The following is a 42,932-nucleotide window of genomic DNA, read 5'->3' as shown; positions in this document are numbered from 1 at the left end:
AATATTTGATAACCTCACCGATGGTCATGGAGTTCACCCTTATCCCTAATTTACAGATTTTCTAAATTGTACCATGATGGAAAAGAGATTTTATTGAACCTGCAGTAAATTTGTAAAGTGAATTAAGTAAAAACGAAGCTATTTTTCTCAGAAGTAAATCCAACTGCTATAAATTCCTTCATTTCAGTTAACATATGAGGGATTATAGGAAGGGAAGGAGTGATGCATATAACTTCTTTCCTTCTTTCGTTTGTTTAAGTGTACTTTTACGAACGCTCTAATTCAGTAGTATAGATTGTAAAAGGTGAAGAGCTATAGAGATTCTTTTGGAAAGAGACTAAAATGAATATATCGTTTTGTGGTTTCAAAATATTCAAATTGAAGGAGCTAAAAATTATGGTAACAATTAAATATCACCTGGTTGAAGAAGACATTCCTACATTAAAAGAAGTCTATCAATCTGTCGGTTGGCTGAAACATGATGAAGAGACAATCAGAAAAATTTTTAGTGCAAGTACCCATGCCGTTTTTGCAATGGAAGACCATAAAATAGTAGGTTTTTCGAGAGCACTTTCAGATGGAGTATTTAACGCAGCAATTTATGATGTTGTAGTACATAAAGAGTTTCAAGGAAGAGGCATTGCTCGGATTTTAGTTGATGACTTGTTAAATCAATTTAATCAGATCTCTTGCATCCAACTAATTTCCACTTCTGGAAATGAAGGCTTTTATCAAAAACTTGGCTTTAGAAAGTTAAAGACAGGAATGGCTAAATATTTACGGGAAGAGTTAGCTACTGAGTATTTAGAGCAGTAAAAAAGAATATTTGCTTCTTATTTTCTAGTGCAAACAGGAACTGGAAAAAATATCAATGACTATATTTATTACTATTCTATGAAGGTCATTCAATCATTTTTACCTCGGTTGTATTTAGATTTCTAGTTTTCAAAATTACTTTATAGGTTTACATATCAGCACTTATCGGAAGCTCGTACAATAATGAAGTACTACTGTAGGAGCTTTCCAAAGCCCAATATCCGGATGTATTGAGAAAAAAATAAAGTAAAGTATATAATGAGAGTAGATGCAAGAAGAAATTGTAAGCAACAAAAAAACTATGGGAGAAGGAGGGATGATGTGAAGTATCTAATTGATCACGACAAAACCGTAATCCACGAAGTGAAGTTCGTCGAAAGTCGATGTGAAGTATCAAGTGTTGCTGAAGCTAGCGACTCAGCTGACGATATCAAGAATTATGAGATAAAAAATTCCTATATACAATGCCCGTATTGCCGGTCAATCGAATTCCTCATCGATTGACTATGATAAAGCTTATTTTCAACAGTAAGCTTTCTTCGTATTTCCGCGTGAATCCCCGATTCTCCATTTAAAAACGCAAATTCAAAATGTTCGTTTGTCTGCTTTAATTACTGCTTATCTAATAAGCAATGTGTATTTTAAAAAATATAACTAAATTTTTCATCTAATGCTAACGCAAAATACAAAAAGAAAGGATTGGCGAGGTGGAAAAATCTGATTTTCTGGCCGATACGCTTAGCAGAATATTGATGACTCAAGTAAACAAGATGAACGGCAAGTATTCGATGAAAAAAACAAGGGAAATTGCGATTACTGAAAATGACCAAGTCTTTGACTGTGTACTGGAGATGGATATATCCTGTGAACCGTATCTTGACGGCAGATATGCAGTGAATAAGGCGGAAGTCTTATTAACACCTGAAGAACTCCCTGCTTTTTCAGTAGCGCTCCGTGATTACAAGATTGCTCTCCCACTGAATACTAAACAACATGTAGTGACAAACCCGAATATCGTCTGTCTGTTTATGGAATCAGAGAAGCCGGCTGATCAATTTGCGGAACGCCTTGCTGCGGCAATGAAAGTAATCGGCTGTCTGTGAGGTTTCAATGATAGTTTTAAAATGGAAAGGAGAATCTTATGCTGACTTATACCGGAGAAAGAGTCATTCCTGAAATGATGAATCCGATGAACGGCATGTTGCTTGAACATATCGCCCGGTATCATTTTGCGATTGAATATGCAGAGGGAAGGGTTTTGGATCTCGCTTGCGGAGTGGGATACGGAGCACAGCTCCTGGCAAAGGCGAAAAACAAGCAGATAGAAGAAGTAATTGCGGTGGACGCTGACACTGAAGCCATCCGTTACGCCAAACACAGATATTATCATCCCAAAGTAAGTTATCTGCAGGATGATGCATTAAATCCTCAACTCCCTCAAAGACTCGGCACATTCGATGCCATCATCTCTTTTGAAACGATAGAACATTTAAATGACGAAAAAAGATTTCTCGACTCGGTATATGCCTTGCTGAAACCGGGTGGCATGCTGATTCTTTCTACGCCTTTTGGACTTGGCAGAGGAAAACCATGCGGGACGGAATTTCATGTACATCAATTAAGCTGGCACGAATTCCATGAACTGTTCGGAGAGTACGCTGAGAGAAAATTTTACTACCAAAAGGGCGTCCTGATAGAACCCCCAAGAAATGATATCCATTATCCGATTGGCATAGCAGTTTGCCGAAAGTGAAAATAAATAATGAAAAAGGAGGAAGAACGCTTTGGCTCTGCGCATGATTTGTACGAATTGCAATGGCAGCGGCACAATAAAAAAATTTCTTGCACTAAAAATAAACTGTGTCCAATGTCAGGGCACTGGTTCATTTACTGAAAAGAATTTTTACAAAATTGTCGCCAAGAAAAAACTGAATAAGAAAAGGTTATCTTAAGGAATGTAGAGCTCACCTGAGTCTTTCTTTTCTTGTACTTCATGAAGAAAGCTTTAGTGTACTCGCAGTTCGTCTAAGGAGGGTCAGCATGATTGAGCAATTAGCGTCATCAATCAAAAAAAAGCAGACGATTCTTTTTGTAGGGTCGGGTGTTTCGAAAAATCTGGGGTTGCCCGACTACTCGGAATTGATCGACCAAATGGCCGGAAATCTGGGATACGATGCTTCTGCTTTTCACAAATGGGGAGATAATGATTTTTTAATACTGGCTGAGTATTATCTGCTGAAGAAAGGTACGTTGGGTGCCTTGCGCAGCTGGATGGACCGGGCATGGCATAACCCGCGGTTTGATATTGGGAGCTCAGCGATTTACAAATTAATTCTTGAATTGGACTTCCCCATTATCTATACGACAAATTTTGACCGGTGGCTTGAAAATGCCTATGATTATTACGGTAAAAAGTATACCAAAATAACAAACGTAGCTGATTTACCGCAGATTGAAAGAGAGGTTCCGCAAATCATTAAATTTCACGGGGACTTTGATGACGATTCTTCCATTGTCCTTACTGAGTCCAGCTATTTTAATCGCCTGGACTTTGAAACGTCGCTGGACATCAAATTGCGGTCTGATTCACTCGAGAAATCCATTCTTTTTATCGGATACAGCCTGTCCGATATCAACATCCGGTATATGTTGTACAAGCTGCACAACCAGTGGAGAAATTCACGATATGAACATGTCAGGCCAAAATCGTATATCTTCCTTTCCGATCCAAATCCCGTAAAAGAAGCAATATTGAATGAAAGAGGGATTATTCCTGTCATCTATAAAAATGAAGATCCCGGGAAAGCATTAGCTCAGTTTTTGGAAGAATTAAATGAGGCTTTGAAGAATGCGAACGATGATTCAGAATGAATGTACAACGGGTGAGGAATCCGATATTATGGCATATTCATCGGTTAACTGAAACAAACCAAAAAAGCTAAGTATGACGTAAAAGTCAACTTAGCTTTTTTCGTATGGAGCCACTCAGCGTTCAATTTTAGGGAATGAATATTTTACTGTATTAAAGAATGCTGGCGTAGCCAGAATACACGGCTCCGGAATTGGGATCGATGGTGACACTTTTTCCATGCTCAATTTTTGAAGTTGCGTCCTTGACCCCAACGATTACGGGTATTCCCAAGTTCAATCCGATGATTGCAGAGTGACAGGTCAGTCCGCCTTCTTCTGTAATAATGCCGGCACTTCGGGATAAAGCAGGCACCATATCGCGGTCTGTCCCTATTGTAACCACAATTTTTCCGGTGGTATCTATCGTTTTCAGTTCCTCGGCACTTTTTACAACTACGGTTTCACCATATGCGACAGATCTGCCGATGCCCTGGCCTTTTGCGAGGATATCGCCAATGATGTGTACTTTCATCATGTTGGTGGTTCCTTCGTGGCCGACTGGGACACCTGCTGTTATCACCACTAAATCGCCATGCCCGACAAAGTGATGGGCCAAACTTGCTTCAATAGCATTCTCCAGTAACTCATCAGTGGAAGTTACAGCTCTGCTGGCAATGGGCTGTACACCCCAGACAAGAGTCAGCTGCCGCGAAGCGGGTAAGGAGGAAGTAATGGCGATGATGGGGGCGCCCGGACGGTATTTCGAAATCATTTTCGCTGTATGCCCACTCTCGGTCGGTGCGATAATCGCCTTCACACCCAGGTTCAATGCCGTATAGGCCACTGCTTGGCCAATCGCTTCGGTCAAATTGGCTTCTTTTTCTTTTCTTCTGGTGGAGACGATTTGCTTGTAGTTTAATGCTGCTTCCGTAGTCACAGCAATACGGTCCATCGTTTCGACGGATTCAACCGGATATAGGCCCGCAGCCGTTTCACCTGAAAGCATGATGGCATCAGTTCCGTCAAAGATGGCATTTGCCACATCGCTTGCTTCTGCGCGGGTAGGGCGCGGATTCCGTTGCATGGAGTCCAGCATCTGTGTGGCCGTGATGACAGGTTTCCCGGCCGTATTGCATTTCCCAATAAGCGATTTCTGCACAAGCGGCACTTCTTCGGCAGGAATTTCCACACCCAAATCTCCTCTGGCTACCATTACCCCATCCGAAACCTGAAGAATTTCATCGATGTTATCGACGCCTTCCTGATTTTCGATTTTCGGGATGATTTGAATATGTGAACCGTTGTTTTGTTCCAGCAACCGTCTGATTTCCAGCACATCAGAAGCTCTTCTTACAAAAGATGCAGCGATAAAATCGACGTCCTGCTCGATTCCAAACAGAATATCCTGGGCATCTTTTTCGGTGATACCGGGAAGCTGCACGGAAACGCCTGGTACATTGACGCCTTTTTTGGTTTTCAGCGTTCCTTCGTTCTCAACCCTTGTATGGATGATGCCTGCTTTTGTGTCCAGGCTTTCAACACTGAGTTCGATTAATCCATCATCCAAAAGAATCATGGATCCTTCCTGTACATCTTCAATCAGTTGGTCATAAGTCACTGAAAACACATCTTCCGTGCCTACTACCTCCGTCATGGAAACCGCAATTTTTTGTCCGGCTGCCAAGTCGATTTCCCCGTTTTCCATCGTATGGGTGCGGATTTCAGGACCTTTTGTATCGAGCAGGATGCCGACTGTTTTCCCTAGCCTTTCAGAAACTTCACGGATGCGCTGAATGCGAACCGCGTGTTCTTGATGGTCGCCGTGTGAAAAATTCAAACGTGCCACATTCATGCCTGCATCGATTAACGACTCGAGCAGCTTAGGTGTTTCGCTGGCTGGACCAATGGTGCAGACGATTTTTGTTTTTCTCATAAGATTCACTCCAGTCGTAAAATGATGGTGAAAAATGAAAGAAGAAACAAGAGCATCTGCAAAGTTCTTTGACTGAACAGACACTCTTGGATTCCGGTTTCAGGTTCGGATTATTTGTATAAATGTGCTCTTGTCATTTTCAACTCATTGTTGACATTTTTCGTGAATAAAGTCTGATGCAGATCCAAACCACCGTTCCGGAAAAAGGCGGCACTGGATTGCAGATACAAACGCCACATGCGGACAAATTTTTCGCCATACATTTCTTCACTTTTCTCTTTTGAGTCTTCAAAGCGGGCAGCCCATTGGTCAAGTGTTTTTGCATAATGGAGCCGCAGGCTTTCAATGTCGACAACATGGAAGTTGTAATCCGGAAGCAGGGCAACAATTTCTCTCAATGAAGGAATGTAGCCACCAGGGAAGATGTATTTTTGAATCCAGGGATCGCCAGCTTCTTCTTTTTGGTGTGTAATGGTGTGAAGAAGAGCAACGCCTTCGTCTTTCAATAAGGTATTCACCGTTTTCATAAAGATAGGATAGTCTTTCTGGCCCACATGTTCAAACATGCCGACACTGCAAATTTTATCGAACGTCCATCCTTTATCCAGCAGTTCCCTATAATCCATTAAATCAACCGTCACCCAATCTTCCAACCCTAATTGGGCGACCCGGTTTTTGGTTTTTGTGTATTGTTCTTCGCTGAGGGTGACGCCATGTGACTTCACGCCGTAAGAAAGAGTGGCACGGATGATCAGTTCTCCCCAGCCGCTGCCGATGTCGAGAAGCGTTTCGCCTTCTTTCAGCTGCAGTTTTTTCAGTACATGATCAATTTTATTCAACTGGGCTTGGCCAAGGCTGTCTCCTTCTTCCTGAAAATAGGCACAGGAGTAGCTCATAGTTTCATCCAGCCAAAGTGCGTAAAATTCATTGCCGATATCGTAATGGTGTTCGACGTTCTGTTTGGCTTTTCTAATTGACAGATTGGGCAATTTGGGTGCGGAACCGTTCCATAATTCTTGTTTGTTATGCAAGGCAAGAGAAATGACGTCTTCAATTTCTCCATCAATTTCGATTTCACCATTCATATAAGCTTCACCAAAAGCGACACTCGGTTCTTTGATTAGTTTTGTCAGGGAGAATCCCTCATTAAGCTTTAGGCGCAGGCGCGGTTCAGCCGTTCCATATTTTTTTACTGTCCCATCCGAAAATTCGACTGCAAATGGAATGTTTGCATGCAGGCGGTTAAACAGGGTATCGATCATCAATGTTTGCATAGTCAGGTTCCTCCCAATAAGTCTCCAGCCAATCCTCTAATGTCTGAAAAATATTTTGGGCATCGAGATAGCCTTGCTTATGCATCGTTTCTAGTTTGGCTGAATCCCGTTCTGCCCGTTTGATTTTAAAGTCCTGGCTTGGCCGGATGACAAATACTTTTCCTTCGTCTTCCAACTGTTCGATTTTATCCAATGTATCGTTATAGACTTTCCAGCGCATTTCAAGTGCGTGCGTTAAGCCGATATATTCCTTATAAAAATAGCGTGTCGTTTTAGAAAAAAAGGAAGGTTTTTTTCGATATCCTTTTGGTTTGGTTAAGATAATGACATTCTTTTGAACGCCATCCTGCAACGCTTTCTCAATCGGAATCGGATCAGCAATGCCGCCGTCCATTAAAAATCTTCCTTGAAAAGGGACTGCTTTAGCCATAAATGGCAGAGAGCTGGACGCTCGGATCACGGACAAAATATCTACTGCACATTCCTTCTTTTCAAAATAAACGGGCTGGCCACTTTGGCAGTCTGTCGTACCGATTAAAAAATGTTCTTTTGAAGAGTGGAAGGTTTCAAAATCAAATGGAACCAGATTATTTGGGATATGATCAAAAATCAGGTCCATACCGAAAAGTTCCTTTTTCAACAACAGGTTTTTCATTGAGATATAGTCCGGGTGTTTAAGGTAGTCGATCGTTACGGATTTGTTGCGTCCCGGCTGTCTCGATACATACGAAGCCGCATGGCAAGCGCCTGCAGAAACTCCAATGACGTAATTGAAGTACCGGTTTTTTTCCATGAAATACTCAAGGACGCCGGCAGTATAAACGCCCCGCATACCGCCGCCTTCCAATATCAATCCATCTCTGAACAATGCATACTCCTCCTTTCACATTAGTGGCCGGAATTTTTCGAAATGCCGCCGATTCGGTTATGCAGCGTCAAACTTTCTTTGTTCATTCCGTAAAATAAGACGGAAACACCCGCCTGTTCAAACTTGCTTTCAATCTTATCCAAAGCCCCAATTGCCGAGTCGTCCCATAAGTGGGAAGCACTCAAGTCAAACTCCACTTTTTTAATGTCTTCTTTAAAATCGATTTTCTCCAGGAACTCAGAGACCGAAGCGAAAAATAATTGGCCTTGAATCTGATATTTCCGTTTCTCCCCGTTGTCTGAAAGATGGGACTGAACCTTCACTTTGGAGATTTTGACAGCAAAGAAAATCATGCTTAACACCACACCAGCCAATACGCCATACGCTAAGTTATGGGTGTAGACAACGGTGAACACTGTTACCAGCATAATAGCTGCGTCTGTCTTCGGAATCTTATGAAGGGACCGGAGCGAACTCCAATCGAATGTGCCGATGGCGACCATGATCATGACGCCTGCCAGGGCAGCCATCGGGATTTGGACGACAATTCCCCCGGCAAAAATGATAATTGCCATAAGAAATACCCCAGCAACCAGGGAAGACAGTCTTCCAGAGCCTCCGGATTTTACGTTGATGACAGATTGGCCAATCATGGCGCAGCCCGCCATACCGCCGAAGCAGCCGGTTACGATATTCGCAATACCTTGTCCGCGGCTTTCTGTGTTTTTATCACTTTCAGAATCCGTCATGTCATCTACAATCGTAGCGGTCAGCAGGGATTCCAGGATTCCTACAATAGTCAAAGCTAAAGCATACGGGAAAATGATTGCTAAAGTTTCAAAGTTAAGTGGGATATCGGGCAACATAAAGAGGGGAAGGGATTGCTTTAAACTTCCCATATCTCCTACACTTCGCACGCCAAAATTCATAAAGATGGCAAGTGCAGTCACGACAACGATAGCCACTAACGTAGAGGGAACAGCAGTGGTGAAACGGGGTAAAACGTAGATTATTACCAGTGTCACTGCAACCAGGGCATACATGATCCAAGTCTCTCCGATAAAATGCTGCAACTGGGATGTGAAGATTAGAATCGCCAGTGCATTTACGAATCCGATCATGACGGCGCGGGGGATGAATTTCATCACCCTCGCCAACTTCAGGACTCCGAATAGTATTTGCAGAATGCCTGTCAAAATAGTGGCGGCAAGTAAGTATTGCAAGCCGTGTTCAGCGATTAACGTGATCATCAGCAACGCCATCGCTCCTGTCGCACCGGAAATCATGCCCGGCCGGCCACCGACAAATGCAATAACTACTGAAATACAAAATGATGCGTACAGGCCGACCATCGGATCAACGCCTGCAATGATGGAGAACGCAATAGCTTCAGGCAATAAAGCCAAGGCCACAACGATTCCCGCTAATACATCTCCTCTTATGTTTCCAAACCATGTTTCTTTTAAAGCTGATATAGACATTGTTTACCTCTTTCTTCCTTATTTTTTTTCGATTTCTGACTCTCACAGAAATCAATCGCTTATAAGCGCTCGCCTCTTTTAAGCTTTTCAATATACTCATGCAGATCTGCTTTGTCGATTCGCCAATGGCTGCCAATTTTAAAAGCCGGCAAAGTGCCTTGTTGTACCAATTTATAAGTTGTCACTTCACTCAATTGGAGGTATTCCGCCACTTGAGTAACTGTCATAATTTCTTTATCCATAATTTTTTATTCTCCATTCAGTTATAATTTATTATAATCTGTTATAAACTACTATATTAGATTATAATAGAGATAGTTGCATTACAATACTTTGGACTTAAGAAAAACTATTCAGTTAATTGGAAGCGCTTTATCCTTAAGTCCTATGAGGAGGAGATTTATGTACAGACGTATTCTCTTGGCATCCGATGGATCATCCCATGCCGAACGTGCAGGGGGAGAGGCCATAAAATTGGCTTCATTACACAATGGAAGAGTTACCTTGGTCTATGTGAAGCCGATTTCGCAAGGCAGAAGGGGTTTTAATGACGAAGTAACAAGCGTCCAAAAAAAGCTGGAGAAAACGGAACAGCTACTCAAATCAGCGAATGTGATTTACCATGTCGAAGTGTTGGAAGGGGAGCCGGGACCGTCAATTGTGACCTACGCAAATGAAAATGCTTATGACATCCTGGTAATTGGCAGCAGGGGACTAAATGACTTCCAAGGAATGGTTTTAGGCAGCGTCAGCCATAAAGTGGCCAAGCGTACTCACTGTCCAGTGTTGGTTATAAAATAACTTTCACTGTTTCCCTTTAAAGAATCTGTTGAAAAAGAAAAAGCGAGGGAAGTGGCTTCCCCCGCGAATCATCTTGTAGTATTCCATTCTTTTTTTATGGTAATTTACTTCTATGAAGAGGGCCTCCAATTTATGTGGCAGGCGGTTTTTTTCGTGCTTTTGTCAGTTGTTCAAAAGCATAGGCGCACTCAATCAGTGTTGCTTCAGAGAAGGACGGACCGGTAAAGGTGACTCCAAAAGGTTCTTGTCTATCTGTAAAACCAAATGGAACCGTCAGGGACGGAAATCCAGCAGAAGCTGTGAAGTTGCAGCCCATATCTTGCGGGAGAAGGAGAACATCGACATTCAGTTCTTTCAGTGTGGTATTGAGTCCTTGTTCTGCAGCCAAAAAGCGATTCCGTTCAAGCGCTTCGAGGTATTCCCTCTCAATCAACCGTCCAGAAAGTTCATTCGCCTGTTCCAGTATGTTTTGACCGAATTTTAATGACGTGTCAGAATGCTCTACATTATAGGCAATCAGGTCATCGAGCGATCGAATCGGGTTTTGTGGATTGGATTTTGCTAAATAATGGTTCAGGTTGGACTTGAATTCGTGCAATAAAACAGCAAATCCCAAATCTTCCTGCGTCGCACCGAGGTCTACAGGATCGACCACTTCAATGTCATGGCTCCGCAATACCTCAATTGCTTTTTCAAAAAGTTTCAACTGTTCATTGGAAATCAAGTCTTCGAATAGACCTCTGGGTATGCCCAGCCGGACGTTGCGTAAACCGTCATTTTTGCAATGATCCATCCAAGTGTGGTTCTCAAAAGGCTTTGCCATCGATGTGATGGAATCTTCTTCATCGGCACCGATAAGCACAGAGAACAAGAGGACTGCATCTTCTACGGTGCGGGCAAGTGTGCCCACTGTGTCCTGGGTGTGAGAAATAGGCATAATTCCCCTGCGGCTGATTAAACCGACTGTTGGTTTTAATCCTACTAAGTTATTTTGTGAAGCCGGATTGATGATGGAGCCGTAAGTTTCAGTGCCAAGTGCGGCGGCGGCTAAATTTGCTGCAATGCCGGCTGCCGAGCCTGAACTGGATCCTCCGACATCGAACTCCCCATATGGATTTTTTACCTGTCCGCCCCGTGAGCTGTAGCCATTGGGCATGTCGCCTGACATGAAATTATACCATTCCGTTATAGAGGTTTTACCCACTATGACTGCGCCGGCTGTACGCAGCATTTCGACCGCCTTAGCGTCTTGCAGGGCATAATGGTTCTGCATGGCCAGTGAACCTGCACTTGTGTGCATTTTATCGGCGGTATCCAAATTATCTTTGATCAGAACGGGAATCCCGTGAAGCGGGGAACGGATGCCGGATAGCTTTCTTTCGGCGTCGAGTGCCTGGGCTATTTGAAGGGCATCCGGATTAATTTCAAGTATAGCGTTCAGATTTCCGCCTCTAATGGAAATGTTTTCTTGGTACATCAAGACCAGCTCTTCGGAAGTGATTTTTCCTTCGGTGAGTTCTTTCTGAAGTTCTACAATCCCTTTTTCATCCAGTTGGCTTTGACGGTAATGTTCCAATTTTTGATGAAGCAAGTTCATCCCTCCTCGACATAAATGGAAGATTTTTATTTTGAACATTTCATTACGGGAAAAGGTTTTCAGAAAATTTGTTTTTTTAAACTATTTCCGTCTCCTGTAGTTGAGCTTTAGTCAAGGAATTGTAGAAAGAGAATCAGAAGTTACATTAACAGTCTCACGGGTTTTAATTGCGTTCTCAACTCTTACAGAAGACCGCGAGATTTATCAGCATAGCTTATTTATCACTGTATTTATAAATTTCCCCGTGATTGTGCATTAATTAAAGTAAGTCAAAGCTGACTCGTCTTTAAAAATGAAGAGAATAATATTATTTAACCACTAATACCGGGCATTGCGCGTGCTTCATAACATAGTAACTGACACTCCCCATGACCATTTCTTGCATTTTATTCAAACCACGACTTCCGATAACCAAAAATTCGAATGATTGACTATTGGCAAAGTCAGATATGGCTTCGCCCGGATCGCCTGTCAGAGTCTGAATTCGGTAACGAATGGACGAAGCTTTCAGCAATTCTTCAGTTCCTTGCAATTTTTTAATACTTGCTGCACTATCTGTATCTGTTTTTTCGTTGTCTTTCTGAACATAGGCGATGATCACTTCAGAGTCGTTCAGGTTGGCCAGTTTAATCGCTTCTTCTGTCGCTCTAAAAGCATGTGTGGATCCGTCGGAAGCTAAAAGTATTTTAGTGGTCATATTTATTTTCTCTCCTTTTCTAGTGGGGCAGGAATGTGAATGAAGCCTAAAAATAATCCGTTATGCTCACATCCCGCATGCCCGTCGCTTTAAAAGTACCAGTCTTGTTAGAGAAATTACTTATGGCAATAGGTGTATTTCAATTTAACGGTTTTACTCAAGCAGTTTACCGGTTTCCGGATCATAGAAGCGCAACAAGTCGCCATAGATAAGGGCATCGGAATATTCCAGCTCTGTGACAGCCTCGTCAATATAAGGTTCACAAAGACGAATATCCGTGATTTCACCTGTGCCATTCTCGTAGCATGTATTGCCCGCATAAACATAATCTTTGGTAACGAAGCGCCCGTCCCGGAAAATAACAAATTCATTATGCTCGGGAGAAAACAAGTCATTTCCAAACTGCATATCAGATTCTGCATCGATGCCAAGTATATTCAAAAGAGTCGGCCGCATATCGATTTGGCCGCCAATCTCTTTGTTGACGTGGCCTTCTCCAGATCCGGGAATATGGATGAAGAAAGGAACACGTTGGAGTTGAGCCGATTCATATGGGGTGATTTCTTTCCCTAAGTATTGTTCCATCGCGGCATTGTGGTTTTCGGAAATTCCATAATGGTCTCCGTATAAGATGATAACGGAGTCTTCATACAATCCGCTTTCTTTCAATTCATCGAACAACTCCTTCACGGCTTCATCCAAATAACGGGTAGTCTGGAAAAAGCGGTTAAGCGTTCCGGAATTTGAATCAAATTCTTCAATCATTTTGTCTTCTTCATCCAATGTAAACGGATGGTGATTGGTCAAGGTGATCAGACGGCTATAAAAAGGTTCTGGCATTTCTTGCATGTGTGCAACCGACTGCTCAAAGAAAGGAATATCCTTCATTCCCCAGTTGACAGCTTGTCCCTCTTCAATCGAGTAGCTCTGAATGTCCAGGAACTCATCGATATTCATGGAGTTGTACATCATATCCCGGTTCCAGAAGCTTTTGGTGTTGGCATGCTGAACATTAGTTGAATAGCCCGTGTTTCCAAGCTTTTCTGCCATCGAGTTGAATGTATTTTCGGCGTGCGTGAAAAATACTGCACTGCCGCCTAACGGATACAGTGAATTTTCCAGCAGAAATTCCGAGTCGGAAGTCTTCCCTAGGCCAGACTGATGATAAAAGTTTGGAAAATAAATTGTATCTTTGTCTTGTGTTAGCTCATTTAAAAAAGGAGTAACGGTCTCTCCGTTCATCTCTGCATTAATGGTGAAAGTCTGCATCGATTCTAAAGTAACGACGATTAGGTTTTTACCTTGAGCAATACCATTCATTTCTGCTGAGGAATCGACATGGTGAGTCTGCACGTGATTATTTACTTCTACTAACTCCGAACTATCTGCAAACACGCGCTGGGCTTGTGACTTGGACTGAATATAGACGTCATAAAGATGGTAATTGTAAATGCCCAGATTTTTAACAAGCATCTCTCGGTCGAAGCTGCGCGTCAAAAGTTGTGGTCTTTCAGCTTCCGCCAATCCGAGATTTAAGAAAAGAACAGCAGCGGACAGAATAAAGTAGGATCTGCGCATGGTAGGGGACACGTTCTTTTCAGTAGTCATAGGAATAAACTTTATTGCAAGCAACACCAAGATGACATCAATAAAATAGAAGACATCTGTAAGGAAAATGCTGGCTGCTACACTTGAACCGAGATCTCCAAAGTTATTGGTCTGAAATAGGACAGGCAGAGTGATGAAGTCTGAGAAAAATCGATAGAACGCAATATTTCCGTACAAAATAATAGATGTCAGTACAGTCATAGCAATGAGGTAACGATTTCTGTTGACTGGTTTTTTGATAAAAAGGGATGCACCATACAGAAATAACAATAGAGTTAAAGGGCTGAGAAAAAGAATAAATTCTTGCATTATGTTATCAATGGTTATGGAAAATCCAATCTTATAGCCAATATATGTTTTGAGCCAAGTGGCCAAGATAGCTATAGTCAAAATACTGTGAGAAGGCCATTTCTTGATGTTCATGTTTATAACTCCTTTTTTAAAAAAATTTCAATTGTTATTCTTTTAGGTACCGATAAAGTGTGGTTTTTCCGACTTCCGTTTTTTTCGCTATTTCGTTAATTGTGAAATTTTTGCTTTGATACATCGCCAGAGCTTCATCGATTTTTTCATTCGATTTTCGCGGTCTTCCTATTTTAGACCCATTTCGTACAGCTTTTACAAGCCCCGACTTTGTGTTTTGGCTGATTGAATCCCGTTGAAAATTAATCACTAGCTCGGCTGATTCAAAAAAAGAAACGTCGTTTCCGGGTCTTGTATCCAGTTTTTCCTCAATCGACAGCAAGTTAATCCCTCTGCCATCCATCTCTTTCAGGATTTCAAATAACTGAAGGAGAGAATCTGCTAACACCTGCAATTTCAAGACAGCAATGGTGTCTCCGGCCTTTATCTCTTTCAACATGACCTGTAATTGAGGTCTCTCACCACTAGAATATCTTTCTTCCTTGTAAATCCGGCTGCAGCCTTTCTGAAGTAAAACGCTTTCCTGAGTCTCATTGTCCTCGCCAACAGAAAAAGAGTTTAAGTAGCCTGCTAACATCAAAATTCCACCACCTCTAAAAGTAGTTTCATTGTATCACGGATGAAGATTTTTTCCCATAAAGGTTACATTGTGGGAAGAATGGTGCTACACTGTTCTCATTGCAAAATCAGTTGACTTTTCGAAAAGAGGTCAAATGAAATCCCATCATAAAGGAGAAAGACATGTTAGAAAAAATCAAAAAAGAATGGTTCTTCAATGTTAAAGGGGACGCATTGGCCGGTCTGGTCGTTGCGCTCGCATTAATACCGGAGGCCATTGCATTTTCTATTATTGCAGGTGTCGATCCGATGGTCGGCCTGTACGCGTCATTTCTGATCGCGGTAATCATCGCATTTGTCGGAGGGCGTCCCGGAATGATTTCCGGAGCGACAGGTGCCATGGCGCTATTGATGGTGCCGCTTGTGCGGGACCACGGAGTGGAATATCTGCTGGCAGCAACCATATTGACCGGCGTAATTCAAATTCTTTTTGGTGTCTTCAAAGTGGCAAAAGTGATGAAATTTGTACCAAGGGCCGTCATGATCGGCTTTGTGAATGCCTTGGCTATCCTGATATTCATGGCACAGGTGCCACATTTCCTGGGCATCAACAACGTCACTTATATTTTTGTAGCGATTACGCTAGTCATTGTCTATGTTGTTCCAAGATTTTTCAAAGCTGTACCTGCTCCATTGATCGCTTTGGTCTTTTTAACTGGTGCAGCAATGTATGGAGGCTTCAATTTGCGGACAGTCGGTGATTTAGGGACCATTACACAATCTCTTCCGTCTTTCCTGATTCCGAATGTGCCATTTACATTTGAAACGTTCATGATCGTTTTGCCATTTTCATTTGCTCTGGCGATCGTCGGATTGCTGGAATCGCTATTGACGGCTAATATCGTGGATGACATGACCGGTACAGGGAGCGATAAAAACAAGGAATCAAGAGGCCAGGGAATCGCTAACTTCGTCACTGGATTCTTTGGCGGAATGGCTGGCTGTGCAATGATCGGGCAAGCAATCATCAATATTAAATCAGGTGGTCGAGGCCGGCTGTCATCTTTATTGGCCGGGGTATACTTGATGTTTTTGATTATCGTACTTGGAGATCTTGTTGTACAGATACCAATGCCAGTACTGGTCGGCATCATGATCATGGTAGCTATCGGAACATTTGACTGGACATCGTTCAGTTATTTGAAAAAAGCGCCAATCACCGATTCGATTGTCATGATTGCAACCGTCGCAATTGTTGTTTATACACACGATTTATCCCAGGGCGTTATCGCGGGAGTAGTCCTGAGTGCCATTTTCTTTGTCGCCAAAATTTCGAAGATCAAAGTAGAGAAAAAGCTGCTTGAAGCGACACATTATCAAGTGCAAGGACAATTATTCTTTGCGTCAGTCGATGATTTTCTGGACAAATTCGATTTCTCAGTGGAAGATAAAGATATCGTAATCGATTTCACAGATGCTCATATCTGGGATGATTCGGGTGTCGGTGCAGTGGACCGTGTCGTTTTGAAGTTTCGTGAAAACCGGAATGAAATCGAAGTTGTCGGTCTGGACACGGGAAGTCAGAAACTCATCGATCAATTAGCTATTTTCAAGAGTGACAATGCGAAACTACCGACGCACTAAGGGAGAAGAAGGGATGTTGAAAGATGTATAACGAGATTCTATTGGCAGTGGATGGTTCCGACCATTCCATTCGCGCAGCGAAAGAAGCTGTCAAAGTGGCAGGAGAATCTGCACAGGCAACAATCACCATCGTTTATGTAGCAGATCATGCAAACGCTAAGAATGAAGTACTGCACAGCGGCAGTTCCGCTGAATTGGACTTGCAACGCCGTAAAAAGTTGCAGCCAGTGGAGGAAGCGATTGCAACAGCAAAAATTAAACACCGTGTCGAAATTCTTCACGGTACACCGGGTCCTGCAATCGTGGAATACGCAAATAAAGAGAAATTTGATATTCTTATCATTGGCAGCCGGGGATTGAATTCCTTGCAGGAAATGGTTTTGGGCAGCGTCAGTCACAAGGTAGTGAAACGCGCAAATTGTCCGGTTCTTATCGTAAAGTAAAGAATACCTATAATAACAAGAGGACTCCGCCGGAGTCCTCTTGTTATTTCACGGTAAGTTTAGACTTGGGAGAGGGGAGGATGGAGTATGAACCCAAAACAACCTGTGTCAACTCCGTTCTATTACGGATGGGTGATTGTAGTGATAGCCGGTCTTTCGTATTTCTTTTCGGGACCGGGTCAAACCTTTTCGAATGCTATATTCATTGATTATTACATAGATGAATTCGGCTGGAGCCGATCCACCGTTTCGGGAATCTATTCAGCTGCTACGTTGCTTGCCGGCTTTCTGTTGTTTATGGTGGGCCGACTAATCGATAGCCAGGGCGCACGGAAAATGTCCGTGATCATTTCAATTCTATTGGCGATCGCCTGTCTTTTTAATGGACTCGTGATTAATGTATTCATGCTATTCATTGGGTTCTTTCTCATTCGGCTCTTGGGGCAAGGATCTATGTCTCTTGTCGCTAAATCACTTGTCCCGCAATGGTTTATTAAAAAAAGAGGCCGTGCCTTGAGTCTCGCGGCACTCGGCACAATGGTCGGCTCAGCGGTTTTCCCGTTACTCAATGTCTGGCTGATTGAAATGGTCGGCTGGCGTTTGGCATGGACGATACTCGGCTTGTCGGTGCTGGTGATTTTTACGCCACTGGCTATCTGGCTAATCCGCAATAAACCGGAAGACATCGGATTAAGGCCGGACGGTGAGAATATTCTGACTGAAGAAGAACATCAAAAGTCCTTGTCAGCGGATATCAGTTGGACCGTTAAAGAAGCCCGCAAAACAAAAACGTTCTGGCTCCTCTTATTTTGTGTAGCGATTCCGGCCTTGGTGAATACCGGAATGACTTTTCATCTGGTCTCCATCTTCTCGCAAAAAACACTAGCGCCGGAAACCGCCGCCACTGTGCTGAGTCTGATGGCGGTCATTGGATTCCCTGTAACATTCCTGGCCGGCTACTTACTGGATAAAATTTCGGTGCGATGGATGCTCGTTTTGCTGTTTACTGGTGAAATCGGATTTATCTTGCTGCTGTTGCAAGCTGACGTTCTGTCTCTTGCTATATTATTTGGAGTGGTTTGGGGCTTTATTTCTGGCATTGAACGGGTTACGTTAAGTGTCGTCTGGCCAAACTATTTTGGCAGGCAATATATCGGAAGTATCAATGGTATCGCAATGGCGGTGATGGTAATTGGTTCGGCACTTGGACCATTGCCTTTTGGGCTTTTCTATGATGCTTTCGGCGGCTACGATGAAGTATTGTGGATTCTTTTACTGTTGCCGGCTCTTGGGATACTGGCGGCCGCCCTGGCTACTCCGCCGGTAAAATTTAAACATGAATAAAGAATTTCAATCATAAAAAAGAGAGCGCTTGAGCGCTCTCTTTTTTATATTGCGGATCTGGACTTAGTTTTCCAGGTAGCGATATAACGTCGACTTACTGATTCCAGTCTGTTCTTTAATTTCAGCCAAGCTGAACTGTTTACTCTCATACATCTCAACTGCTTTCTTGACGTTGGCATCCGGCTTTCGCGGACGTCCGGCATACATACCTTTTTCTTTAGCTATTGTGAGTCCGGCCTTTGTTTTGGCACTGATGGAATCACTTTGGAAATCGGCAAGACAGTTTGCGATTTTCTTGAATGAAAAGAGCGCATTTGCCGCAGTATCTATTTCTTCACTGGAGGAGTAAAGAGTGCTTTCTTTTTCCTCAATTAAATCCAGTAACTCCACCAGCTGTCGTGTTGAGTCGGCCAAAACATGAAGCTTCCAGACCACAATACGATCTCCAACCTCTAATCGATCTGAAATTTTTTTCAGTTCTTCTCTTTTTTTAGGAGATGAATGGGTTTCGATATAAACCTCTTCACAGCCGAATTGATCGAAAATCGCTTTTTGTTTTATACAGTCCAAATCCCCGTCGATGGGTCTTGCATAGCCAATAAGCACTTGAAAAACTCCTTACTTTACAAATTGCTTTCAGTATAACATAAACTTTACATCAAAAAGGTCCAAAAAGGTTCCATTAATGGAGAGTCGGTGATACACTATTCTCATTGTGAAAAATAAGGGCCTTTAGAAGACGCAAGGTCTTCAAATTATAAAACAAGAGGAGCAAGGTAACGTGGTTGAGACGATTAAAAACGAGTGGTTTGGAAATATACGGGGAGACGTTCTCGCGGGTATTGTTGTGGCACTTGCATTGATCCCTGAAGCTATTGCCTTTTCGATTATCGCCGGAGTGGATCCGATGGTCGGCCTGTACGCTTCATTTAGTATTGCAGTCATTATAGCATTTGTCGGCGGGCGTCCCGGTATGATTTCCGCAGCCACAGGGGCGATGGCGCTTTTGATGGTTCCGTTGGTACGGGATCATGGAGTGGAATATTTATTGGCGGCCACGATTCTGACAGGAGTAATTCAAATTTTGTTTGGTATCTTCAAAGTAGCAAAAGTTATGAAATTCATCCCCCGTGCTGTTATGATCGGGTTCGTTAACGCACTTGGGATCCTGATTTTCATGGCACAGGTACCGCATTTCATTGGCATCAATACAGTTACGTATGTATTTGTCGCTATCACATTGGCAATCGTTTATATACTACCAAGATTTTTCAAGGCGATTCCAGCACCATTGATTGCATTAGTCGTTCTTACAGCGATCGCCATCTATTCAGGCTTTGAATTGCGGACGGTTGGGGATTTGGGAAATATAAGTCAAACACTTCCGTCTTTCCTATTGCCGAATGTACCGTTTAACTTGGAAACTTTGATGATCATCTTGCCATACTCATTGGCGTTGGCGATTGTCGGGTTATTGGAATCATTGTTGACAGCGAACATCGTTGATGACATGACCGGAACACCGAGTGATAAGAATAAAGAATCACGTGGTCAGGGTATTGCCAACTTTATCACTGGATTTTTCGGTGGTATGGCTGGCTGTGCGATGATCGGACAGTCGATCATCAATGTGAAATCCGGAGGAAGGGGCCGGCTTTCGGCTCTTGTAGCTGGAGCATTTCTGATGTTCCTGATTATTGCGTTGGGCAACGTGGTTATTCAGATTCCGATGCCGGTGCTGGTTGGGATTATGATTATGGTTTCCATTGGCACCTTTGACTGGTCATCATTCAAATACTTGAAAAAAGCGCCGAAAACGGATGCCATTGTCATGGTCGCAACTGTCGCAATCGTTGTTTATACACATGACCTTTCCATTGGGGTTTTAGCTGGCGTGTTGCTGAGTGCAATTTTCTTCGTATCGAAGATTTCAAAGATCAAAGTCCAGAAGCGATTGCTTGATGCTACACACTACCAGGTGGAAGGTCAATTGTTCTTCGCGTCTGTAGAAGATTTCCTTGAAAAGTTCGATTACGATATTGAGGATGAAAAAGTAGTTATTGATTTCACGGATGCCCATATCTGGGATGATTCCGGAGTTGGCGCGGTGGACCGCGTCGTCCTGAAATACAGGGAAAAAGGTAATGCAGTGGAAATTGTCGGCCTGGATACGGGCAGCAAGAAGCTGGTTGACCAGTTGGCGATATTCCAGAGTGATAATGCAAAACTTCCTACACATTAATAAATTTTAAAAATGAACTACCAAAAGGACAGTCCTAGCTATGCTAAGGACTGTCCTTTTGTGTGAAGAAGTAAAACCAGATATTTTTTTACATCCATTCGCATCACCAGAAAAGAAGGACCTGACGAAGAATTTTTTAGAGATAAATAGCAAAGTGTGACCAAGATTTCACGTTCTTAATTAGCGTAAAATAAAATAACGAGAAAGTGGTATCATTAATTTATGAAGATATGAAAATTAAGATAAAAGTTTACGTCAGCTAAAGGAGATACATATAACTCATGAATTTACAGTATGAAACACTCGATATAGTAGTCATCGATTCGCATCCTCTTTTTCGTGAAGGACTCAAGCGAGTCTTGGAAATGGACAAGGATTTACGGATTGTAGCTGAAGGGGAAACGGGGGAACAGATATTACCTCTGTATAAGCAATATCAACCGGATGCCGTCCTGATCGAGGCGAATCAGGGGCATAAAGAAGGGATAGCATCTTTGCAGGAACTTCTTAATCATTTCCCTTTTGCAAAAGTGCTTCTTTTTACGGTGGTTGATGACTTTTCCTACGTTTCGCAAGCCCTCAACGGTGGAGCTTCTGGTTATTTATTAAAGGAAATGGATGCAGATAAGATTAGCAGCGCGATCAAAACGGTTGTCGAAGGCGGATTTTATCTCCATCCAAAGATCACAAAAGACTTTTTGATAGCGTTTAATAAGCTGGCTGGAAAAGACAATCATGGAATGTTCCTGCAAACAGCAGTCCAACGTCCGTATCACTTGCTTACTGCGAGAGAATGCGAGGTATTGCAGCTATTGGCAGATGGTCACAGCAATCTTTCATTAGGCGAAGCGTTGGAAATCAGCGAAAAGACCGTAAAGAATCATGTTTCTTCCATTTTACGAAAGATGGAATTGCAGGACCGGACACAGGCTGTTGTAGTTGCGATAAAGAATGGCTGGGTCGAGCTTAATTAACAGATAAGAACGAGAGGAATGAACTGAACCCCAAATGGTAGACACTTTAAAAAAAGTGACCCCATTTGGGGTTTTTTCTGTTTTCAGACCCCGGTATACTAAATTTAGCTAACTTGGACGGGAGAAGATCACATGAGTAAAATTATATTCAACGAACACCAACAACGGGTCTTGGAGGCGAATCCGAATGTCGCTTCCGTATCCGATCGGGCGATTCAGTACACGCCGGAATTCAAAATCCATGCCGTGAAAGAGAACTTAGCGGGCAAAGGCCCTGCCCAAATCTTTAGTGAAAGTGGTTTTGATTTAACGGTTATCGGTTCCAAAAAAGCGACGTCTTCCTTGAACCGTTGGCGGACGACGTTTAGAACCTATGGAGAAGAAGGCTTCTTTGAAGAGCGTCGTGGAAAAGGCAGTACCGGCCGCCCTTCCACCAAAGATCTCTCGGCGGAGAAGAAGCTGGAGAAAGCGGAAGCACGCATCAAATACCTGGAAGCGGAAAATGAGCTGCTAAAAAAGCTCGAGGAGCTCGAGAGGCAGGCGAAGAAACGCAGCTGACCCCAGCGGAAAAATTCGAAGCGATCAACACAGTGGTCCGGGAATTCCAACTGAAGAATTTGGTGGAAACCCTTTGCCGCACAGCGAGGGTCAGCCGGAGTGGCTATTACGCCTGGCTGGAGAAAACGGAACAGCACGCCATTCGCGAAGAACAGGACTACCAGGACTACTAGTTGCTCAAAAGCATCTACGATGCGCATCGGGGGAAAATCGGATATCGTACCTTTTATATGGTACTCACTGAACTGTTGGAAACGCCGATGAACCACAAGAAAATCCTGCGTCTCATGCGCAAATTCAATCTCTTTGCCAAAATCCGGCGAGCGAATCCCTATAAGCAAATCGCCAAAGCCACACAAGAACACACCGTCTGTCCGAACTTGTTAAACCGCGAGTTTGAACAAGATGAACCCGGCAAGGTATTCGTCACTGATATCACGTATCTGCCCAACCGTTCGGGGCAAATGGCGTATCTGTCCGCTATAAAAGATGTCGCCACCCGTGAAATCGTCGCCTATGAAGTCACGACGACGCTTACAATGGAAATTGTTTACCGTACGTTGAAGAAATTGAAGGAAGCGTTGGATGGCAATGTTCACCCGGAAGCGATGATTCATTCCGATCAAGGCTTCCACTATACCCATCCCGAATACCAACAACGTGTGAAGGAACTGAAATTGACCCAATCCATGTCCCGCCGGGGCAATTGCCTCGACAACGCCCCCATCGAATCCTTTTTTGGTCACTTTAAAGATGATGTCGATTTTAAACAAGCAACCAGCTTGGGTGAAATGAAAGGGCTGGTAGATGAGTACATGGAGTATTACAACGGAACGCGCAAGCAATGGAATCTAAAAAAGATGACTCCGGCACAATACCGAAGTCATCTAATCGCAGCTTAGCTGCAGGGTACCTTTTTTACAAACTGTCCATTAAATGGGGCGCAGTTCAGAAGCCAAAACAGCTTCTTCTCTTTTTAAATTCTTCTTTGAAACAAAAAATTTCTCAAAAGCACAACACTCCTTCAGATAAAAGGGTATAATAAGAACAAGCGTTCTTATTTATGGGGAGGAAGTAGTGATGGAAGAAAAAAGAAGTAATAGTCTAGAAAATGAGAGAAGGCACACGCAGTGGGACGGACTGTTCGTATCACAGCATGCATGGGATGCTGATAATCACTCGGAAAGTGACCCGCAGCCGATGCTCAGTGCCGATGAAAAACAAGCCATCTGGGATATGCTGATCGTTGCCCATGACCGTAAATGTACCGTCTTCATTCAATCCTGGGAAGACCGTCATTTCAAATTCCATCGGTGCACAATTCGAAAAGTAGATGATACCCAGCGTATGGTCACCTACGATGATCCCTTTGGCGAATGGCAGCTTGCGATTGATACGATTACTTCTATCCATATGCTGGACTGATTCACCCGGTTTCTGGAGTTGGCAGCTGCAGCTGCTGAAAGTCCACTTCCGGCATTTTGTTTTTAAAAAATAAGTGAGGCTTTACCTGCTTTGAAAATGATGGAGAAGACCTGGAAGTCTGTTCCTGAAACGAGTATAGTGAAAGTAGATTGAGTTATCTGTCAAAAATGCGGGAGGCAGTTTTTCGCCTTCAGCAGAAAATCATCCTCAGGATATGATGGTCTAAGAACTTGAATGGCTATACGAAAATGTATAAGGGAGCTGATGTTTTGAGTTATTTTTCAAAAAGCAGTACAGCAATTTCATTGGAGGATACACAGAATGAGTTTGGCAAACTGAAAAGAAAAATTCAGGATCTGCTTTACCGGTTAGGGGATGATGGGGAAAACATTGCCTCCAGTCGGGACTTGGACGAAAGATTTTTAATTGGGCAATACCGTGGGCTGACCGAAAAGCTGGACGATATCCACCGGAAACTGGAATACCTGTCCAAAGACGTCATCTCAGAAGGGCCGATTTTCCATAATTCCGCTGGCCGCTATGAAATGCTGAACGGGGATTACTTTACAAGCGGGAGTAGAATCGAACTTCTGGTGGAGGATGACGACGAGGATGAAGATGACAGAGTGTACTGGATTCAGACGACCATCGAACACAACGGAGACGACTATTATGCAGTGGCTTTAGGCCGGGAGACGTCCATCAATGGCATGACGGCACGCCTGAGAAGGTGACTGCTGAACGGATTGAACACGTTGAATGATAACCATTCCAGTCATACATACGAACAAATGGCGATTGCTTAACATAAGCGAGACTGCTGAAACACTCATTAGGGATAAGAAAGTTTCAGTAACATTGCAATCCGCGTTAAGAAAGTAATAGGTAAGAGAAGAGACAGACCCCCTTAGGTGTCTGTCTTTTGATTTGCTGCAATATAACGTTCAGCTTCTTCTTTTAGCCAATAGGGATGGCCGCTGATCACTAGCGTTTCTTTTGGCAATTTTCCTCTTTTTCGTTGCATGTGGATTTTTTTTGAATCCATGTTAAAGCCATGAGTGTTCATCAGTTCGGCAAACGCTGTTTGATTTAAGAGATCTGTAGAATCCTTAATCATTAAGGGTTTTTGTTTTTTAGTCAGGTACGTATCCTCGTAAAAATAGGTTTGGAGTTGTTCAAGTGCGAACGGAATCCATTCTGGGTCCACTTCTCTAAACAATTGATTGAGATCGAAGGCTTCATTAAATTCGAAAAATCGGGCAAGGCCGACCATCGCCTTTTCATGTTGCGTTAATTTGGATGCGTCTGTTATTTTTTCATTTTCAAAAATATAATCTTCAAGATTTGGGAAGTTGTCAAAAAGATTAGCAGTAGCTTTTTTCATCTTGTTCCCTCCTGTTGTTGAATCATTCAACATTATTTTCTTTACTATAACAAGTTTTGTTGAATGATTCAACAAACTACCTTTTCTGCTGTAAAGGCTGTTTGGCCACCCGGAAGATGACTTCTTCCGGGTGGTCGCGTTTTTTAGAAAATGTCTGCACTCGTTAAAAATGCATTTTTTACAAAAAATAAAAGGGGGGAATTTCCCCCTTCTGGTCTTATATAATTCCTTTTTCCCTCAAGGAAACCCCGTCTTTGTGGCTGACAATGAGGGAATCGAGCAATTCAATGCCGATGATGGCGCCGGCTTCCTCAAGGCGTTTCGTAACGGCTATGTCTTCGGGTGAGTGCTGACAATCTCCGGATGGATGGTTATGGGCGACGATGATGCTTGCGGAATTGTTCAGGATGGCTGATTTGAACACTTCTCTCGGATGGACAATACTGGCGTTTATACTGCCGGTATGGCAACGGTGAACGGCTGTAATTTCATTTTTTGTGTTCAGGCAAAGGACTAAAAAGATTTCCCGGTCTTCATCACCAATGAGTGCTTTCGCAAAATTAATGGCATCGGAAGCAGAATGAATCCGGTTCGGCATCATGTTCCGGTACGTTTCCTCGACTTCTTTGATTTCCATTTTGATTCGGGTCACTTCGATAAGGGTTTCAAGTTTCATTTTTATCGCTCTCCTTTTGTTTTGGTCCGCCGGGCGGTAAATGTCCCAAAAGGGATTATTTTTTGCCTTTTGGTGAGTAGGACGGACCCATCCCATAGCCGACCAGTCAAGGGTTCCAGCGTAAAAAGTTTTTCAGCGCAGCAAGATCTGAAAAAGTTTTTCGCCCCTTGACTGATGTTTTGCTCTTCAGTCGGCTCCTGTCTTGGCCTAAAACAGTGGTAGGGCGTAAGCCAAGGAATCTGCCGCTGTTTCAGGCTTAGACAGGCTGGGAATGGGTACGCTCCGGTGGCCAAAAGCAAAAAATATAAAAATGGCAGCCAGTTGGCTGCCTTCTGCTTGTCTGTTTCAGGGTTTTCCGGCTCGTTCCCTAGTAAAGAAAAGAACAGGAATCTAGAGGCTGTAAACAAAGTTGTACAGCCCCTGATTATCGGTCTTTTTAGAGGGAAGCGACACGCTAGGAATCCTGGCAAAGCGTCGTGTGCTTTGTTAGGAGAACGCGTGCCATCCGGCATCGAATGGGGTTTCTCTATTAAACGTTTACCATTTTGCGTACATTTTACTGCGTTGTCTTGTGGGCCGGGTTTTGTTGAGGTAATTGGTTCTCACCAATTTATGTAAGGGATCCATGGGTCTGCTTTGGATGACTTGGGTAACAACCTTCGCATCGATCGGCAATAATTTTTCCTGTGCACGTTCCGCATTCAATTGGTCCGTGACTTTCTGAATGCTTCCGGTGAAGGCGTACAGCTGAATAATCTGTTCCTGCAGGCTTCCAGCTTGATAAGTTTCAGCTAAAAACACGTATTCCTGTAAAAATTCAATTTCCTCTTTTGCCTTGCTGACGGTCGGTAAACGTTTCATGCGAGTCTCCATTCCACCAATATATGGCTTTTTTTCTAAGTATAGATGAACTGAGTCAAAAGTAGTATAAAAAGTTTTTAATATTCTTTCAAATAAACAAAAAAACAAGAAACGAAGCGTTTGCCCTTCGTTTCTTGCTACTTTCGGTCATTTATCGTTCCAATTCGTTCTCTTTGTCTTTGGTTTTTTCGGCTGCTTGCAGCTGCTTGAAGGCCGACGCCACTTCTTTCGTCTGGGAATGATTCGGATTCATTCCTTCAATGTGCTGCTGCAAGTCGTCTTTCGACTGGATCCGCGGATTTTTCACCAATTGCCAGCCGATCGTCACGCCGTGCTGGGTTTCCGCTTTTAAGTTCTTCTGTTTGAGCATGGAGCCGAGGCGTTCGTTCAAGTGCTTGTTGTTCAGCTTTTGCAGGTGCTGCGTGTCTTTGTGCTGCGTCCGGCTCAGGAATCGGTCGGTATTTAAGGACTGGGCAAGTGCGGTTTTTTGGATGAATTGCTCTCCTTCCGCCTTTTTCGTGAAAGTGCGCTGCGTACTTTCGCCGCCTTCTAGCGTCACGGCGTATTTTCCATCCTCGATTTTCGTCACTTTCAGGAAATCTTCGACTTTCCGGTATTCCTTGACGAGTTCGCCTTTGTTTTCCAGTACATGCAAGACGTTATAGCGTTCATCGATCTCCTGCAGGGGAACAATCCGGTTCGTGTTGGTCCGCAAGTAAAACTGATCATCCCGTTCGTTCTGTTCCACGGTCGCATAAATGACGAGTCCGTTTTTCGCATCCAGTAGCTGCAGGGTCGGCCGTTCTTCGAGAGAGATCGCATATTTGTTTTCCAGCGTGTTCTTCGTCATTTCCACATCGACGGTCTGATAGAAGTCCTGTATTTTCTCGCTCTGCAGGGAGTTGAGCTGCTCAATGGTTTCCCGAGAGACAGTCTGTACTTCCTGAATGGCTTGTTTGGCCAAATTCAAATCCTGTGCCCACGTGGCAATGTAGCCGGTGGACGAAAGGTCCGTATCAAACCCGTAATACTGAGACACGATATACGCCGTGCATTCGGCCTGTGCTTCGCGGTGGCCTCTTGGCAGGTCTTTCAAGTCGTTTTCCCGGTGGTGCAGCTGGCTGTGGGCATATTCATGAATCAAGACACGGAATTTCTGTTCCGCAGTGATGGAAACAGCCGTATTGATGACAATGTCATCCGTCTGCCGGTTGTAGTAACCGCCGTATGTTTCCATGTGATGGGCTTCTTCCTGGATGTTCAGGGAAATCTGATCATTCTGGTTGATCCGGTCAATAAACCGGTCATACAGTTCCGTCAGTGACTCCGATGACTGCAGGTCCTTTTGGATGAAATCGCGGACATTCGGAATCTCTTTGCCGTTGGTCTGCGAGACATCAAACACTTTCCCGACCATGAATCCGGTGATGCTCTGTTTGACTTCAGACTCCGGGTCGCCGTTCTTGTCGCGCAGCACTTCGCCGGTCTGTTCATTGATTTTCTGCACTTCCACCTTCTTAAAGGATGGAACGAGAATGTCGATGCTCTTTTCCCCTTTGTTGACATGGCGTCCAAGCGTCTGCCATTGCTTGAAACCGCGCACCATCGTGGCTTCCGGCTTTTGGGCGGCAATCATCAGGACGTTATTGAAGGAATACTGATGGCCGCTTGCCATGACATCGAGCATGTCCTGGAACCGGTCATTGTTGAACAGCTCTTCGAGGTTCTTCTCGAGCCGCGTGTTGATTTCTGTCAGGTCCAGTTTAGTCGACATAGTCAATCACATCCTTTCTGATGTACCAAGCCTCGTACAGGGGTTCCATTTGTCCGGGGATCCGGACGGGGGTGTAACAGGTGATGGCGTAGTCCTGGATATCTTCTTCAAGATCCAGCACACCTTCATACGTGAGCGCCTCAAATGGCACGGGATCATAGAAACTCAAGATCCGCTTATCACTTGCGATGATGTCGCTGATGGTCACAAGCATCCGTGTTCCTCCCTTTCTGCTTATAAAAGCGTCCGTAGATCGATTTCTTCTTTTTCTTTCAAGCGCTCGTCAATCGTTGGTTCATTTTCAGGCGCGGACTCGGAATCCGGATGGTCTTCCAGTTCCTCTTCCTCGTAACCCAGATCGAACAGATCCGATTGATTGATTTCTTCTTCAATCACGCGCGTGGTGCTTCCACCGGAAGCCAGTGCTACCGGTTCTTCAGGTGGTACTGCCGGTTCGTTTTCAGCAGCTGGCCACTGGACAGCCGGTTTTGGTTCCATTTTCGGTTCAGGATGCTCTGCCTGGTACTTCTCCACGTAATCCCCGAACAGTTCCGACTGCCACGCTTTTTGCAGCTTCATCGGATAGAGCCCGCTGACAAACAGGTAACAGTCCTCCCGGGAAATGCTCGACAGGTCGCCCTCCGGAATCAGGGAGCGTTTGACGTATTGTTCCGACTGGCTTTGGCTGGCACTGGATTTCCCGCTTAGGAAACCGCCGCTTTGGCTCGATGAGCCGGTCTGCACTTTGGCGGTTGTTTCACCGGCAAGCTGGGAGAAGTACTTGATGGTTTCCATGTCCTTGCTGCGAAGGAACAGCAGCGTATCGTGGTTGGAGAGGATGGAACGGGCCATTTCCTTGCCGTAGATGGATTCGATTTGGCCATTGTCCTGCACAATCGTATTCATGGACAACCCAAGACCCCGGCACGTGGCCAACACCCGGCCGTATTTTTCGATTTTGCCGATATTCGCGAATTCATCGAGTAAAAAGATGGTGGGAATCTTCAGCTTGCCTTTGTTTTCATCGGCCATCTTGTAGAACTGGGCAATCAATTGGTCAAAGAAGACCGACGTGAGCGCGGTGAACGGGTTCTCGTCCATCGGCAGCTTCACGTACAGCACACTTTTCTGTTCCTGGAACTCCCGGAAGTTGAAATCGCTCGTCCGGGTCATGTCGCTGATTTTCTTCAAGGTGAAAATGCTGACTTGTGAAGCGAAGGAAGAGGTCACACTGGCGCGCGTATTGCCGCCGAGCGTCGTCAATCCTTTTAGCAGCTGGTAAGCCGGATGGCCGGTTCCGAGCTCTTCATCCACCCATTCCCGGAAACTGTCTTCATCCGGCGCCACTTTTTCATTGAAGGCATCCAGCACATCCTGCATGCTGGCGTTCGGAATTTCGGTTTTGCAGTAGACGATGAGTCCAGCGAGCATCTTCTGTGCCCGTTCCATGAAGAAGTCCTCTTTGCCGTCTTTGGTGGAGTTTTTCGCAATCGTGACGGACACGCTTTGCGCGTCCTGATCATCCAGGACGTAATCCAGTAAGTTGTAGCCGTCCTGTTTGAAGTTGATGAAATCAATCTGATAGACCCGATAGCCCTGTTCGCGCTTGATGGCTGCGGTCTGGTCAAACAGCTCACCCTTCGGGTCGGTGACGATCAAAGTTTCTTCCTTATTGTTTAACAGGTTCGGGATGACGTAGGATTGCCCTTTCCCACTCCCGCTGGAACCGACGATGTAGACATTGCGGTTGTCGATTTTTGTCGAACGCGGAATGATGAGCGCCTGTTTTTTATCCGGTACCCGGCCGACGATCAAGCCGTTTTCCAGTGAAGCTAGCGTCCTTTCCGGGTTGCCCTTGTGGTATTTGTTCTGTTTGGAGAAGTGCTTGCCGTCAATCACTTCAGCCGGCTGGGTAAAACGGGCCGAGCCATGAACGCCGAAATCATGGGCATCTTCGTATTTGTGTTCAAACAAGTTCATTTTGGAGAGAAACCAACCGAAGAAGACAATGGACAGAATCGCCACCAACAGCTGCGATTGCTGGTCGGCATCGTTCAATAGGAAACTGATGGTGCCGCTGACATCCAGCAGCAAGCCGTTCAACGATTCCTTTTCGGCAATAAACCGGAGCACACCGGTAATCGTATAGCCGACGACGATGGACAGCAGGAACGTGACGCCGATTTTCACGCCAGCACCTTTTCGTAACGTTTTTTTCGCCATAATGCTCACGCCTTTCATTCTTTTTCACTTACATGTCAATTTCGAGTCCCAGGTAACGCCGCATACGCGTATTCCGGCCTTTCCGGTTCATCTTGGCGGTTTGCTGCGGCTCTTTCTTATAGTTGTTCGGATGCGCCGCTTGCCGCATCAATTGATCGAGCAATTCGGAACTTGCGCGGCCGTTCGGGAACTGGACGAGCGCCTGTTGCTTGTGGTCCAGTCCTTGATAGAACCGGCTGTTTTGCTGGTTTTTGTATTGCTCCAAGGCCACACTGCGTTTGTCCTGTTCGGTTTGTGCCTGCTTCAGGCATTCGTTCAGCGCCGGAGCTTTGTGGTGCTTCGCTTTTTCCGTGTAATGCTTCAAGAGATCCGTTTTCATTTCCAGCGGTAGCGCCCGTACCTGCTGCAGCAATTTCTCTTTCGCTTCCGGGAACGTCTCACGGATCAGTTCATTCAATTGCTTGTCCAGGTGCGCGGCTTTTTCCTGGTAACGGCCGATCAATTGCTGGGCGGTGTTGAGTTTGATGGACGTTTCGTAAATGCCATCCAAGTCTTTTCCACCCTGCAGCAGCTTCTCTTTTTCAGTTCCCAGTTTATTGCGCATCAGCGACTGAATCCGGATTTGTTCGCTTGCTTTTACGGCATGATCCACAGCCTTTTGCAGCTCATGCAGCTGCAGGTGCGCGTCCATTTCTTCCGATCGTGGAACGAGTTCCCACTGCTCGTTCCGGATGGATTCCAAGACAGTTGCTTTAAAGTCGGCGGTCCGGTCATTTGTTTGGAACCGGTCTTCGATTTCCGGATAAAGTTCCTGGAATGCGTTATGAACAATCAGGCTTTGCACCCGGTAAGCGCGTTCCGCATGGGTCGTGACGGTTTCATTGGTTTTCGCCGATTTAGCCCTTTCCTGTTCCAGTTTATCCAACAGATCCAATCGCTCGCCGAAGAGTGACGGGAATGCCTGCAGCGAGAATCCTTGTGCTTTTAACGCTTGTGTATCGCGTTTGCCATTCGCTTGATGGGATGCCGTCAAGATGGCATGGGTCACAGCCGCTTCGGTCTGTTTGGGTTCAAGCGTTCGCTCTTCCCAGCGGTAAAGCCCTTCCAGTTGTTTGTGCACGTTTTGGAAGGTCGGTGTTTCTTTCAGGCGCCCTTCCATGAACCGCAGGCTTTTCTGGTAATCGGCGTCCAGCTGACCCGTGACTTCGACGGTATGCCGGTGCAGAACGGCTTGGACATCCAGCGGTTTCTGCTTGTTCGACAGGAAGGCGATTTGCTGGTTCAGCTGTTTGATTTCGGCGTTTGTTTTGCGGATTTCCTGATTCAATTGGTGGTAGAACGTCTTCGCTTCCAGGCCCTTTTCTTCCATGCGTTTGACGTATTGGTATTCGTTCCGGTCGAGCCGAACTTCCGCAATCTGGTCCAGTCCCTGTTCTTCAAATGAGAGCGCGGAAACTTCCTTATGGATGCCATGTTCCTTGAAGGATTGATTGATGGCTTCTGCGTAATTCATGCGCCACTTCACGAGGGTTTCGCGTTCGTTCCAGTCCGTGGAAGGAACGGTCTGAAACACTTTTTTTCCATCATCTGTCCGGAGAATGTCCCCTTTTTCATCGTACTCATACTGACGCATTTTCTTCTGTCCCCAGCTGCCATCTTCATTGAACGGTCGAACCGTCAGCAAAATATGCGCATGGGGATTATGTAGTTTGTCGCGGTGAATTGAGACGTCCGCCACCATCCCCTCGTCCACGAATTCTTCCTGGACGAACGACTGGACCAGCTCGTGCTGCTGCTCATCAGAAAGCTCAACTGGAAGTGCAATCAATACCTCACGGGCCAGCTGCGCATTCCACGCTTTCTCCACTTTCTCGACTTCGTTCCATAACTTTTCGCGGTCGAGTGTCCAGTCGGGTGCATGATCCGGCTTCAGGAGAAAAGAGACCGGAGCCACTTCACGCGGTTTGAAGCTTTTCATTTCCTCGTCGCGTTCGGAATACAGGTCTTCCCCACTCCGGTAACTGGCACTGGCCACGGCTGATTGAGATTTTTTGCTGATGATGTTGGCTTGCAGACGAAAGTAGCTCACGTTCTCTCACCTCTTTTTTTACAGGCTCTTTTATCTTAAAACATCCGAAGGCGACAAAGAAAGGCCGAAGGCGCTTTCCCCAGTCACCACGAAGTGGTGTATAACTGGGCACTCTCCCTTTGGGTTCGGATTTATTGTAGCACAAATTTTCCCTTTTCTCTAGAATTTATTAATATATATGTTAATATATTTAAATATAAGATAATAAGGAGTGAAGATCATGGCAAACAATATTGAAAAGATCACGAGCATCGAAGAGCAAATCGCCAAACTGAAAGAGAAGCAAAAAATGATCGAACAGCAAATGCACAAGAACATCGGCCAGGAAGTGCTCAAGGCTTGGAAGGTAGAATCGGAACAGGAAGCCATTGAATGGATTCAAAAGCTCGCGGTTCAAGTAAACCGAAAAGAAGACGGGAATGAAACGTGGGAACCCCATGAGCAGCAGTCGTGATCATTTAGATCAGACCAAGGAACTGAAACAGCGCATTACAGAGTTGAAAAGAAAAAAGAACCGGCTTCAAAATGAAGCCAAGCGGAGAGCCAGTTGGGAACAGCGAAAAGCGCGGACCAAGCGACTAATCGAGACCGGCGCGCTGGCCGAAAAGTATTTCGGACTGGAAAAGTTGTCCGTGGCCGAACGGGAGAAAGTCTTCCAGACTTTCTCGGCATTTGTAAAAGGGAATATGAAAAAGGGCTGAGAAGTAGTTCTCAGCCCTTTTGGTTTGGATGATCCTGTTCAGCAAGCGGAATGAGCTTCCACTCTTCTGTCGTGTGCAGCGTTAAAAAATCAAGTTGGTTTTGCGCTTCCTCTTTCGTGTGAAAAACAGTTTCCTGTTCTTCATCACTTAGAACTACACCATTTGTTGATCGAATAAGATATGGCATTTCTTAGCCTCCATCCACTTGTAATTCATATGTACAAAATAACTTTTAAGTTTATTGGCTATATAAAAGTTAAACTGCAAAAATGCATTGAAAATCTTTCATACGATATGAGATAACCGTTTAAATTGAATGAGAGATTTCAAATTCCATAATGTATCATATACTTCTTTTCTTTTATGGCCTCTTGAATTTTTAAAACCAATTTATTAAGTTCATCCGAGTTTTTTAGATGCTCTGATGAAGTAACTACATCATAAAAAAATAACAGCGAATCAGGTGGGATGATTGTAACTCCATAGTAAGCTAATCCCATCTCTGGACGATTCAACGAATGAAAATAGGTTTTCATGCCAAATAGCTTTTTATCTAAAATACTGACGAGTTCATCTTCAACTGCAATGCAATTATATTTCTCTGGATTATATTCATCATCAAAATCTATTTGGTTATTAAGATTTTCGATTATCCCAAAATCGTGCACTGAAGGCATAATAATCCCCTTTCACATTTAAGTAAAAGCTTAAGGTAATAAATATTCATGTAGCATGAATTAAAAGCATACTTTTATATAAAGAAATCATTAGTCCACTCCTTCTTAACGATAATTTTAACGTACTTAATCCGCAAATTTGCATTCAATAAAGATAAAAATAAAAAACCGTCTACATGTAGACTAATCTACATGTAGACGGTTTGAGAAAATATAAACAAATTCTCTATATTGCATTGTATCTATAGTTTAAGAATGTTAGATTTAAATTATCAGTTTTATTTTATTGTCTACAAATCTACAAGCTGTTATAACATTAGTTACCAGTTTCAAAATAAGGAGGGAAAAGAATGAGTGAATCTTGCACAGTAGTTACGTTTGGTAATTTTAAAGGCGGTACCGGAAAAACCACAAATAGCACGATGATTGCTTATTGTTTGGCTAATATGGGTTATAAAGTGTTATTGAGTGACCAGGATCCCCAAGCAAATGCAACGAGTCTGTATTTAAGAACAAAAACCCATCTAGAGGATGAAATCACGAGCTTTGAAAAGACGCTGATGTCTGCAATCCAAAGTGAAGATTTAAGTACAATTGTTACTCCAATCAAAGAAAATTTATATTTACTCCCTAGTTTCAGTGATTTTGCTTTGTACCCAAAATTTTTGGAGAAGAAGTTTCCATCAGAAGTGGATCGCGTTCAATTCTTTTCTTCTTTGATGGAACCGTTGAAAAAAGACTTTGACTTTATTTTTATCGATGTTCCCCCTACCTTCTCAATCATTACGGATTCGGCGTTATACGCATCTCAATATGTGGTTGTTGTTTTACAGACCCAAGAACGGAGTTTGCAGGGTGCGGAAGCATTTACGAAATATCTTCAAACCTTGATTGACGACTATGATGCTGATTTAGATATTTTAGGTATATTGCCAGTTTTGTTAAAAAATCAGGCAGCCGTGGATACCTTAACCTTAGAAAATGCCAGAGAAATGTTCGGTGAACATAATTTGTTTAAAGGTATCGTAAAGAACATGGAGCGATTAAAGCGATTTGACATGACTGGCATTACCGAAGACGATATGCATGATCGTAATGTGATTTCGAATTACACGGACGTAGCCAATGAATTTTTGGAAAGATTAAAAGCAGTCACAGATCCTGCTGATTTCCCTATTCCACGGGAGGCGAATATAGATGTCTGATTTACTTAGAAAAAAACCGAAAAAGATTGAAAGAAGCCCAACGGTTACACCGAAAACGACTTTTTCGGTGAATGACCTTCCACAACAACCGGTAAAACAAGAAAAAGAAGAAGTTGTAGAGAAAAAATTTTCTCCAGCTAAACCAGCCGTTGCAGAAAAAACGACGACTGTCCGGGTAAGTGTAGCAATGAAAAACAAACTCAATGCCTTAGTTACGATGGGAATCGCTGATACCGTTGACCAGCTCACCGATGTATTGATTGATGAATATGTCACGAATATTCTCTCCAAGGATGAAAAGAAACAATTGGAGATAATTCTGGATCTTTATAAAAGTAGATTGAATAACAAGTAGAGAGAAAAACATCTTTTCTCTCTCTTTTTTTTATTTACGAAAGAAATGAAAATATCGTCTACAAATCTATTTGTAGATTTGTAGACCAGTCTATTTGTAGATTTGTAGATTCAATTTATTTTTCAAAATTCAAAAAGTAGATTTGTAGATAGGTCTACAAGTAGATTTGTAGATTGAAAAACCATCTAAAATATTTTTTGTAGATTTGTAGATTAATATACAAGTAGATTTGTAGATTTCAATTTATTTATTTGCTTATAAACTTGATTGCAATAGGAACAAGCCGAATTGTAATAATCTACAAATCTACAAATCTACAAGTAGATTTGTAGATAAGAAAAATGTTAAAACTAAAAATAATCTACAAGTAGATAGGTCTACAAATAGATTAGTAGATTTGTAGACGCATTTACAAATAGATTAGTAGATTAATCTACAAGTAGATTTGTAGATTTGTAGATAAATCTACAACATTACAAAACCCTTGAAAACCCTATTGTATAAGGGTTTTCGCTCTTCTATAATTTGGAACTAACGAAGCAATCGCTTTTTAGTTGAGGATTAGAGAGGAGACAGGGGACCATGAAAGATATTTATAAAATCATTGATACAGTACTCCATGAAGGATTGAATACATATAAAAAGATTGGGACCTCTGCCTCTTTGCCAAGACTTGTGGAGCATCAAAAGAGAGCATCTAAGCATAAAAAAGGTGCCATCTGTGTGACACGTTCCAAGGAAGATCTAGCGACACCGTTCGGTGTCAAAGGATATGTGATTACCTCAAAGGAAACCCTCTTGGAGGATTGTCTTGAACTTTCTCACTGGAATCCTAATGTACTGAACTACTTGAGGTATTCGGACAAAACCAGGCGGTTCGTCAAGGGACATGAAGAAAGCAACCTGCAGCAAATCAATACCTTTGTGGTAGATATCGACACAAAAAAACAGCCGTATACGGAAATCCTGACGGCTGCGCTCGATCACAGTATCGGCATCCCGACACTGGTCTTGGAGACACCGAAAGGCTTTCAAGTCTATTTTGTACTTGAGAAACCTCTCTTTATCAGTAACCAAAACGACTTCCGCGGACTGAAAGTGGCCAAACGCATCTCAGAGAACATCAAACGCAGCCTCGCCGGAGTTTTGCAGGGAGTCGATATCTCCTGCAATGACTTCGGTTTTTTCCGGATCCCAAATGAAGACAACGTGCGCTGGTTCTCTGAAGAGATGGTCTACGACTTCGGCAGCTTGATTGCGTGGTCCAAACGCCAGGACGACGACCGGGGCCGAGGGCTTTTTGTGCTGCCTTCCCAACAAGAAGCGCTGGATCCGACACAGTCCGAATGGTTCCAGGAACTCTTGGCCACGCGTCACGTAAAAGGGGGCGAAGGACAGATCGGCCGGGACAACCTGATGTTCACACTGGCCTTGGCGTGCTACAGCGCCGGGAAAGGGCAGGACGAAACGCTCGATCTCCTGGATGAATACAACTCGTTTCTGGCTTCGCCTATACGGCACAGCGAAGTGCGGAAAATCGTCAAGAGCGCCTATAAAGGCCGGTTCAAGGGCGCGCATCAGGAATATATCCAGCACCTGTTGGAAGCATGGGGCACCGGCAAGGAAATCACCATCCACAATCCGCTGGGCGGCTGGTACAAGCATAAAAAAGACCGGGAAGACCGCGTCCGCAGTCATTACAGCGAATGGGAAGAAGATGTGCTCGTCTATATCGAAAAAGCCGCGAGCATCGATCAGCCCATCAAATGGTCCACGCAGACCGCTTTGTGCAAAGCGATCGGGATTCCTCGCAGCACGTTCAACGAAGTCATCCGGAAATCCAAGCATATCTTGGTCAAACGAAAAGGAAAAGGCCGGGCAGCGCAGACAGGATTAACTTCCATTGCGATGCTTCTTCAGTGTGCCCTCAGTTACCAGCAGCAACACCGCACGGTGTACATCGAAGCAATCCGGCTCTTTGCAACTGAGCCAGCCAATCACCTCGTTCTGCGAGAACTGGACTACCAAGTAGAACGCCTTGTGGGAATCCCTGATGCTGCCACTATAAATGGTAAAAATTTCAATTCCAGTTAATTGTCCAGTCTGCCAATACATATCTGTATACGGGGTTCGTTTTTCTCCTGGTTATCGGTTGTGTATCCATCAATCTCTTTTATCTTGTTTTGGGGAACAAAAAAAGCACCTTTTCAGTGAAAAGATACTTGGCAGGGGATTATTCGGTTTCATCGGTTTTGTAAGGACCGAAGCGTTCATACATTTTATTGAGCTGCTGCGTTTGGAAGTCGTCTTTGAAAGCGCGCAGAAAGACTTCCGACGGATTGATTTGAAGGGCATTCGAATAATGGACGATCCAGCCGAGTGACACGTTCTGTTTTCCCCGTTCGATATTGGAAATCGTGGGTCCGGCCAGATCGCTGATGGCTTCGATGTCTTTTAAGGTCATTTTCTTTTCAAGGCGTATGGATTTCAAGGCTCCACCGATTTTTTCATAGATATTGGGTTCATAATGGGAGGTCATAGCTCGAATCCTTTCAGATAGCCGTGTCTGTTTTAAGATTTTCATGTTATACTGATTCCAATAATTTAATATATATATTAAAAAATCTCTACAAACCCTGTTATTGGTAGTTTGGCGACCGTCAATAACAGAGTTTCCGCGTAGAGAAATTTCAAAGGAATCGTTCTTATCCTGATTATAGCATAATCGAGGTCTTTTTGAATAGAAGCTGAGGAAATCGGCTTTTAAAGAACGCGCCTTTGGAATTTCTCTTCCGTTCGATCAGAGAATTCTTGGAAGGGGCGTTTTATGATGAGCAGAAAATACAATGTACAGGAAGAGGCCGCCGAGCGATTTTACCGGTTACCGAAAGTGTTCTTTACGAATGAGCAGTACAAAAAACTGAGCAATGATGCGAAAATCGCGTTTGCGATCCTGCAGGACCGGCTGGAACTGTCCATTCGCAATCGGTGGTTTGATACCGATGGGAATATCTATTTTCTATACGGCAATCAGGAGCTTGGGGATATTCTGAACTGCAGCAAGCCCACCGTCATCAAGATCAAAAAGGAACTGCACAAAGCAGACTTGCTGGAGGAGAAACGGATGGGGCTTTCCCAGTCGAACCGGCTTTATCTACTGAAACCGATTGCTGACATTTCGGATGTGGAAGAGTTGAAGCAACTGAAAACAGACGCTGAAACCCTTGTGCCCCAACAGAAGTTAAAATCTTTTACTTCAAGAAGTCAAAATTCTTTACCTCAAGAAGTTAAAAATTTTAACACTAATGATACTGAATTTAGCGATACTGATTTAAGTGAAACTGAAAAGAGTATCAATCTATCCCAAAATGAATCGGATCTTCCAAGTGTGTTGGTGGAAGTGCTTGAAAAAAATCAAAAGCGATTGATGGATGACGAAATAAAGGTTATAGATATTTTTAACCACTACAAAGCCCATCAAGGAATATTGACGGATTATCAGTATGCAGATGCCTTGCAGTACTCATTGGAACGGACACCGGGGCGCATCATCAGCATCACGGCCCGGCTGACAAAAGCAGTAGAAGACAAACGAAAATGGCTCAATCAGCAAAACACCCGTGAACCTGAACCGGTTCGAAAAGAAATCATCCCGGAGTGGCTGCGTGAACAGCGACAAGCCGAACAACAGCAGCAACAAGCAAAACAACAAGAAGTGAGTTCAACCCTGAACGATCTGGAAGCCGAAAAACAACGATTACTCGAACGCCTGCAAAAGCGGAAGTCACAATGACTTCCGCTTTTTATTATAATATAGATTAAAAAATATTGAGTTCCAACTATTTGAAATCAAGATAAATGCAGTAGGAGTTTAGTAATGACCCGTCTTTATTACGTATATCAGGCATTTTTAAAAAAGGAAAAAAGAACCACTGGAAATTGTCGGTTTTGACTTGCCAGAAATAAGGCAAAGATAGTAAGGTGGAGTCAAATGAATCCAAAAGGGGGTGGAAACGTGTTTGATCGCATCAGTGTTTTTCTTAATACCTTATTCAGTGACATGCAAACGACCTTCATCACCATTTTCATGATTGGCTTGTTGATCTGCGCGATTGGCGTATGGGCAGGGGACGAACAATCGTCACCGAAATTCAAGAACGGCCTGAAGCTGTGTGTGCTCGGCGTGGTGTTGTTCCTATTGGCCAAACCGGTCATCGATTACATTCAGACGAATCTGTAAGACAGAAAGTGTGTGATGGCGATGCGTTCGGATTCTTACATGGAGCGCCAGGAGCGCTTGCGTGAACGCGGGAAGGTGGAACTTCCCCTTAATATCGATACGAAAAAGTACTTGTACGGCAATATCTCGTTTCAGGATGTCTTCATTGTGCTGCCGTTCCTGCTGCTGGGGGCAGCTCTCTCCTATGTCCTGTTCAAAGCCGGGCACTTGAATCAGCAAATCCTGCTGGTGACATTCGTGCCGGCCATGATTGTCACGGTGTTTCAGTTGAACAAGCACCCGATCCGGAAGAATTTGTCGCTTCTGCAGTACAAGGTCATCTGGAAGCTGCAGGCGAAGCACCGGAAAAAGAGTTTTCATTACGCGAAAGGGGCACTGCCAATGAGCCGGAAACAAGGCGATACCCGGACCGAACTCGGACTGGCCAATATTGCGAACGGCTGTCTGGAATCATCCGACCGGAAACTGATCAAGGTGCTGGAAATCTCCTCGGTCAATCTGTCGCTCATGAACGAACTGGCCAAAGAGAATGTGTTGTCGGCCTATCAGTCGTTCATCAACGACACGGGCGAGAAGCAGATCCAGCTCATGCAGGTCGCGCAGCCCATCAACCTGACGAATTACCTCATGTGGTTCAACGAAGAGGTGGACCAGAACACCTCTTACGCCAAACGGGTCCTGAAACAGGGCTATTCCAACCAGATCGAGCGGATCCAGAAATCGAAGAACATGGTGACGCGGAAACGCTACCTGGTGATTTCAAAGCCGATGACGGATTCCGCGAAAGATTACATGAAGCTGGAAACCACAGCGAATATCCTGAAAGCGAAGCTCGAACAGATGCTGTCGGGATATGAAAAGCTGGATGTGAACATTTTGGAGAACGATGAACTGCTGAAATTCTATTACGCCTGCATCGATTTCGACAATGCGCAGGCGCAGGGCGAGAACATCGTCCAGAAGACCAATTCCAAACTGGATGTGGTGGTCGGCAAGAACACGGCCAAAGCGCTGGTGGATCAGTACAAGACCTTACTGAATGACCGATTTGAATAAGGAGGTGGCGAGATGCAGTGGGTGACCAATCTGTTTCGCTCCAAACCGAAAGAAGAGACGACATTCGAAGAAACGATCAGCGGCATGAACGAAACGTTGCTGACGGCGATTGCGCCGGATAACCTGACGGAATACGATTCGGCCGTGCGGATCGGCTCCAACTATACCCGGACGCTTCTCATTGTCGATTACGATCCGATTCAGGACCAGAACAAGATTCAGCAAGTGACGGAGATTCCGGAAAACGTCTCGATTGTCAATTACCTGCAGGAATACAACATGGGCGAGGTGCGGACGCAGCTCGTCAAAAGCATCAAGCAGAACCGGATGAAGATGAACACCCGGTTCGCCGATGAACAGACCATCATCGAATCCGAAGGGCAGATTGAAAGTGCTTCGGAGATGCTGCGGAACCTGTCCTACCGGAACGACAAGATTTATTTGTTCCATACGTTGATCCATCTGGTGGCGAGTTCGATGGACGAACTGGACCAGCTGACGACCACCGTCAAAAGCAAGTTCTCAAAAATCGGCATCATCCACAACCCCACCGACCGGGCCGTCGATGCGTTCCGGTCGTTTCTGCCCCTTAACCAGAACAAGGTAGAGGAACTGACGTACAAAATGACCAACTCCGAAGCGATTTCGTATTTCTTTCCGTTTCACGAAAACGAAATGTTCTCGCAGACCGGCTTGATCAAGGGGCGCAACATGACCACCGGCAACGTGGTCATCGTCGACGACACGACGCTCTTGAACCGGCACGAATTTGTCATCGGGATTTCCGGAATCGGCAAATCGACGTACCTGTTTGCCAACATGACGAACAAGCACATGCTCGGCCGGAAAATCATCACGGTGGATCCGAAGGGCGAATTCGGCCGGAACTACAAAGACCTTGGCGGCGCATGGGTCAAGTTCCAGCTGAAAGGCGGAAACCGGATCAATCCGATGGACCTGCCGAAAATCAGCGAGAAGATCCAGCTGGAGGAAAAAGAGCTCGGCAATATTTTGCTCACAAAAATCTCGAACCTGCTGGTCATGTTCAAGCTGATGTACAACTCAATGAATGAGCTGCAGGAAGACATACTCAGCCGCTACATCCAAAAAGTGTACGAAGAAAAAGGGATTGACGAAACCACGGATGTCAACCGGCTGACCGCGGACGATTATCCGGTGCTGGAGGATTTGTACAAACTGATCGAACGCGACAAACAGGCTGATCCGCCGTTGTATGAGCGTATTCGCGATTTTCACACCACACTAGAAACGTATGTCTACGGCATCTATTCCGAGCTCTTTAACGGGGCGACAAACGTCAATATTGATAACGACTTGATTTGTTACGACCTGAAAGAGATGAGCAATAACGAAAAGATTCAGCGGATCCTTTTCTACAACATTCTTTCGCACACGACCTACGAAATCATGAGTGGGGACCGGGAACCGAGCGAAATCTTCATTGATGAGGCACACGTCATTGCCGATCCGAAAGTGCCGAAAGCGATGGAGTTCATTTATTTCATGATGAAAGTGCTGCGCTCGTTCAACTGCGGCATCACGACGGCTTCCCAGTCCGTAGAAGATTTCCTGTCGGCCCGGGACGAAAACCGGAATTACGGAAAAGCGATCATTACCCAATCGGTGCAGCGTTTGTATTTGCCGATGAGCGAAGAAGAGCTGAAGTACCTGGAAGAAGAACTCGGCAATTCGTTCTCGAAAGAGGAACGGTCCACGCTGATCTTGAAAGACGGCAAGAAAAAGGAACAGGCCGGCAAGGGCATCTTCTACACCGGTTCCAAGAAAATTAAACTGGAAGTGCAGCTGAACGAAGTGACGGAGAAGCTGTGGTTTGAACAGAAGAGCATCAACGATATTACGATTTGAAAAGGGATGAGGGCATGAATCCGAAAGAAACGGTCAAAACCATAGGATCCATACTGCTGACAAAAGTCCTCTTCAGTCCGCTGGGACTGGTGGTGGTCGGCATCGTCCTTCTGTTGATTGTCCTGCCCGTTTTCATGTCGATGGCCAGTAAAGGCGAGAACTTCAATCTGGAAGACCCCGACAGCAATCTGAGCGCTCTCTCCGGCTCTGTGGGCGGCGCGTATTGTGCGCCGGACGGCGAAATGAACGAAGCCCTTTGGAACGAACA

The 42,932-nt window shown here is 44.3% G+C and carries 42 protein-coding genes and 2 pseudogenes; 23 read left to right on the top strand and 21 right to left on the bottom strand.

Annotated elements, in window-relative coordinates; translation table 11 throughout:
• Window positions 1-396 precede the first annotated feature (396 nt).
• From AC2Q9J_RS16770 to AC2Q9J_RS16750, 5 genes are all read left to right on the top strand, one after another.
• Entirely contained in the window at window positions 397-816 is a 420-nt protein-coding gene (locus tag AC2Q9J_RS16770; protein WP_499041729.1) for a GNAT family N-acetyltransferase, read from the top strand.
• Window positions 817-1,137: 321 nt separating this feature from the next.
• Window positions 1,138-1,320 carry a hypothetical protein gene (locus AC2Q9J_RS16765; protein WP_499041727.1) on the top strand — a complete coding sequence of 61 codons (183 nt, stop codon included), beginning with the start codon at window positions 1,138-1,140 and terminating at the stop codon, window positions 1,318-1,320.
• 203 nt (window positions 1,321-1,523) lie between these two features.
• Window positions 1,524-1,919 (top strand): DUF1259 domain-containing protein, encoded by a 396-nt coding sequence (locus AC2Q9J_RS16760; RefSeq protein WP_499041726.1) that lies wholly within the window; start codon window positions 1,524-1,526, stop codon window positions 1,917-1,919.
• Window positions 1,920-1,957: 38 nt separating this feature from the next.
• On the top strand, window positions 1,958-2,569 hold the full coding sequence (locus tag AC2Q9J_RS16755) for a class I SAM-dependent methyltransferase (RefSeq protein ID WP_499041724.1): 612 nt from the start codon (window positions 1,958-1,960) through the stop codon (window positions 2,567-2,569).
• Window positions 2,570-2,856: 287 nt separating this feature from the next.
• Complete coding sequence (locus AC2Q9J_RS16750; protein WP_499041722.1) at window positions 2,857-3,687, top strand: SIR2 family protein; 831 nt, start codon at window positions 2,857-2,859, stop codon at window positions 3,685-3,687.
• 151 nt (window positions 3,688-3,838) lie between these two features.
• Here the strand turns inward: AC2Q9J_RS16750 and pyk are convergent, their stop codons facing one another.
• From pyk to AC2Q9J_RS16725, 5 genes are all read right to left on the bottom strand, one after another.
• Window positions 3,839-5,599: a pyruvate kinase gene (pyk, locus tag AC2Q9J_RS16745; protein ID WP_499041720.1), complete on the bottom strand. Its 1,761-nt coding sequence runs from the start codon at window positions 5,597-5,599 to the stop codon at window positions 3,839-3,841.
• A 110-nt stretch (window positions 5,600-5,709) separates the two neighbouring features.
• Window positions 5,710-6,873, bottom strand: a complete 1,164-nt coding sequence (locus tag AC2Q9J_RS16740) for a class I SAM-dependent methyltransferase (RefSeq protein ID WP_499041718.1) — start codon at window positions 6,871-6,873, stop codon at window positions 5,710-5,712.
• Window positions 6,842-7,741, bottom strand: a complete 900-nt coding sequence (locus AC2Q9J_RS16735; protein WP_499041716.1) for a patatin-like phospholipase family protein — start codon at window positions 7,739-7,741, stop codon at window positions 6,842-6,844. Before AC2Q9J_RS16735 ends, AC2Q9J_RS16740 begins: the two co-directional genes overlap by 32 nt.
• Window positions 7,742-7,761: 20 nt before the next feature.
• On the bottom strand, window positions 7,762-9,222 hold the full coding sequence (locus tag AC2Q9J_RS16730; protein WP_499041714.1) for a SulP family inorganic anion transporter: 1,461 nt from the start codon (window positions 9,220-9,222) through the stop codon (window positions 7,762-7,764).
• A gap of 59 nt (window positions 9,223-9,281) precedes the next feature.
• On the bottom strand, window positions 9,282-9,464 hold the full coding sequence (locus tag AC2Q9J_RS16725; protein ID WP_499041712.1) for a helix-turn-helix domain-containing protein: 183 nt from the start codon (window positions 9,462-9,464) through the stop codon (window positions 9,282-9,284).
• 160 nt (window positions 9,465-9,624) lie between these two features.
• Here AC2Q9J_RS16725 and AC2Q9J_RS16720 point away from each other — a divergent pair, with 160 nt between their 5' ends.
• Complete coding sequence (locus AC2Q9J_RS16720) at window positions 9,625-10,023, top strand: universal stress protein (protein WP_499041710.1); 399 nt, start codon at window positions 9,625-9,627, stop codon at window positions 10,021-10,023.
• A gap of 130 nt (window positions 10,024-10,153) precedes the next feature.
• Here the strand turns inward: AC2Q9J_RS16720 and AC2Q9J_RS16715 are convergent, their stop codons facing one another.
• The 4 genes from AC2Q9J_RS16715 to AC2Q9J_RS16700 all read right to left on the bottom strand — a co-directional run bounded on the left by AC2Q9J_RS16715 (window position 10,154) and on the right by AC2Q9J_RS16700 (window position 14,925).
• Window positions 10,154-11,620 (bottom strand): amidase family protein, encoded by a 1,467-nt coding sequence (locus AC2Q9J_RS16715; RefSeq protein WP_499041708.1) that lies wholly within the window; start codon window positions 11,618-11,620, stop codon window positions 10,154-10,156.
• Between the two features lie 307 nt (window positions 11,621-11,927).
• Entirely contained in the window at window positions 11,928-12,317 is a 390-nt protein-coding gene (locus AC2Q9J_RS16710) for a universal stress protein (protein WP_499041706.1), read from the bottom strand.
• 153 nt (window positions 12,318-12,470) lie between these two features.
• Entirely contained in the window at window positions 12,471-14,348 is a 1,878-nt protein-coding gene (locus AC2Q9J_RS16705; RefSeq protein ID WP_499041704.1) for an LTA synthase family protein, read from the bottom strand.
• Window positions 14,349-14,382: 34 nt separating this feature from the next.
• Entirely contained in the window at window positions 14,383-14,925 is a 543-nt protein-coding gene (locus AC2Q9J_RS16700; protein WP_499041702.1) for a recombinase family protein, read from the bottom strand.
• A gap of 164 nt (window positions 14,926-15,089) precedes the next feature.
• On the opposite strand from AC2Q9J_RS16700, the gene AC2Q9J_RS16695 reads away from it, so the two are divergent.
• From AC2Q9J_RS16695 to AC2Q9J_RS16685, 3 genes are all read left to right on the top strand, one after another.
• Window positions 15,090-16,550 (top strand): SulP family inorganic anion transporter, encoded by a 1,461-nt coding sequence (locus AC2Q9J_RS16695; RefSeq protein WP_499041700.1) that lies wholly within the window; start codon window positions 15,090-15,092, stop codon window positions 16,548-16,550.
• Window positions 16,551-16,573: 23 nt separating this feature from the next.
• Complete coding sequence (locus AC2Q9J_RS16690; RefSeq protein ID WP_499041698.1) at window positions 16,574-16,993, top strand: universal stress protein; 420 nt, start codon at window positions 16,574-16,576, stop codon at window positions 16,991-16,993.
• Between the two features lie 87 nt (window positions 16,994-17,080).
• On the top strand, window positions 17,081-18,337 hold the full coding sequence (locus AC2Q9J_RS16685) for an MFS transporter (protein ID WP_499041696.1): 1,257 nt from the start codon (window positions 17,081-17,083) through the stop codon (window positions 18,335-18,337).
• A gap of 63 nt (window positions 18,338-18,400) precedes the next feature.
• Here the strand turns inward: AC2Q9J_RS16685 and AC2Q9J_RS16680 are convergent, their stop codons facing one another.
• Window positions 18,401-18,943: a recombinase family protein gene (locus AC2Q9J_RS16680; RefSeq protein ID WP_499041694.1), complete on the bottom strand. Its 543-nt coding sequence runs from the start codon at window positions 18,941-18,943 to the stop codon at window positions 18,401-18,403.
• A 175-nt stretch (window positions 18,944-19,118) separates the two neighbouring features.
• On the opposite strand from AC2Q9J_RS16680, the gene AC2Q9J_RS16675 reads away from it, so the two are divergent.
• From AC2Q9J_RS16675 to AC2Q9J_RS16665, 3 genes and pseudogenes are all read left to right on the top strand, one after another.
• Window positions 19,119-20,579 carry a SulP family inorganic anion transporter gene (locus tag AC2Q9J_RS16675; RefSeq protein WP_499041692.1) on the top strand — a complete coding sequence of 487 codons (1,461 nt, stop codon included), beginning with the start codon at window positions 19,119-19,121 and terminating at the stop codon, window positions 20,577-20,579.
• Window positions 20,580-20,860: 281 nt separating this feature from the next.
• Window positions 20,861-21,553: a LuxR C-terminal-related transcriptional regulator gene (locus AC2Q9J_RS16670; RefSeq protein ID WP_499041691.1), complete on the top strand. Its 693-nt coding sequence runs from the start codon at window positions 20,861-20,863 to the stop codon at window positions 21,551-21,553.
• Window positions 21,554-21,685: 132 nt separating this feature from the next.
• Window positions 21,686-23,013, top strand: a pseudogene (locus tag AC2Q9J_RS16665) (IS3 family transposase).
• 247 nt (window positions 23,014-23,260) lie between these two features.
• On the opposite strand, the gene AC2Q9J_RS16660 reads toward AC2Q9J_RS16665, so the two are convergent.
• A complete protein-coding gene (locus AC2Q9J_RS16660; protein ID WP_499041690.1) occupies window positions 23,261-23,524 on the bottom strand; it encodes a hypothetical protein in 264 nt (87 codons plus the stop codon).
• 281 nt (window positions 23,525-23,805) lie between these two features.
• On the opposite strand from AC2Q9J_RS16660, the gene AC2Q9J_RS16655 reads away from it, so the two are divergent.
• The gene (locus AC2Q9J_RS16655) at window positions 23,806-24,270 is read left to right on the top strand and encodes a DUF5348 domain-containing protein (RefSeq protein WP_499041688.1); all 465 of its coding nucleotides are present in this window, start codon (window positions 23,806-23,808) and stop codon (window positions 24,268-24,270) included.
• 173 nt (window positions 24,271-24,443) lie between these two features.
• Here the strand turns inward: AC2Q9J_RS16655 and AC2Q9J_RS16650 are convergent, their stop codons facing one another.
• From AC2Q9J_RS16650 to mobQ, 7 genes are all read right to left on the bottom strand, one after another.
• Window positions 24,444-24,920, bottom strand: a complete 477-nt coding sequence (locus AC2Q9J_RS16650) for a hypothetical protein (protein ID WP_499041686.1) — start codon at window positions 24,918-24,920, stop codon at window positions 24,444-24,446.
• A 217-nt stretch (window positions 24,921-25,137) separates the two neighbouring features.
• Window positions 25,138-25,596 (bottom strand): JAB domain-containing protein, encoded by a 459-nt coding sequence (locus AC2Q9J_RS16645; RefSeq protein WP_372868148.1) that lies wholly within the window; start codon window positions 25,594-25,596, stop codon window positions 25,138-25,140.
• 537 nt (window positions 25,597-26,133) lie between these two features.
• On the bottom strand, window positions 26,134-26,457 hold the full coding sequence (locus AC2Q9J_RS16640) for a hypothetical protein (RefSeq protein ID WP_499041683.1): 324 nt from the start codon (window positions 26,455-26,457) through the stop codon (window positions 26,134-26,136).
• A 151-nt stretch (window positions 26,458-26,608) separates the two neighbouring features.
• Entirely contained in the window at window positions 26,609-28,231 is a 1,623-nt protein-coding gene (locus tag AC2Q9J_RS16635; protein ID WP_499041681.1) for an ArdC-like ssDNA-binding domain-containing protein, read from the bottom strand.
• A complete protein-coding gene (locus AC2Q9J_RS16630; protein WP_112224882.1) occupies window positions 28,221-28,445 on the bottom strand; it encodes a hypothetical protein in 225 nt (74 codons plus the stop codon). Before AC2Q9J_RS16630 ends, AC2Q9J_RS16635 begins: the two co-directional genes overlap by 11 nt.
• A gap of 20 nt (window positions 28,446-28,465) precedes the next feature.
• The gene (locus tag AC2Q9J_RS16625; RefSeq protein WP_499041679.1) at window positions 28,466-30,454 is read right to left on the bottom strand and encodes a VirD4-like conjugal transfer protein, CD1115 family; all 1,989 of its coding nucleotides are present in this window, start codon (window positions 30,452-30,454) and stop codon (window positions 28,466-28,468) included.
• A gap of 28 nt (window positions 30,455-30,482) precedes the next feature.
• Entirely contained in the window at window positions 30,483-32,543 is a 2,061-nt protein-coding gene (gene mobQ, locus AC2Q9J_RS16620; protein ID WP_499041677.1) for a MobQ family relaxase, read from the bottom strand.
• Between the two features lie 220 nt (window positions 32,544-32,763).
• Between mobQ and AC2Q9J_RS16615 the strand changes: the two genes are divergently transcribed.
• Window positions 32,764-32,997, top strand: coding sequence for a hypothetical protein (locus AC2Q9J_RS16615; RefSeq protein ID WP_499041675.1), 234 nt, complete (start codon window positions 32,764-32,766; stop codon window positions 32,995-32,997).
• The gene (locus AC2Q9J_RS16610) at window positions 32,981-33,244 is read left to right on the top strand and encodes a hypothetical protein (RefSeq protein WP_499041673.1); all 264 of its coding nucleotides are present in this window, start codon (window positions 32,981-32,983) and stop codon (window positions 33,242-33,244) included. The genes AC2Q9J_RS16615 and AC2Q9J_RS16610 overlap by 17 nt, the downstream gene beginning before the upstream one ends.
• Window positions 33,245-33,254: 10 nt before the next feature.
• Here AC2Q9J_RS16610 and AC2Q9J_RS16605 read toward each other — a convergent pair whose 3' ends face one another.
• The gene (locus tag AC2Q9J_RS16605; protein ID WP_499041672.1) at window positions 33,255-33,431 is read right to left on the bottom strand and encodes a hypothetical protein; all 177 of its coding nucleotides are present in this window, start codon (window positions 33,429-33,431) and stop codon (window positions 33,255-33,257) included.
• Window positions 33,432-33,570: 139 nt separating this feature from the next.
• The gene (locus AC2Q9J_RS16600) at window positions 33,571-33,921 is read right to left on the bottom strand and encodes a short-chain dehydrogenase (RefSeq protein ID WP_499041670.1); all 351 of its coding nucleotides are present in this window, start codon (window positions 33,919-33,921) and stop codon (window positions 33,571-33,573) included.
• Between the two features lie 350 nt (window positions 33,922-34,271).
• On the opposite strand from AC2Q9J_RS16600, the gene AC2Q9J_RS16595 reads away from it, so the two are divergent.
• The 3 genes from AC2Q9J_RS16595 to AC2Q9J_RS16585 all read left to right on the top strand — a co-directional run bounded on the left by AC2Q9J_RS16595 (window position 34,272) and on the right by AC2Q9J_RS16585 (window position 37,575).
• Complete coding sequence (locus AC2Q9J_RS16595) at window positions 34,272-35,126, top strand: ParA family protein (RefSeq protein ID WP_372868164.1); 855 nt, start codon at window positions 34,272-34,274, stop codon at window positions 35,124-35,126.
• Window positions 35,119-35,481: a DUF5388 domain-containing protein gene (locus tag AC2Q9J_RS16590; protein ID WP_117314271.1), complete on the top strand. Its 363-nt coding sequence runs from the start codon at window positions 35,119-35,121 to the stop codon at window positions 35,479-35,481. Before AC2Q9J_RS16595 ends, AC2Q9J_RS16590 begins: the two co-directional genes overlap by 8 nt.
• A 582-nt stretch (window positions 35,482-36,063) precedes the next feature.
• Window positions 36,064-37,575, top strand: a complete 1,512-nt coding sequence (locus AC2Q9J_RS16585) for a primase C-terminal domain-containing protein (RefSeq protein ID WP_499041668.1) — start codon at window positions 36,064-36,066, stop codon at window positions 37,573-37,575.
• Window positions 37,576-37,714: 139 nt separating this feature from the next.
• On the opposite strand, the gene AC2Q9J_RS16580 is transcribed toward AC2Q9J_RS16585, so the two are convergent.
• The gene (locus AC2Q9J_RS16580) at window positions 37,715-38,020 is read right to left on the bottom strand and encodes a helix-turn-helix domain-containing protein (protein ID WP_372868169.1); all 306 of its coding nucleotides are present in this window, start codon (window positions 38,018-38,020) and stop codon (window positions 37,715-37,717) included.
• Between the two features lie 288 nt (window positions 38,021-38,308).
• On the opposite strand from AC2Q9J_RS16580, the gene AC2Q9J_RS16575 reads away from it, so the two are divergent.
• From AC2Q9J_RS16575 to AC2Q9J_RS16555, 5 genes and pseudogenes are all read left to right on the top strand, one after another.
• On the top strand, window positions 38,309-39,274 hold the full coding sequence (locus tag AC2Q9J_RS16575) for a replication initiator protein A (protein WP_499041666.1): 966 nt from the start codon (window positions 38,309-38,311) through the stop codon (window positions 39,272-39,274).
• Window positions 39,275-39,472: 198 nt separating this feature from the next.
• Window positions 39,473-39,721, top strand: coding sequence for a hypothetical protein (locus AC2Q9J_RS16570; RefSeq protein WP_499041664.1), 249 nt, complete (start codon window positions 39,473-39,475; stop codon window positions 39,719-39,721).
• Window positions 39,722-39,736: 15 nt separating this feature from the next.
• Window positions 39,737-40,777: a TraC-like domain-containing protein gene (locus AC2Q9J_RS16565; RefSeq protein WP_499041662.1), complete on the top strand. Its 1,041-nt coding sequence runs from the start codon at window positions 39,737-39,739 to the stop codon at window positions 40,775-40,777.
• Window positions 40,778-40,789: 12 nt separating this feature from the next.
• On the top strand, window positions 40,790-42,664 hold the full coding sequence (locus tag AC2Q9J_RS16560) for a VirB4 family type IV secretion system protein (protein ID WP_499041660.1): 1,875 nt from the start codon (window positions 40,790-40,792) through the stop codon (window positions 42,662-42,664).
• Window positions 42,661-42,932: pseudogene (locus tag AC2Q9J_RS16555) on the top strand (peptidase M23); the annotation flags it as partial. The gene AC2Q9J_RS16560 and the pseudogene AC2Q9J_RS16555, both read left to right, overlap by 4 nt.

The sequence above is a fragment of the Planococcus sp. RAB007_Raresut genome (assembly GCF_057369535.1).
This window is presented reverse-complemented; position numbering and strand designations above follow the sequence as displayed.

What these genes read in the sequence shown, in the direction of transcription:
- AC2Q9J_RS16770 (WP_499041729.1), top strand. Translation starts at nt 397, where the DNA reads ATGGTAACAATTAAATATCACCTGGTTGAAGAAGACATTCCTACATTA.
- AC2Q9J_RS16755 (WP_499041724.1), top strand. Translation starts at nt 1,958, where the DNA reads ATGCTGACTTATACCGGAGAAAGAGTCATTCCTGAAATGATGAATCCG.
- AC2Q9J_RS16750 (WP_499041722.1), top strand. Translation starts at nt 2,857, where the DNA reads ATGATTGAGCAATTAGCGTCATCAATCAAAAAAAAGCAGACGATTCTT.
- pyk (WP_499041720.1), bottom strand. Translation starts at nt 5,599, where the DNA reads ATGAGAAAAACAAAAATCGTCTGCACCATTGGTCCAGCCAGCGAAACA.
- AC2Q9J_RS16740 (WP_499041718.1), bottom strand. Translation starts at nt 6,873, where the DNA reads ATGCAAACATTGATGATCGATACCCTGTTTAACCGCCTGCATGCAAAC.
- AC2Q9J_RS16730 (WP_499041714.1), bottom strand. Translation starts at nt 9,222, where the DNA reads ATGTCTATATCAGCTTTAAAAGAAACATGGTTTGGAAACATAAGAGGA.
- AC2Q9J_RS16725 (WP_499041712.1), bottom strand. Translation starts at nt 9,464, where the DNA reads ATGGATAAAGAAATTATGACAGTTACTCAAGTGGCGGAATACCTCCAA.
- AC2Q9J_RS16720 (WP_499041710.1), top strand. Translation starts at nt 9,625, where the DNA reads ATGTACAGACGTATTCTCTTGGCATCCGATGGATCATCCCATGCCGAA.
- AC2Q9J_RS16715 (WP_499041708.1), bottom strand. Translation starts at nt 11,620, where the DNA reads ATGAACTTGCTTCATCAAAAATTGGAACATTACCGTCAAAGCCAACTG.
- AC2Q9J_RS16710 (WP_499041706.1), bottom strand. Translation starts at nt 12,317, where the DNA reads ATGACCACTAAAATACTTTTAGCTTCCGACGGATCCACACATGCTTTT.
- AC2Q9J_RS16705 (WP_499041704.1), bottom strand. Translation starts at nt 14,348, where the DNA reads ATGAACATCAAGAAATGGCCTTCTCACAGTATTTTGACTATAGCTATC.
- AC2Q9J_RS16700 (WP_499041702.1), bottom strand. Translation starts at nt 14,925, where the DNA reads ATGTTAGCAGGCTACTTAAACTCTTTTTCTGTTGGCGAGGACAATGAG.
- AC2Q9J_RS16695 (WP_499041700.1), top strand. Translation starts at nt 15,090, where the DNA reads ATGTTAGAAAAAATCAAAAAAGAATGGTTCTTCAATGTTAAAGGGGAC.
- AC2Q9J_RS16690 (WP_499041698.1), top strand. Translation starts at nt 16,574, where the DNA reads ATGTATAACGAGATTCTATTGGCAGTGGATGGTTCCGACCATTCCATT.
- AC2Q9J_RS16685 (WP_499041696.1), top strand. Translation starts at nt 17,081, where the DNA reads ATGAACCCAAAACAACCTGTGTCAACTCCGTTCTATTACGGATGGGTG.
- AC2Q9J_RS16670 (WP_499041691.1), top strand. Translation starts at nt 20,861, where the DNA reads ATGAATTTACAGTATGAAACACTCGATATAGTAGTCATCGATTCGCAT.
- AC2Q9J_RS16660 (WP_499041690.1), bottom strand. Translation starts at nt 23,524, where the DNA reads ATGGATAGAAGTAATCGTATCAATCGCAAGCTGCCATTCGCCAAAGGG.
- AC2Q9J_RS16650 (WP_499041686.1), bottom strand. Translation starts at nt 24,920, where the DNA reads ATGAAAAAAGCTACTGCTAATCTTTTTGACAACTTCCCAAATCTTGAA.
- AC2Q9J_RS16645 (WP_372868148.1), bottom strand. Translation starts at nt 25,596, where the DNA reads ATGAAACTTGAAACCCTTATCGAAGTGACCCGAATCAAAATGGAAATC.
- AC2Q9J_RS16640 (WP_499041683.1), bottom strand. Translation starts at nt 26,457, where the DNA reads ATGAAACGTTTACCGACCGTCAGCAAGGCAAAAGAGGAAATTGAATTT.
- AC2Q9J_RS16635 (WP_499041681.1), bottom strand. Translation starts at nt 28,231, where the DNA reads ATGTCGACTAAACTGGACCTGACAGAAATCAACACGCGGCTCGAGAAG.
- AC2Q9J_RS16630 (WP_112224882.1), bottom strand. Translation starts at nt 28,445, where the DNA reads ATGCTTGTGACCATCAGCGACATCATCGCAAGTGATAAGCGGATCTTG.
- AC2Q9J_RS16625 (WP_499041679.1), bottom strand. Translation starts at nt 30,454, where the DNA reads ATGGCGAAAAAAACGTTACGAAAAGGTGCTGGCGTGAAAATCGGCGTC.
- AC2Q9J_RS16615 (WP_499041675.1), top strand. Translation starts at nt 32,764, where the DNA reads ATGGCAAACAATATTGAAAAGATCACGAGCATCGAAGAGCAAATCGCC.
- AC2Q9J_RS16610 (WP_499041673.1), top strand. Translation starts at nt 32,981, where the DNA reads ATGAGCAGCAGTCGTGATCATTTAGATCAGACCAAGGAACTGAAACAG.
- AC2Q9J_RS16605 (WP_499041672.1), bottom strand. Translation starts at nt 33,431, where the DNA reads ATGCCATATCTTATTCGATCAACAAATGGTGTAGTTCTAAGTGATGAA.
- AC2Q9J_RS16600 (WP_499041670.1), bottom strand. Translation starts at nt 33,921, where the DNA reads ATGCCTTCAGTGCACGATTTTGGGATAATCGAAAATCTTAATAACCAA.
- AC2Q9J_RS16595 (WP_372868164.1), top strand. Translation starts at nt 34,272, where the DNA reads ATGAGTGAATCTTGCACAGTAGTTACGTTTGGTAATTTTAAAGGCGGT.
- AC2Q9J_RS16590 (WP_117314271.1), top strand. Translation starts at nt 35,119, where the DNA reads ATGTCTGATTTACTTAGAAAAAAACCGAAAAAGATTGAAAGAAGCCCA.
- AC2Q9J_RS16585 (WP_499041668.1), top strand. Translation starts at nt 36,064, where the DNA reads ATGAAAGATATTTATAAAATCATTGATACAGTACTCCATGAAGGATTG.
- AC2Q9J_RS16580 (WP_372868169.1), bottom strand. Translation starts at nt 38,020, where the DNA reads ATGACCTCCCATTATGAACCCAATATCTATGAAAAAATCGGTGGAGCC.
- AC2Q9J_RS16575 (WP_499041666.1), top strand. Translation starts at nt 38,309, where the DNA reads ATGATGAGCAGAAAATACAATGTACAGGAAGAGGCCGCCGAGCGATTT.
- AC2Q9J_RS16570 (WP_499041664.1), top strand. Translation starts at nt 39,473, where the DNA reads ATGAATCCAAAAGGGGGTGGAAACGTGTTTGATCGCATCAGTGTTTTT.
- AC2Q9J_RS16565 (WP_499041662.1), top strand. Translation starts at nt 39,737, where the DNA reads ATGGCGATGCGTTCGGATTCTTACATGGAGCGCCAGGAGCGCTTGCGT.
- AC2Q9J_RS16560 (WP_499041660.1), top strand. Translation starts at nt 40,790, where the DNA reads ATGCAGTGGGTGACCAATCTGTTTCGCTCCAAACCGAAAGAAGAGACG.